Genomic DNA, 56,446 nt, shown 5'->3' on the forward strand with positions numbered 1-56,446 from the left:
CTCTCCGCGGGGGCCTAACGCCGGGCGCGCGAGAATCGCCCGCAAAGAGACCGCCAGCAGCCACGGAGGTGCCCGGACATGCACAGGCGAACCAGGCGTCGGCTCATCGTCTTGGCCGTCATCGCCGCCGCGGGCGGCGCCGTGGGGGCCGGCGGCTACGTCGCGCTCAACATGCAGCGGGCCCGCATCGCCGAGCGATCGCTCGCCGACGGCATGGCGGCCTACCGGGACAAGGACTACACCAACGCCGTCCGCCAGCTGGGCACCCACTACCGCTACGACAAGCAGAACGTCGAGGCATTGCTGGCCTTCGCCGACGCCCGCCGCCGCGTGCCCGCCCCGAACGGCGCCCACCTGACGACGGCCGTCGCCATCGCCCAGCGGGCGCTGGTGCTCGACCCCGGCAACGCCGAGGCGCGGCGGACGCTGCTCGAGCTCTACGCCGAGATGGGCTTCAACAGCGAGTTGGTCGAGGTCGCCGGCGAGATGCTCGCAGAAGATCCGGCGGATGAGCAGGCCGCCCGGCTGCGGATCGCCGCGCTGCTATCCATGGGCCGCGACGCGCCCGCCCTCGATGCCGCCCGCCAGCTCCGCGACGCCCGGGGCGGCGACATCGATGGGCACGAGAGCGTCATCATCGTCATGAACCAGACCGGCGCCTCCACCGGCGAGCTGCGCACCTACCTCCAGCAAGAGGTCGCCCCCGAGCACGCCGGCACCGCGGGCTTCGCGGTGCTCGCCGCGGGCATCGAGAGCGACGGTGGTTCGCCGGGCAATGCCGGAGCCATCCTGCGGGAAGCCGCCGAGAGCCAACCCGAGTCGGGCGCCGCGGCCGCCACGCTGCTCGACGCCATCGAGCACATCGCCGCCATCCGCCGTGACTTCGAGCTGTACCAGTTCTCGGAGGAGCGGCTGTCGGCCTGGCTCGAGGATCCCGAGCTCGCGGGGGGGCTCTACGAGACGGCCGCGGGCCGTGCGTGGCGGCGGGGCGACGCCAGCGCCGCCCACGAGCTGGTGATGGTGGCGCAGGCCAACGGCAACCCAACACCCGGCGTGCTGGGCTGGGGCGCGCTGGCGGCGATCGACCTGCAGCTGGATGCCTCCGCCGTGCGCGAGCTTCTGGGCAACGCCGACACGCCGGAGGCCGCCTACTGGCGGCGGCTCGTCGATGCCTATGCCCTCGCGACCGACGGCCCCGAAGCCCGGAGCCTGCTGCCCGAGGGGGCCGAGCTGGTCAACGCCCGCGGCTCCGGTTCGGCGGCGATGTTCCACATCGCGCAGCTCGACGCCGCCGCGGGCCGCATGGCCCGGGCGATCGCACGGCTCGAGGTGCTCCAGACCCAGCCGGGCTGGCGACGGGCGCGTCTCGTGCTGGCACGGGCCTACCTCGCCCAGCAGCAGCCCGGCCGCGCACTGTCGCTCTTCTCGCTGGACCCCGAACTCCTCGGGCTGGCGGGGGCCGACGCGATCTTCGGCGATGCTCTCGCGAGCGCGGTCGAGGCCTCGCCCGACCCGTCGCAGTTCGACCCCTCGCTGCTCGAGCAGGAGCTGCAGCAGGCGCCCGACAGCGCCGTCGTGCTGGCGGCCTCCGCCCGCGTCGCCCTGGCCCAGGGCGAGATCGCGCGCGGCACCGATCTGATCGCCCGATTGCTCGAGGCCGACCCCCGCGGCGCGGCCGTGTCCATCGTCCGCCTCGCGCAGCCGCTGCGGACCATCGACGGGTCGCTGGCCGACCGGCTCATCGAGCACGTGGCCGGCAACGCCGACTCCCCGCAGGACGTGCAGGCGGCGGCCTTCGACTACGTGCTCCGAGGCCGGGCCGCCGACGCCCGCGCACTCATCGATCGCGTGGCCGCCCTGGGGCTCGAGGCCGACCCCATCGAGTGGGCGCTGGTGCGCCTCCGCATCGCGGATCTCGCGGGCACGCCCGAGGACCTGGCCCGCATTGCGGCGCTCTCCGAGCGGCACGCCGGCAGCCCCCGGGTCCAGCTCGCGGTGCTGGAGGGCGCCAACACCTGGACCGACCCGGCGCTGATCGCCGAGGCGATCCGGCGGCTCGAGGACGCGGACGGGCCGGCGCAGACCGAGGCGCTCGTGTTCAGCGCAAGGCTGCAGCTCGACCAGGACGACTCGCCCGAGGCCGCCGAAGCGGTCGCCGGTCTGCTCGCCCCGTACACGGGCACCCCAGCCGGCAAGCGGGACACCAACGCGATGCTCCTGGCCGCCGAGGCCTTCGAGCGGATGGGCGAGCCCGCCCGCGCCGTGGAAGCGCTGGCCTTCGCGGCCGATGGCGACGATCCCGCCCGGGCGCTGCCCGTGCTGATCGAGCGGCTGCAGGCGCGGGGCGCGCGCGAGGAAGCCGGACGCCGGCTGCAGCAGTTCCTGGCCCTCGGAGCGCTCGCCGAGCCCTCGCGGCGGGCGCTCATCGGCCTGCTGGGCCGCCAGGGCATGGTCGACGAGGCCCGGGCGCTCGCGGCCGAGCTGGCGAGCAGCGGACAGACCCGCGACATCCTCGCGGCGGGGATCGTGACGCGGCCGGCGTCGGGCGGCGCGCCGCTCTCGGGCGCCGAGGAGGCCGCCGTCGCCGCCGCCGCCACGCCCGGCGAGACGCTGCTGGCGGCGCGGCTGCTGGCGCGCGTCGAACGCCAGGAGGACTGCCTGCGGCTTGTGGCAACGCTGCCCGAACAGTCCGAGGCCGGCCAGCGGGCCTTGATCGCCGCCGACTTCCTCGAACGATTCGGCCGCACCGACGAGGCGATCCAGACCCTCGTGGCGCACGCCCGCAGCGATGGCGGCGTCGAGGCCTGGGTGCGGGCGGGCCTCCTCCTGGTGGGCAACGGCCGGCAGGACGAGGCTCGCACGATGCTGTCCGAGGCCCGCACGGCGCTGCCCGACGAGGCCTCGATCGGCGAACTGCTCGCCGCGCTCGAACCGGCGACCACGCCGACGCGGCGGCTCTCGCTCTTCACCGCCGCCGCCGGCCGACAGGACGCCGCCGCCCGGGGCATCGGCGAGCTGGGCGCCATCTGCGAGCGCTACAACGCCAACGAAATCGACCTGGCCGGATTCGCCGACGCCCTCGCGTCCCTGACGAATCGACGCGGGGACGTCTACCTGGCGTGGCGGCTCTTGGTGCAGGCCCGGCTCGAACTCGAGCAATTCCAGGCGGCCGCGGGCGCCGCCCGCCGCGCGGCGGCGGCGCTGCCCGGCGATCCGAGGCCCGCGGGGCAGGCGGCCCTGCTCTTCTACCAGATCGGCTCCCCGGACGACGCGGTCACGATGGCCCGCCAGTGGAAGGAGCGGGCCAGCGGCGACGCCGACCAGCTCCAGGCCGACATCATCATCGCGGGAAGCAGGCTCACGGCCGGGCAACCCGCCGAGGCGATCGCCCTGCTCGGCCCGCGTCGCGCGACGCTCGAAGCCAGGCCCGACGTCTACACGAGGGGCCTGCTCGTGCTCGCCGAGGCGCACGCGTCCGTCGGAGACATCGCCGTCACCGACGCCATCATGCGGCCGCTCGCCGAGGGCGAACCGTGGTGGGCCAACCGGCTCGTCTCGATGGCGCCGCTCGCGCTGCCCGCATCGGCCGCCACCCCGGTCGACGCCGACCGCGCTGGGGTCGCGCTGGGCTGGCTCCGCGACTTCGGCCCGGCCGTGGCCGAGGACGCCGCGGGAGCGCTCGTGCTCGCGTCGGCGTGGCTGCAATTCGTCGGCCGCGCCGCGGGTGACGAGCCCGAGGACCGGATCGGGTCGCTGCTGTCCGAGGTCCGCGGGACGAGCCGCGAGTCGTGGCAGCTCAACACGCTGGTTGCCCAGCTGCGAACGGACCAGGGCCGCTACGAAGAAGCCCTGGAGCGATACGAAGCGGCCCTGGGCCTGGCCGACCCGCCACCGCCCGTGCTGCTCAACAACATCGCCGACCTGCTGAGCGCTCATCTGGGCCAGCACGAGCGGGCCATCGGCTTCGCCCGCCGGGCCGTCGAGGCCATCGGCGACCAGTCCGGGCTGCGCCAGCCGCTCTACGACACGCTCGGGGAAGCTTTTTTGCGGAGCGGCCAGGCCGACCGGGCGCTCGAGACCTTCGAGACTGCGCTGGCCTTCGACTCGGGGGCCCCGGGCCTGCGATTGGGCCGCGCACGAGCGCTCGCCGCCCTGGGTCGAAACGCCGAAGCCGAGGCCGAATTGCGACCGCTCTTGGGCCGCTCGGACTTGTCCGCGGACGAGCAATCCGCCGCGGGGCGACTCGCCGACGAACTCGGCATGCGCTAGCCGGGCGGCACGCGGGCGGACGGAAACGACAGAGCTAATTTCCGATAAAGTCCGCCCCAAGCGTGAGCTGCGCTTGCTCTTTCTCGTTCCTGGGTGATAGTATTTTGGGACTGGTAGGGAAGTTGGGACCCGACCAGTCCGAAGGGAACGGAGAACCGACCCCGCCTTCTACCGGGGTCCGACGAGAGGGAGTCTGAGAAATGAAGCGTGTTGCATGTGGCGTGCTCGCCGCATTTGCTGGCGTGGCCTCGGCGGAGATCATCACGCTCGACCTCGGTGCGGGCAGCCGCCACAACCCGCTGCCCGGTGCCACCGGCGCCACTGGTACGGGCTTCGCGTCCGAGTACATCCGCGGCGGCGAATTCGTGATCTCGGGCCTGTTCTCGCATGATCCGTTCAGCTCCTTCTGCCTAGAGCTCAACGAGACCATTGCCGGCGGCACCAGCTACATCGCGTCGGTCGACACCGCCGCGGTCAAGGGCGGCGTCGGCGGTCCCAGTCCCGATCCGCTGAGCAACGAGACCGCCGCGCTCTACCGCGAGTTTGCCCGCGGCAACCTGACCGCTGACGACGGCGAGTCGCTCGTCAACTTCCACAACGCCCTCCAGGATGCCTTCTGGTTCCTCGAGGAGGAACTGGGCGAGGTCGACTTCTCGGCCGCGACCGCTGAAGCCTCGAGCGATGTCTTCGGCGACCTGAGCGATCGTACGCAAGGCCTGATCAACTCGGTCTGGGGAACCACCGCGCCGGTCGGCGGCGTGCGGGTCCTCAACCTGGTGGACGCCACCGACGGTCGAACCGACCGCCAGAGCGTGCTCGTCCTGATCCCGCTGCCGGGCGCGGGCGGCCTCGCGCTGGCCGGGCTGCTGGGCGTCGCCGCCATCCGCCGCCGCCTGTTCTGAGCCCGACGGCCGGCCGAACCTCGGCACCGCGATACCCAATGACTCCCTGGCCGCGGCACGCACCGCGGCCTTTTCTTTGCGCGCCAGCGCGATCGTCGTCGCATCTCGGGGACCGCGCATCGACCCCCGTGAGGGCTCGCTCGACCCGAGCTATCGAATGCCCGCCCGGGTCGTCTCGATCGCTGCGCATCGCCGGCGTCCCGCTAGTGTGACCGATGCCGGATGCCGCTACAGCCGCCGTGCTCGCCATCGGCGACGAGCTGATCCTGGGCGAGAAGCTCGACACCAACTCGGCCTGGCTCGCCGCCCGCCTCGGCGAGTTGGGCGCTCGCGTGCTCGAGCACCGGACGCTGCCCGACGACGCGACGGCCATCGCGGGCACCATCGCCGAACTCGCCGCCGAGCACGATGTCGTCGTGTGCGGCGGCGGGCTGGGCCCCACGCTCGACGACTGCACCCGCGAGGCGATGCGCCAGGCCATCGAGGTGCTCACCGGCGCGCCCGAGACCCTCGTCGAAGATCCCGATTCGCTCGAGGCCATCCGCCAGTGGATGCGGGACCGCGGGAGCGATCTGATGGACGCCAACCGCGTGCAGGCGTTGCGACCGACAAAGGCGGATGCGCTCCACAACGACTTCGGCACCGCGCCCGGGATGCTGGTGGATCTGGAAGTCGCCGCCGGCCGCCGCGTGCTGGCCTCGCTGCCGGGCCCGCCCAGGGAGATGCAGCCCATGTTCGAGCAGGAGGTTGCGCCGCGGGTGGCGGGCCTCGGCGATGCGCCGCCCGGGCAGCTGCGGGTGGTGCAGGTGTTCGGGCTGGGCGAGTCGCCGCTGGCGGCGGCCATCGAGCCCCTCATGGTGCGGAGCAACAATCCCGCCGTGGGCACCACGGCTTCGGACGGCCTGGTGACCTGCCGCATCCGATCGGAGGGCGGCCGCGGGCTCGCCGGGCCCTACGACGCCGCCACTATCGACGAGGCAATGGAGGAGGCCGCGTCACGCATCGAGCGGGCGGCGCCGGGCCACGTCGTCGGCCGCCACAACCGCCCGCTCGCCGCCAGCCTGCTCGCCGAGCTCTCTGAGCGCGGCGCCACGCTCGCCACGGCCGAGAGCTGCACGGGCGGCATGATCGGCGCCGCGCTCACGGCCATCCCGGGCAGCTCGGCCGCCTACGCCGGGGGCTGGAACACCTACTCCAACGCCATGAAGCGCAGCCAGCTCGGCGTGCCCGAGGCCATGCTCGATGAGCACGGCGCGGTCAGCGAGGCCGTCGCCCGGGCCATGGCCTCGGGCGCCAGGCGGGCGGCGGAGGCCGACCTCGCGGTCTCGGTCACGGGCGTCGCCGGCCCCGACGGCGGCACGTCCGAGAAGCCGGTGGGCACCGTCTGGATCGGTGTGGCCCACGGCGACGACGCCACCGAGGCCCGCCGCTTCCGCTTCGGCGGCGGCCGCGAGGACGTCCGCCGGCGGTCCACGCAGGCGGCGCTGTTCCTGGCCCTGGCCGCGTGCCGGGGCGAGCGACCACCGACCTTGCTCGGCCAGGCCTAGCCGATCCCCGCGGTTATCGCGCCTCGTGGGCCGTTCCGACGCTCCCGTTCGGGACCGGTTGGCGCCCCGACGAATCGTGGTCGGACTCCCTGCATTTGGGCCTCCGAACGACCGATGCACTACCAGGCAGCGTGAGGAGGCCGCCATGTCCCGTGAGCCCGCATCGGCTCCGCCGATCTACAGCCCGCTCGAGAACAACCCGCAGATGCGGGAGATCGTGGTGCTGTTCGTCCGCGAGCTGCCGGAGCACATCGACGCATTGCGGCGAGCCTCGGGCCCCACGCCCGATCCGGAGACCGCCCAGCGGGTCGCCCACCAGCTGCGGGGTGTCGCCGCCGCGTACGGATTCGAGGAACTCGGCGAGATCGCCGCCGGCGTCGAGGACCAACTGGTCGCCCGCGAACGGTCCGGCGGAGACGCCGAACCCCTCGCCGGCATCGTGGCGCCGCTCGTGGATTACTGCGCCCGCATCCGCGTGTCGGATGCATCCGAGGCCGCCTGATCGTCGTGGGACCCTGGAGAAGCCGTTGACCTCCGCCGCCGCACCAACTCCGACCGATCAGGCCCCCACCGATCAACCGCCGACGCCCGGCGTGCTCGTTATCGATGACTCGCCGCTCGTCCATCGCCTGCTCAAGGCACGGCTGCGGGACGAATCGATCCGCCTGCTGCACGCCACCGACGGCGGCGAGGGCCTGGACCTGCTGGAGCAGGAGGCCGTGGCGGCCGTGCTCCTCGACCTGACCATGCCCGAGCTGGACGGCTTCGAGGTGCTCCGCCGCATCAGCGAGAACCCCGGCGCGAAGCACGTGCCCATCATCGTGCTGTCGGGCGCCAAGGACTCGCAGGACAAGGTGATGGCCTTCAGCCTGGGCGCGATGGACTACATCACCAAGCCCTTCGACATGGCCGAGCTCCGCGCGCGGCTGCGGTCGGCCCTGCGGATCCACCGCCTCGTCACCATGCTCAGCGAGCGGGCCCACGTCGACAGCCTCACCGGCCTGTGGAACCGCAAGCACTTCGACGAGCGGCTGACCCAGGAGGTGGCCGACAACATGCGGCACGGCCGCCCGCTCTCGCTGGCCATGCTCGACCTGGACCACTTCAAGTCCATCAACGACAACTACGGCCACCCGGCGGGCGACGCCGCCATCCAGGGCACCGCCGACATCATCGCCGAAGCCACCCGCACCGGCGACACGCCCTGCCGATACGGCGGCGAGGAGCTGGCGATCATCCTGCCCGAGACCACGTCCGAGCAGGCCGCGGTGCTGTGCGACCGCATCCGCGAAGCCGTCGCCGAGAGGGTCTGGCAGGCCCACCCCGATCGCAAGATCACGATCTCCATCGGCGTGTGCGGCTGCGACGCGGCGAGCACCGCCTCCCCCGAGGAATGGCTCGAGGCCGCCGACGCGGCGCTGTACCAGTCCAAGGAGGGCGGCCGCAATCGCGTGACCGTCAAGGCGCTGCCCGCCTCCGACTCGCCCAAGCTGGCCGCGGCCGGCTAGAACGGAATCACGACGCCGACGTAGAGCAGCGGCGAATCCCGCGCCGGGTTGCGCGCCTCGCCGTTGATCCGCGCGTTCGAGATGTGGTGCCACCGCACGCCGGCGATCAGCCGCGTGTCGCCGTACAGCTCCCGCGTCACGCCCACGCCCGCACGGGGCATGAAGTTGAAGCCTGTGCCCTCGGGCGGTACGGTGTCGGTGGCGAACAGAACGCCGATGCCGATGTCGGCGAAGGCCGTCCACTTCTGGCGGTTGATGAAGTGCCAGCGGAAGCCCAGCGAGCCGCTGATGCCGCCCGAGTCGGCGCTCTCGAACTCGTTGAAGTACCAGACGCCCAGCTCGAGCAGGTACTCGATGTCGTCGACGATGAACTCGTTGAAGCTCGCCGTGAAGCCCGTGTCCAGGGCCTCGCCGTTGGCCGCCACCGACCCGTTGAACACCCAGTTCCGCTGGCCCTCGAGGCCGTAGCGACGCGGGCCGGCCGCCTCGGGCAGATCGCCCGCGGCCTCGTCCTGGTCGTGCGCGAACCGCAGCGGCTCGCTCGGATCGGGCTCGCTCGGCCCCAGCTCCGACAGCTGCGCAGCGGCCTGCGCCGCGACCACCAGGACGCACGCCGCGCAATACAGTCGAACCAGGGGCTTGGCCGGTGGCATGGCTGCAAGCATACCCGGCCGCGGCGGTCGCGCCGGCGGCACTCCCGAGAGGATGAGACCATGGACCGCAGCGGCGGCGACCACGAGGGGCGGTCCCAGGAGCGCCTCACCAGCCTGGAAGAGGCCGCCATGTTCCAGGACCGGGCCGTCGGCGAACTCCGCGAGGTCGCCGACGAGTTGCTCAAGCGGCTGGTCAGCCTGGAGGGACGGCTGGGCGGCCTGGAGCGGCGGCTCGGCCACCTCGTCGACGCCGAACCCAATGTCGAGCCCGACGCCGACCCCACCACCGAGCCCCGCGGCGAGCATGGCGCACGCGGCGACGCCGAAGGCCAAGAATCCGACGCATGAGCACCACCAACCCAACGTCGACCGCGACCTGGACCGGCGCCGCCGTCCGCCGCTCGTTCATCGAGCACTTCGAGAAGCTGGCCGGCGCGCCGCACGCCTTCGTGCCCTCCGCCCCGGTCGTGCCGCTGGACGACCCGACGCTGCTGTTCATCAACGCGGGCATGAACCAGTTCAAGCCCATCTTCCTGGGCCAGGTCGATCCCTCCAGCGACTTCGCGCAGCTCCGCCGCGCCGCCAACAGCCAGAAGTGCATCCGCGCGGGCGGCAAGCACAACGACCTCGAGGACGTCGGCCGCGACACCTACCACCACACCTTCTTCGAGATGCTCGGCAACTGGTCCTTCGGTGACTACTTCAAGGCCGAGGCCATCCAGTGGGCCTGGGACCTGCTCACCACCGTCTGGGGCCTGCCCGCCGACCGCATGCACGCCACCTACTTCGGCGGCGACGCGAAGCTCGGGCTGGGCCCCGACGAAGAGGCCCGCGACCTCTGGCTGCGACACCTGCCACCCGAGCGGGTGCTGCCCTTCGGCCACAAGGACAACTTCTGGGAGATGGGCGATACCGGCCCCTGCGGCCCGTGCAGCGAGCTGCACTTCGATCGCGTCGGAGGCCGCGATGCCTCCAAGCTCGTCAACGCCGACGATCCGGACGTCATCGAGATCTGGAACCTGGTGTTCATCCAGTACGACCGCCAGAACGACGGCTCGCTGCGGGAGCTTCCCGCGAGGCACGTCGACACCGGCATGGGCCTGGAGCGCGTGCTGAGCGTGCTGCAGGACAAGCCCAGCAACTACGACACCGACCTGTTCGCGCCCATCTTCGAGGCCATCCAGAGAACCACCGGCGTGCGGCCCTACGCGGGCAAGCTCGGCGCCGAGGACGAGGGCCAGATCGACTTCGCCTACCGCGTGATCGCCGACCACGCCCGCGCGCTCACCTTCGCGATCACCGACGGGGCCGTCCCGAGCAACGAGGGGCGGGGCTACGTGCTCCGCCGCATCCTCCGGCGGGCCGTCCGCATGGGCTGGCAGAAGCTCGGCGCCAGGCCTGGCTTCCTGGGCGAACTCGTCGCGGTCATCGTCGAGCACTACGGCGAGGCGTTCCCCGAGCTGAAGAAGTCGCCCGACCGCGTCGCGGGCATCATCCGCGACGAGGAGGAGAGCTTCGGGCGGACGATGGACCGCGGCATCAAGCTGTTCGAGGAGATCGCCGGCGAGCGCGGCTCGATGATCTCCGGCGCCGACGCCTTCCAGCTCTACGACACCTACGGCTTCCCCTTCGACCTCACGCAGGTCATGGCCGAGGAGCGGGGCCTCACCGTCGACGAGGAGGGCTTCGAGCAAGCCATGGCCGAGCAGCGCGAGCGGGCGCGGGCGGCGGCGAAGGGCGGGGACGACGACCGCCTCGTCCTCGACGGCGACGCGATCGCCAAGCTCCGGCACCTGCACGTCAACCCGACCGACGACGCCGACAAGCACCACGGCCGCGAGATCCGCGCCCGCGTGAAGGCCATCTGGAACGGCAAGAACCTGGACGAACACGCCCAGGCCAGCGACGCCCTGCGCGCGGTGGGCGTGCTGCTGGACAAGACCAACTTCTACGCCGAGGCCGGCGGCCAGCAGCCCGACGAGGGCCGCCTGTTCGTGACCAGGGAGATCAGCACCACCGTCCGCGACGCCCACCACGGCGGCGAGTTCCACGTGCGGGACGCCCAGTCCTTCGGCGGCTACGTGCTGCACATCGGCGTCGTCACCCGGGGCGAGCTGCGCGTGGGCGATGAGGTCACCTGCCACGTCGACGCCAACCGCCGGCTCCGCCTCGCGGCCAACCACACCGCGACGCACCTGTTCAACTACGGGCTCCGCGAGGTGATCGCACGGGACGGCCAGGCCCCCGAGCAGCGGGGCTCGCTGGTCGCCCCCGATCGCCTCCGCTTCGACTTCGATGCCTCCGGGCCCATCAAGCCCGACGACCTCGGCGCCATCGAGGGCCTCGTGCGGCACGCCATCGAGCAGGACCACGCGGTGCACGCCGACCTCGTGAAGCAGGACGAGGCGCTGGCGATCAACGGGCTGCGAGCCGTCTTCGGCGAGAAGTACCCCAACCCGGTCCGCGTGGTGTCCATCGGCGCAGCCATCGATGCGATGGTGGCCGATCCGGACAACGAGCGCTGGCGGGGCTTCTCGGTCGAGCTGTGCGGCGGCACGCACCTGGCGCGCACCAGCCAGGCCGAGGCCTTCGCGATCGTGCACGAGGAGGGCGTCGCCAAGGGCATCCGCCGGGTGGTCGCCGTCACGCGGGATGAAGCGACGCAGGCGATCGAGGCTGCCGATGGCCTCGAGCGCGACCTGGCCGAGACCGCCAAGCTCGCCGACGACCAGCTCGATGCGCACGTCACGCGGCTGGGCAAGGCCATCGACGAGGGGACGCTGCCCGTCTCGCGGAAGGCCGAGCTGCGCGCGCAGTTGGGCGCACTCCAGGATCGCGTGAAGGCCGCCCGCAAGGCGCAGGCGCAGCGGGCGGCCACGCGGGCCGTGGAGCAGGCCACCGGGCTCGCGGAGTCCATGGGCGACGGCAACCCGCTCGTCGAGGCCATCGAGGCCATGGGCGATCGCGGCGCGCTCCAGCAGGCCTGTGCGGCCATCCGCAGGCAGCTGCCGGATTCGCCGGTGATGCTGCTGTCGGTCGATGCCGACGGCAAGGTCGCCATCCTTGCCGACGTCCCCCAGATCGCCGTCGATCGCGGGCTCAAGGCGGGCGACTGGCTCCGCGAGGTGGCCGGCATCCTGGGCGGCAAGGGCGGCGGCAAGCCGACGCAGGCCCAGGGCGGCGGGCCCGACGCCGGCCGGCTCGACGAGGCCATCGAGCGGGCCCGGACCATCGCCGCCGCGGCCATCGCCTGACGCGGCGGCCTACAACATGCCCGTGGCCGACCACCAGCGCAGGGGGGGCATCACGTCCATGCGCACCCGCATGGGCGGCTGGGCGGCGGGCGTCGACTTCGCCGCGATGGTGCTGAGCTTCGTGTTGCTGGGCTGGGGCGCCGATGCCCTATTCGGCACCTCGCCCATTCTGCTGATCGTCTTCGCGGTAGTCGGGCTGCTGGCGGGCTTCACCGCGTTCCTGCGAACCGCCAGCAGGCTCAATCGGGAGCGTGACCGGTGAGCGACGCCCCGCCGCAACGTGATGCCGCCGATGGCGGGGGCGAGCCCGTCGTCGCCGCCGTGCTCTCGGGCGAGCTGCGGTGCGCCGCGTGCCGGTACGACCTGCGGGGCCTGAGCGTGCTGGAGCGGTGCCCCGAGTGCGGGCTGAAGATCGCCACCTCGATCCTCGCCGTCGTCGACCCCAGGGCGCAGGAGTTCGAGCCCGTGCGCCGGCCGTCGGCCATCGCCGCCGGGCTGATGGCCTGGGCGGCCGGCGCGTGCCTCGCGGCGCTGGCGGCCTGGGTGCTGCGGCTCGCCGAAGCACCGGAGCTGCTGGGTTCGGCGGGCTGGCTCGACCGGCCGAGCCAGCAGCGGATCGCGCTCGTTGGCGCGGGCTGCGTGCTGCTCTCGGGCGTGGGCGCGCTCGCGCTCGTGCGGCCGACCTCGGGCCTGAAGGCATGGTCGGTCGCGTGCGCCGTGCTGGGCGTGCTGCTGTTCCTGCCGCTCGCGGCGAGCTACTGGTGGCTGCACGGCGAGCTGGACGCGATGACGACCAGCCCCTATTTCGGCCACGCCCCCGACGCGGGCCGGGCGCTGGCCCGCGGCACCGAGATGCTGCTGATCGCCGCGATCGTGCTGCTGCTGCGGCGGCACGCCCGGGCGCTCGCCGTGCGATCCGCGCTGCTCCGCTCGGGCCGCGTCGACCGCCAGACGATGTACGCCATCGCCGCGGCGGCGGCCGTGGGCATCGCCGGCGACGCCGTCCGGCTGGGCGGCCGCGAACTGGGCGGCGGCCCGGGCGACGCGCTGGTCATCGCGGGCATCTCCATCGTCGCGGTGTCCTCGGCGCTGCTCACGCTGGGCATCGTCGGCGCGACCATCGACTGCCTGCGGATCGCGCGGGCCCTGCTCCGCTCGGGGCGCCGCCTGGCCAGCTACGTCTCCATGGTCGAGCCGCCGGCGCCCGTGGCATGAGCATCGACGCCAGCCACCGCGCCCGGTTCGATGGGCTGCTCGAGCGGGTCATTGCCGCGCTGCCCGAGCGGGTGGCGGCCGTGCTCGAGGAGGTTCCCGTGCACGTGCTGGACGAGCCCGACGAACGCATCCTGGCGGACCTGGGCGTGCCCCGCGAGCACTGGGAGGACGAACGCGACAGCCTGTGCGGGCTGCAGACCGGGCACATGCTCACCGAACGCTCGATCGAGGACCCCGCCGACCTGGGCACCCAGATCCACCTGTTCCGGCGCGGGATCGCCCAGGTCGCCGGCGGCTGGGAGGCCGACGATGCAACCCTTCGGGCGGAGATCCAGATAACGCTGCTGCACGAGCTGGGCCACCATTTCGGCCTGGACGAGGAGGATCTGGACCAACTGGGCTACGCCTGACCGCCGATGAGCGTGTAGGCTCTCTTGCTGGCCGCCCGCACCGCCGCGGGCAGGCGCACGAAAGGAAGACCACGATGCCGTTGACCTTGCGACACCGCGTCCCGCTGGCCGCCGGCCTGGCGATGGCCGCCGCAACCCTTGCCCACGCCGGCGACGCCCGCGACCGCGTCGGCCTGCTCGAGATCTCCGGCACCCCCGCCGAGGCGCCCAACCCCTTCGCCTGGCTCTTCGGCGACCAGGAGCCCACCCTCCGCGACCTCGTCGGCGCCATCGAGGATTCGGCCGACAGCCAGGACCTCGACCACCTGGTCATCCGCCTCAAGGACGCGTCGCTCGGCTGGTCGCACGTCGACGAGCTGGGCCAGGCCATCGCCAAGGTCGACGTCCCGGTGACGGTCTTCGCCGAGCAGATGGGCCCGACCGACCTCATGCTCGCCAGCTACGCCGACAACGTGCTGATGCAGCGCGCCGGCGACGTATCGCTGCCGGGCCTGTACATGGAGGAGATGTTCCTGGCCGACACGCTCGACTGGGTCGGCATGGAGGCCCAGCTCATCCAGGTGGGCGACTACAAGGGCGCCAACGAGCAGCTCACCCGCTCGGGCCCCAGCGAGGCCTGGGACCAGAACATCAGCGGCCTGCTCGATGGGCTCTACGGGCACATGCTGACCACCATCGGCGACGGCCGCGGCATGGATCGGCCGGCCATCGAGGCCTCGATGGAATCGCTGTGGATGGCCCAGGCCGACGACGCCGTCCGCGCGGGCCTGGTCGATCGCGAGCTGGACCTGCCGGCATTGGCCGAGACCGTCGCGGGCGAGGACGACCCCCGCATCGTGAAGATCACCGCCGGCGCCAGCCGCGCCGACTTCGACACCTCCAACCCCTTCGCGATCTTCCAGCTGCTCTCCCGCGAGCCCGATCGATCGCTCGACGGCCCCACCATCGCGGTGCTGCACCTCACCGGCAGCATCATGACCGGCGACTCCAGCAGCGGCGGGCTCTTCGGCGGCCAGACCATCGGCAGCCGCTCGGTCCGCAACATCCTCAAGGAGCTCGGCGAGGAGGACATGGTCAAGGGCGTCGTGCTCCGCATCGACTCGCCCGGCGGCTCGGCGACGGCCAGCGAGATCATCTGGCAGGGCGTCCGCGAGCTCCGCGAGCAGAAGCCCGTGTGGGTCAGCGTGGGCTCGATGGCGGCCTCGGGCGGCTACTACATCGCCGTCGCCGGCGAGAAGATCTACGCCAACCCCTCGAGCATCCTGGGCTCCATCGGCGTCGTTGGCGGCAAGATCAGCATGGCCGAGCTCTACGACGAGCTGAAGATCAACGTCGTCGGCCGCGCCCGCGGGCCCCGCGCCGACATCTTCGCCTCCGACCGCCGCTGGAACGACGACCAGATCGCCCTGGTCCGCGGCAAGATGGTCGAGATCTACGACCAGTTCACCGACCGCGTGCAGCGCGGCCGCGCGGGCATCGACCTGTCGAAGACCGCCGAGGGCCGGCTGTTCCTCGGTAAGGACGCCGTCGGGCTCGAGATGGCCGATGAGGTCGGCTCGCTCGACGACGCCGTCGCCGACCTGGCGCAGCACGTGGGCCTGACCGAGTACGACGTGCGGCCGTACCCCGGCCCCAAGTCGCTCGAGCAGTTCCTCGACGAGACATTCGGCGGCATGGCCTCGGCGCCGGGGCTGCTGGCCGGTTCGCCTTCGGTCGAGCACCTGCCGATGCTCCGGGCCGCCCGCGCCGCCATGGGCGAGGCCGCCTGGAAGCAGCTCGCCACCGCGCTCGAGGGCTTCGCCCTGCTCCGCGACGAGCACGTGGTGCTCACCGCGCCGAGCGTCTTCAGCGTTCGGTAGTCCGACGCGGCGGAGCACTCGGCGTCGAGGAGTGCCCGCCGACGACCACCCAGCCGTCGCCGGCGCGCTCCACCACCATCGTCATGGCGCCCGCGTAAGCAAAGGCCTCGCGGTCGCCGATGGTCGCGCGGGTTCGGAACAGCGCACGGATCTCGGCCAGCCCCTCGGCCAGCGGCACCACCTCGACGTCGCGCAGCGTCGTCTCGAGCGCCGCGCCCATCCCGCGGATCTCGCCGAGGCTGTTCGTGACGTCCGCCGCGCTGTCGTACAGGCGTACGCCATCGGTGAACCACGCGAAGCGGGCCTCATCGGCGTAGAGCGTCGCGATCGCGCCGTCGTCGCCGCCGGCGAGCGTCTCGACGTAACGCTGCGCGAAGGCCCGCAGCTCTTGGTCGAGCGCGTCGGCCGACGGATCGGTCCGCGACTGCACGACGATTGTGCCGTCCTGCAACGGCACGGGCTCGAGCGACTCGAGCACGCCGAATCCCAGCGCCGCCGTGCCTACGCACGCGGCGACGGCCACGATCGTGCGCCGGCTGCCGCATACAACTCCGCCGAATCCACATCCAAGACGCATGGTTCGTCCTTTCACTGGCGCACGCCGTCGGCGTACTGCATGGCCTGGGCCACGTTGCCCTCGGTATCCCGGAACTGGAGCACGGTGCCCACGCCCTCGATCCGCATCGGCGGGCGGAGGATCTCGCCGCCGTGGTCGCGGATGGCCCCCTCGATGGCGTGTACGTCCTCGACGGCGATGCTGCACTCGTACCCGATCATGCCCGTGCCGCTGACCGGCTCGAGCCGCTCGTGCAGCGCGCCCTCGATGCCCCCGCCCGTGAACACCCGCCAGAAGCCCGGCGGCCCCCACGCCTCGAACGTCCATCCAAAGACCGAGCCGTAGAAGCGTCTCGCGCGCTCGCAGTCGTCGGCGTGGATGGCGAAGTGGGCGACGTCGTTGGCCATCTCGATCTCCCTCGTACAGATCAATCCCAAGTTCCGCGCACGCACCTCGGCCAGCCCGTGCGGGCCGCTCCGGCGCTACCGCCTCGCGGCACATCCAGACTACCCGACCGATACCGCGTCATCTAGTAGATAGAATGCCAATAAATGTCGACAGTGCGACATATCCCAGCTTCTGAGCCGATCGTGCGATCGATCGCCGCCACGCTGCCGGGCGGCTACCGGATCGAGGAGCACGCGCACGGGTGGGCCCAGCTCGTCTACGCGATCTCGGGGGCCATGACCGTGCGGACCGCCGACGCCGCCTGGGTGGTGCCCCCGCGGCGGGCGGTGTGGATGCCGGCGGCGACGCCGCACGCGATCGAGGCGGCGACGGCGCTGTCGCTCCGCACGCTGTACCTCGCACCCTCGCTCTGCAACACCCTGCCGACCGGCTGCCGCGTGCTTCCGGTCTCGGGTCTGCTTCGGGAGCTCGTGCTGCACGTCGTCGAAGCGGGCCACCTACGAGGCGAGCACGACGCGGACGCCCGGCTCGCACGAGTGCTCGCCGACCGCATCGCCGTGAGTGATCCATCGCCGTTACGGCTGGCGATGCCGGCCGACGAGCGTGCGCGGCGCGTGGCGGAACGAATCCTGGCGAGTCCGGGGGCCGACGCCTCGGCCGACGAGCTGGCAGCCGGCAGCGGCGCGAGCACGCGCACCATCCAGCGGCTCTTCCGACGCGAGGCCGGCATGACGCTCTCGAAGTGGCGCCAGCGGGCGCGGCTGCTGCACGCGGTCACGCTGCTGGCGGAGGGGCGCTCCGTCGGCCAGGTCGCCGACGCTTGCGGCTACCGCAGCGCGAGCGCCTTCGTCTCGATGTTCCGCCTGGAGATGGGCCGGACGCCCCGGAGCTACCGTGAGCACGCCGATGGAGGGGCCTAGACCTCCAGGACTTCCTTGCTCTTGTCGGCCACGCGCTGGTCGATCTCGGCCTCGTGCTTCTTGAGCAGCTCCTGTATCTCATCCTTGAGGATCTTCACCTCGTCCTCGGAGATGTGTCCCTCGCCGGTCTTGAGCGAGTCGGCGTGCTTGTTGGCGTCCCGCCGCGCGTTGCGGAGCACGACCTTGGCCTCCTCGCCCATCTTCTTGCATCGGGCGACCAGTTGCTGGCGCCGGTCGGCCGAGAGCGTCGGCACGCTGACGCGGACGCTCTTGTCCTCGACCACGGGAGAGAGGCCCAGGTCGGAGGTCTCGATGGCCTTGCGGATCTCGCCGATGGCACCCTGGTCGTAGGGCTTGATGAGCAGCTGCGTGGGCTCGGGCACGCTGATGGCCGCCAGCGACTTGAGCTCGGTGCTCGCGCCGTAGTAGTCCACCTTGAGGAACTCGATGAGGGCGGTGCTCGCGCGGCCGCTGCGGACGCCGCGGAGCTCCTGCTTGAGGTAGTCCACGCCCTTCTTCATGGCGTCCTCGGCCTCGAGCAGGATGGTGTCGGGGTCGGTCGACATGGCGGTGCACCTCCAACGCAGCTATAGGCGCGTCGCGCCGCGGGGCGGGGCGTCCGCCCGGGGTTCGGCCCTCGCTCAGCCCGCGGTCAGCCTGGTCCCGATGGCCTCGCCCCGCACGACGGCGGCGATGTTGCCGGGCTTCTTGAAATCGAACACGACCACCGGCATGCCGTGCTCGCGGCACATCGCCAGCGCGGTCATGTCCATCACGCCCAGGCCCCGATCGAGCGCCTCGGCGAAGGTCAGCGTGTCGAAGCGCTCGGCGGCGGGGTCCTTGGCCGGGTCGGCGGAGTACACGCCGTCGACCTTCGTGCCCTTGAGCAGCAGCTCGCAACCCAGCTCCATGGCCCGGAGCGAGGCGCAGGTGTCCGTCGAGAAGTACGGGTTGCCCGTGCCGCCCGCGAGGATGACCACGCGGCCCTTCTCCAGGTGGCGGATCGCCCGGCTGCGGATGAACGGCTCGGCGACGGCTCGGATTTCGATGGCGCTCATCACGCGGCTCTCGACGCCGACGGCCAGCAGCGCCTCCCGCATCGCCAGCGCGTTGATCACCGTGCCCAGCATGCCCATGTGGTCCGCGGTCGCCCGCTGGACCAGGCCCGCCTGCGCGAGCGTGGCGCCGCGGATGATGTTGCCCCCACCCACGACAATCGCGAGTTGCACGCCCTGCGAGGCCGCCTGGCGGACCTCCTGGCTGATGCCCACGAGGTGATCGACCGTGACGCCCGTGCCCTGGCTGCCGAAGGCCTCGCCGCTCAGCTTCAGCAGGACCCGCGAGTACCGCTGCTCGCCGGCGCGGGTGGCCGGCTGCTCGGACTCGGCTGGCTCGCTGAGGGTCGACATGGGTCCGGTCGTGCTCCCAGGCCCGGCCGATAGGCCCGGGCGGTCGCCCTCGGGGGCATCGGGGATGCCACTCACCCCCGGCGTGGCCGTGCAACCGCCCGGCGTCGCCCGCGGTAGCGAGATCAGGGTAGGCGCCCGCGCGGTGCGCTCCGGGGCATCGTGGTGCGCCCCGGGGCCGACCGATCCCGGCCGTACCATGCCGCGGCGACCGCCCAGAGCCGGCCGCGTGCGGGCATCGGCGCGGCTCGACGCTTTGCCCGATGCGGGCGGGGCTTGCGGCCGAGCCCGATTCGCCCGATGGGGAGGAGAGCACGCCGCCCTCGGACACGCGCCACCGAACGCATGGACCAGACCACCCCCAATAGCACCGCCCCCCCGGACGCCCACGCGGACCGCGACGCCGACGAACTGCGGCCCGGACTGGTTGCATGGGTGCGCCGCCACAAGGTTCCTGTGCTGGTTACCAGCGCCTCGATCTCGCTGCTCGTGCATCTGGTCTTTGGCATCATCGCGGCGCTGTGGATGATGAACCGCCCGCCCGCGCAGATCGGCTCGGCCCAGCCCGAGGTCGAGTTCGCGGTCATGACCGACGCCGAGCTGGCCCAGATCGCGCAGGCCGACCTGGAGCTGGACGCCCCCGACGCCTCGGACTCCGCTGCCGCCCTGGAGCTGTCGGCCGAGCTGGACCTCGGTGAACTCGAGGTCGACCTCTCGGAGCTGACCGATTCCATCGGCGACGTCACGCTGCAGCTGGGCGGCGGCGACGTCGAGGGCCTGGGCCTGGGCGTCGGCGAGAGCGTCGGGGCGGGCGCGAGCTTCTTCGGCGTCGAGGCCCGCGGCAACCGCTTCGCCTTCGTCGTCGACATCTCCGGATCCATGCGGCTGGACGGCAAGCTCGAGGCCATGAAGGCCGAGCTCATCCGCTCGCTCTCGGCCCTCTTCACCTCGTCGAACTTCTTCGTGATCTTCTACAGCGGCGGAGCGTTCCCGCTCGGCGGCCGCGGCGTGGACTGGGTGGAGGCCACCGACAGCGGCAAGGCCTGGGCCCGCTCCAACGTCCTCCGCGTGGAGGCCAACGGGCCGACCTTCCCGCTGGGCGCCTTCGAGGAATTGCTGCGGCTCGACCCGAGGCCCGACGCCATCTACTTCATGACCGACGGCGAGTTCCAGGACCAGCAGGCCGACGGCATCCTCAACGTCTTCCGCCGCATCGAGGCACCCATCCACTGCATCACCTTCGGCAGCCGCGAGGGCGAGGCGATCATGCGCCGCATCGCGACGAGCACCCGGGGCACCTACACGCACGTCGAGGGCCCACGCGGATGATGCGGCCACTCGTGTTGTCCATTGCGCTGCTCGCCGCCCACGCGGCGTGCGCCCAGGACGCGCTCGTGCTGCGGAGCTACGAGGCCGCCCCCGCGGGCGATGCCCTGGACGCCGGCCCGCAGGGCATCCGCGTGCGGACCGAGGCCGGCGTGGTCGTCGTTGGGTGGGATCGCGTGCTCCGCGCGCCCTCGGCGCTCGGCGTCGACGAGGCGCAGCTCGCGCGGGGTCGCGCCATCTGGCGGGCCCGCACCCGCGTGGAGCGGGGCGATCGAGTGCTGGCCGAGCCCATCCTCGAGCGGCTCTTCGCCGAGCCCGCCGCACGCACGGGGCCCACGCGGCTCGTGGTTGCCGAGGGGCTGCTGCGATGCCGGCTGGCGCGGGGCGCGACGGCGGCGGCGGTCGAGCCCTGGCTCGCCTGGCTGGACGCCAGCGCCGTCCGCGAGCCCAACACCGCCTACGCCGGCCGCGACTGGTCCGCCCGCGCGGGCCTCGCGGGCGTCACCGACGACGCCACCGAGCTGTGCCCGCAGCTGCCGCCGATGTGGCTCGGCACGACCGCCGCCCCGCTCGTGCTGGGGCTCGAGCCCATCGAGGGCGAGCGGGCCAAGACCGCGGCCCTCCGCAGGCTGTATCAGGCCTCGCTCGAGCACGAACTCGGCCGATCGATCGGCGAGCTGCCCGAGGCCAACCGCGACGACGGCGTGGCGCTCGTGCGCGAGATCGTGGCGGCGCGCGCCGGCGACGACGCCGAGCGGAACGCCGCCCGCGCCAAGCTCGGCCGCCGCCTCGAGTCGGCCCGCGGCTGGCGGCGGGCCTGGGTGCTCGCGGGGCTGGGCCGATCGCTGGTGGCCGAGGACGACCGCGAATCGAGGCTGCGGGGCGTGGCCCGGCTGCTCCGCGTCAACCTGCTGCACCGCCGGCACGCGCCGACGCTGGCCGACATCGCGCTGGCCGAGGCCGCGGTCGTGCTCGACCGGCTGGGCGAGAATGACGCCGCCCGACGACTCGCCGCCGACCTGCAGCGGCGGCACTCCGACGCCTCGGTGCTCGCCTGGCCGCCGCTGGCCGACCTGCTGGATGCCACCGCCGCCGACCCCAGACCCGCCGGAGGATCGCCGCAATGATGAGCCGTTTCGCCGAGGCGATCGCCGCCCCATCGACCGACTGGATCGCCCACGCCGGCGGGCTGCTGGCCCAGGCCGACGCCGCCGGTGCGTCCGCCGCCGGCGAGGACGGCAAGACGCTGCTCGAGCACATCCTCTCGGGCGGGCCCATCGGCATCGTGATCATCGTGCTGTCCTTCTCGGCGGTGCTGATGGCGGTGTGGCTGTTCGTCGAGATCCGCTACGAGCGGCTCGCGCCCGCCCGCGTCCGCGAGGGGCTCAGCCGGCTGCTGATGGCCAACGACGTCCGCGGCGCGCTCGCCTTCTGCCAGGCCGAGGAGAACCAGTGCCTGCTGGCCCGCATGTTCGCCGCGGCGCTGACGCGGTGCCTCCGCTCGCCCTTCGGCCTGCTCGAGCTGCGCTCCGCCCTCGAGGAATCGGGACAGGAGCGCTTCGCGCAGCTGCACCGCAAGACCGACCCGATGGGGCTGATCGCCGCCGTCGCGCCCATGCTCGGGCTGCTCGGTACCGTCGTTGGCCTCGTGGGCGCCTTCGAGACGCTGAGCGTCAGCGAGGGCGTGCGGCCCGAGGCGCTCGCGTCGAGCATCTCGGTGGCGCTCATCACCACGGTGCTCGGGCTGATCGTCGCCATCCCCTGCACCGCGATGCACACCTTCTTCCGCAATCGCGTGGATTCGCTCGCGCAACGGCTCGCCGAGGTCACCGAGGAGCTGGCGGCCTGCATCCAGTCGGCCAAGCCGGGCGGCGGACAGGCCCGCCCGCAGCAGCGTCCCGCTGGCGCGCCCCAGCAGCCACAGCCGGTCGCCAGCGGCTCGTGATCGACGAATCCCACCGGGAGACGCCTTGAACATCGCCCTGCCCCCATCCCGGCCCCGGCTGAAGCTGGACATGACGCCGATGATCGACGTCGTGCTGCTGGTGATCATCTTCTTCCTCTACACCGCCCGCTTCGCCGAGGTCAGCCGCACGAGCGTCGACCTGCCGGATGAGCCCGGCACCGCCGAGGCCGCCGCCGACCCCGACGCGGTGCTCGTCGACGTGCGGGCCGACGGCCGCTTCCTGATGAACGGCCGCGTGGTGTCGCTGGAGCGGGTCATCGAGATCGTGGGCGAGCAGGCCGATCGCGCGGGCGGGCCCGAGCGCATCCGCGTGCTGCTGCGGGCCGACCGCGCCGCGCCCGCCGGCCCGGTCAACGAGATGGCACGGCGGCTGACGCGGATGGGCGTCCGACAGTGGAGCCACGCGACCATCGACATCTCGGGCCGGGGCTGAAGGAGCAACTAGGGCACGACCATGCGGCTGCGCGACTGGAACAACCGAGAGGAGCAGGAGCACCTGCCGCTGACCACGCTGATCGACGTGGTCTTCCTGCTGCTCATCTACTTCATGGTCACGGCGACCATCACGCCGCCCGAGAGCCGCGTCGCCGCCGCCCTGCAGTCCGAACGGGGCTCGGGCCAGGCGCGGGACCTGCAGCCCCAGATCGTCACCGTCGACGTCCGCGACGGCGTGCTCACCTACCGCATGGGCTCGCGGACGTTCCTGGATCGCGAGTCGCTCGGCGTCGTGCTCGCCGAACTGCCCAAGGAGGGCGGGCTGTTCGTCCGCGTGACCGACCGGGCGCCGTGGGCCGCCGTCGCGGCCGTCATGCAGGAGGCCCTCGACGCGGGCTTCACCAAGAGGACCTATGTGCCGGCCGAGTAGCACATCCTGGCTCGCGTGCATCGCGTTGGCGTGCGGCATGGCCGCGGCCGCGGCGGCGCAGCCGGCCGACGAGGCCGGCCGCTTCGAGGCCTACCTCCAGCGGCTCGAGCTCCGCTCGGTGGCCGCCGCCGACCTGCGCCGGCGGCTCGAGGACGCGCCGGCCGAGGAACGGCCCGCCGTCGCCACGAAGCTCGGCGACCTGTACGTCGAGCTCATCGAGCAGGCATCGACCCCCGAGGAGCGCGAACGGCTCGAGGACCTGGGCCGCCGGCTCGTGCGGCAGATCCCCGAGGAGGGCAGCGGCGATCTGCGGCTCGCGCTCGTCCGCGCCCGGTACCAGTGGGCCAAGTCGACCGCCGAACGCTCCCGCCTGGGCTCGGTCGACCCCGAGCAGGTCGAGGAGGCCGACCGCACGCTGCGCGGGCTGCTCCCCGAGCTCGGCTCGGTCGCGGACACGGCGGGCGACCTGATCGACCGGCTCGATCGCCGGCGGCTCTCGGTGGGCCTCGAGCCCGAGGAGACCGAGCTGCTGCAGGACGCGCTCCGCGTGCGCTCGACGGCGCACTACCTGCTGGGCTGGGCGAAGTACTACATCGCCATGATCGCCGGCGCCGAGCGCTTTGCGTCCGATGCGCTCAAGGACCTGGGCATGCTGCTGGGCTCCGAGCCGGGCCGCCCCGCGAGCGTCGAGCGGCTGGACACCCGGCTGCTCCGCTTCGAGCACGTGGCCGACTCGGCCATCGCCGCGGCGTTCTGCGAGTCGATCCTGGGCAACGGCGAGACGGCACTCCGCTGGATCACCAAGATCGAGGAGGCGCCGGGATTGCCGCCCAACATCCAGGCGCGGCTGTTCGCCTGCCGGATGCTCGTGCTGGGCGAGGCCGAACGCTGGCGGGACCTGGGCTACTACAGCGACCTCCGCCGCCGCGCCCGCCGCGCCGACGGCCACCTGGGCCTCGAGCCGCTGGAGGCCCAGCTGCTCGCGCGGCTGTCGTGGGAGGCGCTGACCGACACCCGACTCCCGCCCCGCGACCGCTCGGTGCTGGAGGAGGTCGCCTACGCCGCGCTCCAGGATCTGGTGCGGGCCGGCCAGGTCGACGCACTACGGTCACTCGTCGACCGCTTCGGTACCGCCAGCCTCGACGCGGAGGGCTTCATCTTCGCCTTCGTGCGGGGGCAGAACGCCTTCGAGCGGGCTACGTCGGCCTACGAGGACGCGGGATTCGCCGACGGCGAAATCACCACCGACGACGCCGTTCGCAACCTCTACTTCGATGCGCGGGACGCGCTCGACGCGGCGCTCTCGGCGGGCGACGCGGACCGCTACCCCGACGAGCGGGCGCAGGCGATGCAGCTCGCCGCGATGGCCACGTTCCTGGGCGGGTCGCTGGCGGACGCGGCCGATCGCTTCGAGGCCGCCCACGCCGAGGCGGCAGACGCCGAGCAGTCCGAGCGCTCGCTGTGGCACGCGATCGTCGCGCTCGACCAGGCGGTGCAGTCGGGCCAGCAGAACCTGCAGCCCCGCCGCGAGCGGCTGGCGACCCTCTACCTGCAGAGCTTCCCGGGCACCGAGCGCGCCGCGCGGCTGCTGGTTGCCCGCGCCGGGGCGGCGGGCGCGGGCGACCCCCGCGCCATCCAGATCCTGCTGGACGTCAAGCCCGATTCGCCGCTGTACGAGTCCGCCCGCCGCCGCGCCGAGCGGCTGCTGTTCGCCCGCGTCCGCACGCTGCGGGGCGACGCCCGCGCCGCGGCGGCGCTGCGCTACCTCACGGTCGCCGACGAGCTGCTCGCCCTCGAGCGTCGGCGGGCGGCGACGGGCAGCGTGGAGGCGGCGGAGGAATCCGCCGGCCGCGCGCTCGCGCTCGCCCGCGCCATGCTCCAGACGATCCTGGCCTCCCCGCTGCCCGACATCGCGAGGGCCGAGGCCCTGCTGGCCGCCGTCGACGACCTGGCGCTCCGTGTCGGCAGTCCGCCGGACGCCATCGCCGCCGAGCTGGCCTACCGCCGCGTGCAGATCGCCCTGGCCAAGGGCATGGTCGACGACGCCCGTCGGCTGGCCGACCAGCTCACCGAAGAGGACGAGCCGTTCTACGCCCTCGCTCGGCGGGCGCTGTACACCCACGCCGCCCGCGGCTTCGCCGAGGCCCCGCGGGACGCCGCGCTCGCGGCGCTCGTCGTCGAGTTCGGCCGGCCCGTGATCGCCGAGCTCGGCACGTCGCCGCAGAACCTTGCCTCGCCGCAGGTGTTCACGGTGCATGGCACGGTGGGGAGCGCGGCCTGGGTCCTGTGGCGGGCCCGCGAGGCCCAAGCCGAGGCCGCCCGCGCAACCGGTGCGCCCGACATCCCTCGCGAGGAAGAAGCCCGCGCGATGCTCGATCTGCTGCTGGCGATCGACGGGCGGCTGCTCGAGGCCGACCTGGCCGATGCCGCCGGCCTGCAGCGCGTCGCCTACGCCAGCGAGGCCGCCGGCCGCACCACGGACGCCCTCGATGCCTGGCGCCGCGTGCTCGCGGGCGTCGAGGCCGAGTCGCCCCGCTACCTGAGGGCCCGCTACGAGGCCGCGCGGCTGCTGTCGCAGGAGGACCCCGGTCGTGCGCTCGCGGCGCTGCGGCAGCACCTGGTGCTGCAGCCCGACGCCCCGCCGCCCTGGGACGAACGCATCCGCGCCTTGTTCGACGCCCTCGACAACGGCCGCCCGCTCCCGCCATCGCTGATCGATGCCGGCAACGAGCCCCCGCCGGCGCCGCTGGAGGAATCAGCACCGGCACCTCCCGCGGGAGGTGGACCGTGACCGGCCCGCGCGACGGCGGATCCGCCGTGTCCCCCAGGGACGCCGCGCTTGGGGCGATCCTCGGTACGCCACCCGGCGCCGACGCCGCCGCGCTGCTCGGCGTGGACGCGAACGATCCAGCCGACGGCGAGATCGTCGCCGCGCTCAACCGCCGGCTGTCCCAGGTCAACGCCCACGCGCGGGGCGGCACGCCATTGGGCGACGAGGTGCGGCTCGCGCTGCACGCCGCCGCCGCCCAGCTGCTGAGCGCTCGGCCCGCGTCGTCGGCGTCGGCGGCCCGCGCCACGCCCGCGGGCAACCTGCCGCCCGCCCACGTCGCCCTCGAGCAGACCGCCATCGTCGCCCTGGGCATGCACGGCGGGTGGAACCGCCGGACCATGCGGCACCTGGCCAAGCTCACGCACGCCCGCGGGCTGCGGACCGACGACCTGGCCGTCGCGCTCGCGCGGCTCGCGCGACGCTCCAACCCCGCGGCGACGCCGTCCCACAACGGACAGGCCACCGACGCCGAGGATCACGAGGCCAGCGAGTCGATCGCGCAGCGGGCCCTGTTCGACGCGGACATGGCCGGCGCCCGATCCAGCGACGCCGCCCTCTTCGCCGCCATGGCGGTCGCGGTGCTGCTGACGCTCGTCGCGGGGGCCGCGGTGCTCATCGCCATCCCCGTCATGCGGAACGCCGCCACGCACGCGCCCGCCGATCCGCCACCCGAGGTGGTCGCCACGGGACCGAGCGACGAGCAGATCGACGCCGCCCAGGAGGCGCTCTCCCGGCTCGACGAGGAGATGGTGCTGCCCCCGCCCCGGCCGATCCCCAGCGTCCGGCTGGACACGGTGGTCACCGATCTCCGGCTGGCCGCCGCGCGACGCCGGGCGGGCGACGCCTCGGCCCAGGCCGTGTTCGAGCGATCGATCGATGCGCTCGCCCGCGGCTGGCACGAGCTGCCGGCCGACCAGCGGTCCGCCGCGCTCTCGGAGGTCATCGACCACGTCTACCTCGTCGCCGACGACCAGGCCAGCCTCGACGCGGTGCTCGGCTTCCTGGCCAGCCCGTTCTACGACGACGTCGACCAGGCCGCGGCTTCGACGCTGCCGCCCCGCATCTGGCAGTGGAGCCTGCTTGCCCGCCTGACCCGCGAGGAGGACCTGCCGGCGGCGGGCATGGCCCGCGTCCGCCGCGCCCTGGGCGACCTGCCGGCCGACCTGCGCACCACCCGCAGCTTCGACGAGGCCGCCGCCAGCGGGCTGACGGCGCTGCTGGCGTCCGAGGCAGTGCTCATCCCCGCCGATGCATCGGCGGCCATCGACCTCGACGCGTGGGACGCCTGGATCGCGTGCGCCCGGGGCGTGGGCCGCGGCGACGGACGGCTGGGCCAGCGGCTGCTGCTCGCCGGCCTGGAGCGCGTGCTCCACGCCGCCCCCGAGCCCACCGAGAGCGAGGCGTCCTTCCGCCTCGTGCGGCGGCTGGTGGTGGCGCTCTCGTGGCGACCCGGCGACGAGGCCCGCGATCGCCTGCTCGTGTGGTTCGACGACACCCAGGTCTCCATCGCCGACCTGCACGCCATCACCAACGCGCTCGCGACCGCATCGGCCGCACCCGGCGTCGACCCGACCATGGTGCTACCCGTGCTGGCCTCGCCCACGCTGCGGTCCCAGGTGCGGGATCGCTTCGCCGGCGCGTGGGGCGTGCGGTCGTCGCTGGCGCACGACGCGGTGGCGACCAACTGGCTGGCCGCCGCCGACGCGCTGCTCGCCACGCCCGTCGCCACCACCGCCGCCGCCAACGCGGTAGATACGGCCATCGCGGCGCGGCTGAGCGCGTCGGCGGCGCTGCTGTGGCAGGGCCGCACCGACGAGGCCGACGCCGTCCTGCTCACCCTGCGCGACGGGCTCACCGCCGACGCCGCCTCGGCCAACGCGGGCGTCCGCACCATCTGGATGGCCGCGCACGGCCAGCCGAGCGACTGGGCGCTCCGCTTCCTCGAGCAGCGCTACCCCGAGCTGCAGGTCGAGCTCATCGACGAACTCGCGAGCGGCGGGCCCCGGCACGCCGTCGAGGCCGAGCTGCTGGTCGACGCCTACCTCCGCGGCCGCGTTGCGTCGGTGCGGACGCGCGCGGGCGACGTGCTGCTGGCCAACGCCGGCTCGCCGCTGGTCATCGCCGCCGCCCTCGAGGTCCTGCCCATGCCGGGGTCGGACTTCCGCAAGGGCGAGCTCGTCGAGCTGCTCACCGGCATCCGCCTGCCCGAGGGCGACGCCCGCCCCCTCGTCGCGCGGCGGGCGCTGGTCGAGCGCCTCCTGCAACTGCTGGCCAACGAGGGCGAACTGGCGACCATCGATCGCGCCGCCGCCGCCATCGGCAACGCCTATGCGCTCGCGCTGGGCGCCGCCACTCCCGGCGTCAACCCCGCCACGTCGACGGGCGACACGCCGCCCGAGCTCGCCGCCGAGCTGCTGTGGACCCAGCTCCGCAGCCGCGCCGATCGCGTGATCCCGCCGCAGGACTGGCCCTGGCGGCCCGGCGACATCGACCGCCGGCTCAACGGGCGGACACGCCTGGCCACCGGCCGGATCCAGCGGTTTGCGGCCTTCCAGGCGAGCCTCACCGAGATCTGGCTCTACGTCGCCGCCGGCGAGCGGCCCGAGCTCGCCGCAACCCTGGCCGAGCAGCGGCAGGCCATGCGCGACGCGCGGCGCGACGCCGGCGGCATCCTCGAGCAGCTGGCCATCGTCGAGCGGGCGCGTCTCGCGGCCTGGCGGGAGCGCGTCGCCAACGCCGGACTCGGAGGCCCCCAATGACGCGTACCCATGCCATCGCCGCGCATCTGTGCCTGCTCGCACTCGCCGCAGCGTGCATCGCCCAGGATGCGCCCGATCCGCTCGAGCAGGTGCCGCCGCCCGCCGAGGAGCCCCGGGACCAGCCGGCCGCACCACCCGAGGAACAGCCCGCAGCCCCCGCCGCCGAGGAGCCGCTCGAGCCCCTCGGCCCGCCCGACGCGTGGTCCCGCGTGCCCGACCTCGACGCAAGATTGGCCGCCCTCGACGGCCGGGACGCGATGGCCTACCTCGAGCTGGCCGAGGAGGTCGCCGACGAGACCGGCAGCGCCGAGGACCGGCTGCTGTCGCGGCAGCTCTACGCCATCGCGTACGCCGTCGAGCGGGAGACCGGCAGGCGGCCCGAGGTCATCGCCGGCGCGTGCCTCGGGCTCGCCCAGATCGAGCCGACCGACGATCGGGCGGCTTGGCTCCGCGCCGTCGCCGGCCTCATCGACGCCCGCGCGACCCAGGCCCCCGGCGCGACCGTCGGCGCCGCCGCCGTCCCCCCGGAGGTCGGCCTGCGGGCCGCCGAGGCGCTCGGGCTGGCCCGCGCCGGCCAGGGCCGCCGCGCCCAACGCCTCTACGACGACGAGGACGTCCGCCTGGTCTTCGATCGCTACGGCGACCTGCTCGGCGGCTCGGGCGGGCTCAGCGGGCTCCGCCGATTCGAGCGCGCCCTCGGCGACTGGCCCGACGCCGAGTGCGGCGGCGCCCGCGTCGTCACCCGCCGCGTGCAGGACGGCCGCGAGACCCGTCACTGCCCGATCTGCCACGGCAACCCGGGCCCGCCGCTCAGCGAGGGCGAGTTCCTCGCCCACCTCCGCTTCGAGAGCCGGCTGCTCCGCGGCATCCACCAGAGCTGGGGCGCCCAGGTCGTCGTCGATCGCGGCGCGCCGCTCATCGACCCGGACCCCGACGAGGTGCTCGGCCAGCTGCTCGCCCGCTACGGCATCGATGCCGGCCGCCGGCTGTGGCGGAACGGTGCGTGGGCCCGATCGGACTCTTCCGCTCCAACGCCGGGCCCGTAGACTCCCCGCCGCGGACCTCAATCGGCGTCCGCACAAGGAGAGCCACGCGATGTCCGACGCCGCGACGACCGAGAAGAAGTCGAACGATGAGCATGCCGCCGAGGCCGAATCGCCCTTCAAGCCCGAGATCGTCTTCGAGGACTTCGCCCGCGTGGACCTCCGCGTCGCGAAGATCCTCGAGGCGGGCGACCATCCCAAGGCCGACCGGCTGCTCAAGCTGACGCTCGACGACGGCAGCGGGACGCCCCGGCAGATCTGCGCGGGCATCAAGGGCCACTACACGCCGGACGAACTCGTCGGCCGCTTGATCGTGATCGTCGCCAACCTCGCGCCCCGCCAGCTCCGCGGCGAGGAGAGCCGCGGCATGCTGCTGGCCGCCAGCGACGCCGACAAGGGCAGCGAGGAGCGCGTCGTCGCGCTGCTCTCGCCGCTGGCCGACATGCCCCCCGGCTCGATCGTGTCCTAGGGCACCGCCCCGCAGCGTCCCTAGCCGCGGCCGCCCGGCCGCCCGGCCCGCGGCTCGAGCGGTCCGTCGCCCTCCCGGGCCCGCCGCAGCATCGCGTCAACCTCGCGTTCGATCCGCTGGGTCTTCTGGGCGCGCTCCTGCTCGAGGGTCTGGCGGCCGGTCGCCAGCCGCTGCGCCATGCGGCCCATGAACGCCTCGCGTTCCCGCATCTGTGCATCGAACTGCGCCGACACCAACTCGGTAAGCTCCACCCGCGCTTTGCGCACGTCGTCGCTGGTGAGTTCGCCCCCGCGGTGCTTCCGCCGGACGGCCTGGAGCAGCTCGGAGATCCGCAGCCCGTTGCGGAGCTGCTCGAGCTTGGGGCGGAACTCGGTGGCGTCGCGGCCCTCGAGGTCCTCCAGCTCGGCCACCCGCTGCCACAGCCGGGCAACCGCCCGCCGGGCCTCCGGAGAGTCGGCCTCGCGCCGCAGCCGCTCGGCGAGCTCGGGCATGTGCCGGTCGGCGAAGGCGAGCACCCGGTTGCGGACGAGGATGGGGTCGTCGGGCACGTCGAGCGCGGCGCCGCGACGCCGGCGATCCTCCAGCCGCCGCGCCACGCGGGAGCGATCGCCATCGACCCCCTCGCGGAAGACGCCCCGCAGATCGCCCATGTAGCGCGCCAGCTCGCCCCGTTCGCGCAGCTCGTCGGCGATGTCCTGCAGCGACTCGCCCGCGTCGATCCGCTGGAGCACCTCACGCAGCCGCCGCTGCTGCTGCTCGAGCTGCGCGAGGCGGCGCTCGATGACCTCCCGGCCGATCGGCGGCTGGTCCTGGGCCGAGCGTTCCGCGTCGGACCGCGACCCGGCGTCCTGGCCCGACGCGGGCGCCACGCCGGACATCCCGCCAGACACGATCGCGAGCACGCCCGCCGCGCCCGCGACCACGATCGCCTTGCAACGCGTCATCAGCCCGCTCCTTGCTCGGACGGCTCGGAGTCAACAAACTCGTCCAGCCCGCCGAATTCCAGGTCGCCCAGCTGCGCCTCCCAGTCGGCGTCGACCAGGTCGCTGGCCCAGTCGCCGCCCGAGCCGAACAACTCGGCGTACTCCAGCCCCGCCTCGACGTGCTCGTCGAGCGCCACCACCGCGATCGACTCCCGCGGCCCCGGCGCGAGCGGCGGGGCGAACACGACCGACGCGACGGCCGCGATCGCCAGCAGCGCCGCGATCGCGCCCACGGGCAGCAGCCAGCGCGGGCCGATGACCGCCAGCACGCCGGGCGGCCCCTGCTCGCGGGCTTCGCGGAGCGTGCCGACCGAGGCGGCGAACACCCGCGCCTCCAGGTCGCCCGGCGCCTCGTCCGGCATGGCGTCCGACAGGGCGCGCACGCGATCGGCGATGTCGCGCACGTCGTCCGGGATGTCATCGTGCTTGCTCGTCATCGGTCGTCCCCACTCACGCGTCGGCCACCCGGGCCGCCGCGGCGTTGCGTGTTGCCGTTCCCTGCGCATCCGCCTGCTCGAGCAGCGTCCGAAGCTTGCGGAGCGCCCGGTGGTGCCGCGCCAGCACCGTGCCCAGCGGCTGGCCCAGCATCTCGGCGATCTGCTTGAAGCTCATGTCCGCGCGATGCCGCAGCTCGATGACCTCGCGGTCGGCCTCGCCCAGCCCGCCCAGCGCACGCCAGAGGCCCGCGGCTCCGTCGTCCGCGGGAGCCGGCCGTCCGGCGGCGGCCTCGAGCGCCTCGGGCGGCTGGTGCGTCGCCGAGCGCCGGCGCTTCCGCGCATCGTCCCGCAACCGATTGACGGCGATCCTGAACAGCCACGGCTCGAACCTTCCCCGCTCGTTGTAGCGGCCCTCCCCGAGCACCCGCGCCACGGAGACGAACACGCTCTGCGTCAGCTCCTCCGCACGCTCGGGGTCGCACCCCCGGCTGCGGAAGAGTGCAAAGAGCCGGCGGGCGTAGCGATCGACGAGATCCCGCCAGGCATCCTCGTCGCCCGAGGCCGCGCGATCCACGATCGCGCACACCTCGGCATCCGGGCCGCCGGGCTGGGGAGCATCGCTGGGCACGGCCCGATCCTCGCTTCGCATCGCACCCGCTTCCTTGCCGCAGCATAACGGCCCGGGCGGCCGTGGATTGCAGGCCGACGCACGCGGTACCCTGCTCGATGCTCGCCTACACCGTTATCGCGACGGCCCGGGATCGAGCGGCCGCCGACGAGTTCATCGGCTGGCTCGCCCACCCCGACGGTTCCGGCCACGCCCGCGACGTGGTCGACGCCGGGGCCTCGTCGGCCGAGGTCGTCCGCCTCGATACGGAACCCTCGGGCGAGGTGCGGGTAGAAGTCCGATATCTGTTCGTGGATCGCGCCGCGTTCGACGCCTACGCCGCGGGACCGGCAACGGCTTTGCGAGAAGAAGGCCTCAAGAAGTTCCCGCCGGGCAGCCCGATCACGCTGGCCCGCACCGTCGGCGAGCGGGTCGCCCGCATCGGCGGCGGACCTTCTGGCTGAACCCGAGGGGGCCGATCGGCCGAGAGTCGCTCGGGGCGGAGCCGCGGACTGAACGGGACGGATGCGCGGGCGTAGGGACGCTCGGAGCGATGGGGCCGCCGGGAGAGCTGCGTGTCGACCTCAGACGAGCGGTTGTTCGAGATCTATCGGGATGGCGATCTCGAGGCGTTCCGCCAGCTGGTGGATCGCTATCGGAACGACCTGCTCCGCTTTCTTTACCGGCTTACCGGCTCCGCCCATGCCGCCGAGGACGTGTTCCAGGAGACCTTCCTCCAGGTCCACACCTCGTCGGCCAGCTTCGATACCACCCGCCGCTTTCGCCCCTGGCTGTTCACGATTGCCGCGAACAAGGGCCGCGACTACCTGCGTAGGAAGGGTCGCCGGCCGGCCTCGGAGTTGATGGCTCCCGTCGGCCGGGACGGCGACGGCACCACCTTCATCGACCTGCTGGAGGTCGAGGTGCCGCCACCGGATTCGGGCCTCCGCCGGGAGGAACTGGAGGAACTCGTGCAGCAGGCCGTCCAACGCCTGAGCCCCACGCTGCGGGAGATCCTGCTGCTGGCCTACTTCCAGCGGCTGTCCTACGCCCAGATCGCCGAGGACCTGGAGATCCCGCTGGGCACGGTCAAGAGCCGGCTGCACGCGGCCGTCGCGTCCTTCGCCAAGCACTGGAAGACGGTGATGCGCGAGAAGGGCATGACCGGCCGCGGCGAGGACCTCCACGACCGCCTGCCCGACGAGCCGCCCGCGAGGGGAGAGAGCGCGTGAACACCGATCCGCACGAGACCGCCGCCGGCGACATCGGACCTTCCGAGGCCCGGCTCGCGTCGGACGACGCCGCCGCCGTCGACGGCTGGTTCGATCGCCGCCGCCCCGCAACCGATCGCGAGCACCGCGTCGCCGCGCTGCTCGACCTGCTGGACACCGACCTGGCCGCCAGCGATGCGCTCGTCGATTCGACGATGCTGCGGATCGGCCGTGCCCTGCAGCCCGCGGAAGCGAACGACCCGCCGCCCGCGCTCACGCCGCTGGATGCCGAGGCCCTCGACGCCTGGCTGCTGGCCTCGGGCCGCACCGACAAGCTGCCGGCCCCGCTCCGCGTACGGGCCGAGCGGCACGCCGGCCTAGCCGACCTCGTTTCGGCGGGCGCGACGCCCGACGCCCCGGCGGACCTGGTGGATCGCGTGATGGCGTCGGTGGAGGCCGCCGAGGTCGCCGACGATCGAGAGCCCGCGATCGCCGGCCGCATCCGCCTGGCGGACCTCATGTCGATCGCCGCGGTGCTGCTGGTCGGCGTGTCGGTGATCTGGCCCATGCTGACCTCGATGCGCGAGGCCCACAACCGCTCGGTGGGCAGCCAGCGTCTGGCGACCGCCGCCGCCGGCCTGCACGCCTATACGGGCGCCTACGACAGCCTGCCGATGGCCTCGGCCTCGCTCGCGGGCGACCCGTGGTGGGAGGTCGGTGAGAACCCGGCCCACTCCAACTCGGCGAACCTGTACACCCTGGCCAGCGAGGGATTCGTCGAGGTCGCCCACCTCGCCAGCCCGACCAATCCCGCCGCCCCGACACGCAGCCTCGACGACGCCGCCCGCGATTGGCGGTCGATGGACGAGGTGTCGTACAGCTTCAGCAACCTCTTCGGCGCGAGCGGGCGGCCCGAGTCGGTCGGGCCCGACGCGGTGCTGATGGCCGATCGCTCGCCCATCGTGCCCCGCTCCCGCCGCGGCGAGATGGCGCTCGCGACCGCGAATTCGCTGAACTACAACGGCCGGGGCCAGCACCTGCTGCTGGGTGACGGCTCGGTCCGCTGGGCGACCTCGCCGGTGCTGGAGAACGGCGACAACATCTGGCTGCCGGGCTCGGCCGAGCGGGACCTCCGCGATGACGGCCGCGCGGTGCTGCGAGGCACCGAGACCGCCGACGGCCCGGGCGACGCCTTCCTGGTGCCCTGAGCCCGCTGGCCGCTCGCGGGCCCATCGCCTAACATCTCGGCCCAGCCGGCGTTGTGGTGCGTCGGGTGCGTTTCTTGCCAGCAGACCGACCCGGGCCGCCGGCCCGCCGGGAAGGGATCGTCGCCATGCCCAAGATGAAGCCGCACAAGGGCACGCTCAAGCGGATCCGCATCTCGAAGACCGGCAAGGTCCGCTCGCGGTCGGCCAACCACAAGCACCTCAGCTCGCACAAGAGCGGCAAGAGGCTGCGGCATCTCCGCAAGGATCCGATCCTGGCCAACCCCGACGCCAAGCGGCTCGAGAAGCTGCTGTTCCGCCGCCTCCGCGGCCGGACCCAGCCGCGAACGGCGATCAAGCGGAGCCCCTCGCCCGAGGAACGCCGCGCGATGCGGGAGGCGGCCGAGAAGGCCGAGAGCTAGGACCACGAGCACACGAATACACGGCCGCCGCCCGGGACCACAAGACGGCATGAGCCGCCCCGATGAACCCAGATTGATCGGCGCCAGGAGTGAATCAGCATGCCACGCGTACGCATCGGCTCGGCCCGCAACCGCTCCCGCAAGCGCATCCTCAGGGCGGCCCGCGGCTACTACGGCGCCCGCGGCAAGCACCGCTACCTGGCAGCCGACGCCGTCCGCCGCGCCGGCAAGTACGCCTACGCCCACCGTCGGCTCCGCAAGCGGGACATGCGGCGTCTGTGGATCGTCCGGATCACCGCGGCCTGCAAGATGCGGGGCACCCGCTACAGCGCGTTCATGAACGGTCTGAAGCTCGCCGGCATCGCGCTGAACCGCAAGATGCTCAGCCAGATCGCTATCGAGGACCCCAAGCTCTTCGACGAGCTGACCAAGACCGCCCTGGAGCACACCAAGGCTGGCAACCCGGGCACCTTCGAGCCGGCGGCCGCCTAGAACAGCCTTGATCGCTCCGTAGCGGCCTTCCGGCCGCACACTCGCTTTGATGAACGGGCGATGCGCCTGGACTGAGGCTGCACCGGCCCGATTGGCGGCGGCCTATCGGCCTAGCGCACACAGCTTGTAGAGCAGCCTCGCGCCGACGATCTCGTCGATGGATCGCCGTGCAGGGTCCGGGTCCGGCGCGACCTCGACCAGGTCGAAGCCGACGACCCTCGTGCCGCTGGCGTGGATCGCCTCGATGATGGCCGACGCTTGCTGGAAGCTCAGCCCGCCGGGCACGGGCGTGCCGGTGTTGGCGCACAGGTGCACGTCGAGCGCGTCGACGTCGAAGGTGACGTAGATCGACCCGGGCAGCATCGCGAGCGTTTCGGCGACGAGCGCCCGCAGGCCGGCGAGGTCCGGGGCCCGCTCGGCAATGTCCGCCGCCGACGCCCGGAACACGGGCTTGCCCAGCGCATCGCCGGCGTAGCGCGCAAAATCCACCTCTTCCTGGCAGAAGTCGCGGATGGCGAGCTGCGCGAGCGACGCCACGCCGACGCACAGGGTCAACGCGTTGCGCATCACCGACGCGTGGCTGAACGCGAGGCCGCAGTACGACTCCCGCAGGTCCATGTGGGCATCGATCTGCAGGATGCCGATCTCGCCGGCGTGCGCAGCACACGCCTCGATGGCCCCGAGCGATACCGCGTGCTCCCCACCCACGACGCCGGGGGTCCTGCCCTCGGCCAGGATGGCCGCCACCCGCTCGCGCACGAAGGCCCGGACGCGCTCGCCCGCGGCGTCGACGCGGGCCCGGGCCGCCTCGTCGATCGGCGGCTCGCCCTCGCACGCGATCAGCGGTTCGGCGTCGGGCCGGACCGCCGCCGACAGCTCGGCGATCCACGGCTCGATGGGCTCCATGGCGATGCCCCGGGCACTGATGTCGCCCAGCCGCTCGTCGAGCGTGTCGATCTGGGCCGAGGCCCCGAGCATCGCCATGGGGCCCCGCGCCGTGCCCGGCCGGTAGGAGGTTGTCGCATCGAAGGGCACGCCCACGAGCACGACGCCGGCATCGACACGGGGCACGACGAGGCGCAGGAAGTCGGGCTGCGGCGGCGGTGCCATGCGGTCGCGTCTCCGTCGGGCGGCGCAACATAGCGCTTGCCTGGACGCGACGGCCGGGGTAGCTTGATCCGATCCCGGTTCGCGATCCCCAGCCCCGGAGCCGCCATGGCCGACGCACCCGATGTTGCCACCCAGACGCCGGACCTCGCCCGGAAGCGCAGGATCGGCGGGCCGCTCGACCTGATCGAGGCCATCGGCAACCTGCTGCCCGACGCCGCGACGCTCTTCCTGCTCGGGGCGCTGCTCGTCATGCTGCTCAGCCAGATCGCGGTCTGGCAGGACTGGCTGGTCGTTGTGCGCACGCCCGTCGAGGTCGTCAACGACGCGGGCGAGACCGTCCGCGAGCTGCGGCCCACGGGCGAGGAGGCCGGGCCCCGCAGCCTGCTGACCAGCGACGGCATCTACTGGGCCCTCAGCTCCATGGTGGACAACTTCATGGGCTTCGCGCCCCTGGGCGTGGTGCTCACGGGCATGCTGGGCATCGGCGTCGCGGAGAAGACCGGGCTGATCTCCGCGGCGCTCAAGGCCTTCATGAAGATCGTGCCCAATCAGCTGCTGACGCCGGCGATGATCTTCCTGGGCATCATGTCGTCGATGGGCCTGGATGCGGGCTACGTGGTGCTGCCCCCGCTCGCGGCGGCGCTGTACAAGAGCGTGGGCCGCAGCCCGCTGGCGGGCATCGCCGCGGTGTTCGCCGGCGTGGCCGCGGGCTTCAACGCCAACCTGTTCGTGACCGGGCTGGACCCCATGCTCGCCGAGCTGAGTACGACGGGCGCCCAGGTGCTAGACGCCGACTACGAGGTGGCGGCGACCTGCAACTGGTACTTCATGGTTGCGTCGACGTTCGTCATCACGGGCGTGGGCTGGCTGACGACCGCGCTCTTCGTGGAGCGACGGCTCGCCAGGCGCCCCGCCGACGAGGGCGGCGCCACCGAGCCGGCCGAGGACGACGCGGCGAGCCAGTACATGTCCTCGCGCGAGAAGCGTGGCCTCGGGTTCGCGGCGGCGTGCATGGTGGCGATCGTCGGCCTCGTGATCGTGCTGACCGGGTGGCAGGGCTCGCCGCTGTTCGATTACAAGATCCCCGGCGTGCCGACGGCCGACCAGCCCAATCCGCGAGCGGTGCTCGCCGACGTCGCGAGGGTCGATGGCGAGCCGGTGCCGATCCCCGAGGCGACGCCCCCCGGCGCCGTGCCGATGGGCGATCGGGGCTACTACCTGAGCGACGCCCACGCTCGTTTCGTCGACGTGGAGCGGGGGCTGGTGCTCGACAAGCGGCAGCCGCCCTTCCCGCGCTGGGTCAGCGTGATCACGCCGCTGATCCTGATCGCCTCGATCATCCCCGGGCTGGTGTACGGCGTGACCGTGGGCACGGTGAAGGGCAGCAAGGACGCCGGCCGGGTGATGATCCAGGCCATCGAGGCACTGGCGCCCATCATCGTGCTGGCCTTCTTCGCGGCCCAGTTCATCGAGTACCTCAAGTACAGTGGGCTGGACGTGATGATGGCCCACGCCGGCGGCCAGGCCCTCGCGCGGGCCGACCTGAGCCCGTACGGCCTCATGATCGCCTTCATCCTGATGACGATGTTCTTCAACATGTTCATCGGGTCGATGAGCGCCAAGTACACGCTGTTCGCGCCCATCTTCATCCCGATGTTCATGTACGTCGGCATCAGCCCCGAACTGACGCAGGCGACCTACCGCATCGGCGATAGCACCACCAACATCATCACGCCGCTGAACGCCTATCTCGTCATCATCCTGGTGTTCATGCAGAAGGTGGCGCCCAGGTCGGGCATGGGCACGCTGATCGCCATGATGATGCCCTATACGATCGTCTTCACGATCGCCTGGGCCATCCTGCTACTCATCTGGATGGCGCTGGGCATCGACCTCGGCCCCGCCGGCCCGCAGGCCTACGAGATACCCGCGGCGGCGGGTTAGCCGCCGGGGGGGCCGCAAGCGCCGCGTGAAGCTGGGATGAAGAGCGGCCATGCGCGGCAGCCGACCAGAAAATACCGGGCGACTTCGTGCATCCCCGCTGGCCCCGTCGCTCGACCGATGTAGGGTTCCGCAGCGGCAAGGCCACCCCCGGTGGCTGCGGCCGCTATCGGACTTTCCAAGGCCGGTCACGATGGGGCGAGACGGAGCTGGTGCGGATGACATCCGTAGATGCGCGCAAGGACGGGACGGCGGCGGCACCGGGACGCCCGGTGCTGTCCGTGCCGGGCGTGCGGCAGATCGTGCTGCTGGCCGGGGCCGTTCGACCCACCACGCTCATGCGGGCCATCGGCCGATCGGTGCTGGACCTGCCGCTGCACGACGGCCGCACCGTCGGCCAGCGCTGGCTCGACGACGTGGCCGAGTTTGCGGTCGCTGCCGGCTCCGCGGATGACGGCGGCGGGCCGAGCGGCCGGCCACCAGTTCGGATCCTGATCGACCGCGACTCGCCGCCGCCGCGATCCACGGCCGCCGGCGGCGTGGACGTCCGGGCCGACGATGTCGAGTTCCTGGGCACCGGCGGGGTGCTGCAGCGAGCGGCGCAGGGATGCACGGGACGCATGCTCATCGCCACCGGAGGCAGCGTGCTGCTGCGTTCGCTGGCGAGCATCGCGCACGAACTGGATCGGGCCAACGCCGAGGTGGCCCTGCTGGCCGAACGCGACGGTGGCCCGACGGGGATCATGCTCGTCGAGTGCCGGGTGCTCGCGGAGCTGCGGCTGGTGGGCTACGCCGACTTCAAGGAGCAGTGCCTGCCGATGATCGCCGAGCGGCACGCGGTGCGGGTCGTCCACTCCCGGGAGCGGGCCGCGCTCAACATCCGCGATACCGAGCGATACCTTCGCTGCCTGAGGCACCTAGCGGGCGACGGGTTCGCCGTCGTCGAAGAGGGTGCGTCGATGGACCCGACGGCGCGGCTGCACGAGGCGGTCGCGCTCCGCGGCTCGCGGGTAGAGGCCCGCGCCATCGTCGCGCGGTCCGTGCTGGGCCGGGGCGGGGTGGGCCGTGGCATCATGACCGACCAGACCGCCTGGAGCGAGTCGTGACGCCGCCGGCTCGGGCGGCGGCCCAGACCACGGGCCGCCGCGTCGCGCTGCAGGCGGCGATCGCCACCAGCGCCGCCGTCGTGGCGTGCCTGCCCGCGTGGCGGGACATCGCCTGGGCGGCCACGCACGACCCCGACAGCGGCTACATCGCGCTGGTGCCATTCGTCGCCGGATGGCTGGCCTACGCGAGGCGGCGGCGGCTGCGGAGCGCGGACCGCCGAGGCTCTCTCACCGGACCCGCCATCGTCGCGATGGGCGGAGCGGCCTACCTGCTCGCGGCGCACGCCGGCATCACGCCGGCCTGGCACGCCGGGGCCGTGCTCGTGCTCGTCGGCGCCCTCTGGTCGGTCGTGGGCCACAGCGTCATCCTCCGGATGCTGCCGGCGGTGCTCGCGCTGTTCTTCCTCATTCCGGTGCCCGCGCAGGTGCTGCTGCCCGTCAGCGAGCGGCTCGGATCGTGGACCATCGGCCTGTCGTCCGTGCTGCTCGAGCTCTTTGGCTTCGCCATCGAGGGCGCCGAGGAGTACCTCGCCGTCAGCGGCAACGCGGGCGTGCGGATGATCGCGGCGATCGGCCTCATCGCCTACGCCTTCGCCTACGGCACGCCTCTGCGGCAGCGCGTCCGGATCGTGCTGCTGCTGTGCACCCCGCTCGTGGCGGTGCTGGCCAACGTGATCCGACTCGTGCCCTACGCGCTGCTGGTCGACGCCTGGCCCGCGGCGCGGGGCGTGGTCGGCATCCTGAGCGGATGGCTGACGCTGGGCCTGGCGATGGCGATGCTCTGGGCGTCGCTACGGTTCATGCGCCTCGTGCATGTGCCGGCGCTGCGGTACGCGCTGGCGTACCAGTAGGGAGCCCTTCGCGATGCGTGGCTGGCGCTCCATCTTGCTCACCCTGGTCGCCCTGCTGGCGATCGCGCTGGCCGATCCGGTGGCCGACGCGCCCCAGCCGCGCATCCCGGACGCCTGGCGTGATATTGCCGCGCAGGCAAGCCGCGACGTCGGCCCGTGGACCTACCGCGCCGAGGACGACCCACCCCGATCGGCCTTCCGCACCAGGCACGAGGTCGTGGTGCGGCGGCTGGTCTTCCGCCACCGCAGCGGCGGCCCGCGCGCGATGGCCGTGCTGCAAATCGTGCTGGCCGCCGACCGGCGGGACCTGCTGGCCTACGAGCCCGCCTACGCGCTGCCGCTGGCCGGCTGGCGCCCCGCGGAGCCCGACCAGCTCGAATCCCGCAGCATGCTCATGGTCCGCGGCGAGGGCCCGCTGGCCGAGCGCATCCGCGCCGACCACCAGGCGGTGCTGCCGGGCCGCGTCGCGGGCGGATGGCGGCAGGCGATCCGCGCCGAGCCCATCGGCCCGGGCTGGCCCGGCCCGGCCGCGGCGGTGCAGGTCTTCGCGATGCAGCTGGAGCCGCCCGATTACGATCGGCTCACCGATGCCGTCCGCGCGCTGGCCGAACGCCTCGGCGAGGCCGAGGTCTCGCCATGACCCTCGCCGCACCAGCTCCGATGCCCACGTCCGCACGGTCCGCGGAAGCCCCGCCGCGAACGCTGTTCGGCCTGACGCCCACGGAGGTGCACGACCGCTACTGGGCGTCCCGCGGCGTGCAGGTCGTCCGCCGCGCCATGCCGACGCCGCTCGCGAAGCACGCCCAGCTCTTCCTGCTGCTGCAGCAGCGGACGCTGTGCGTCTTCGAGCTGCCGCCGGTCGTCGATCGCATCGTGTGGGCCGACGCCGACCTGGTGGTGCTGCGGCTGCGGGACAGCGACGACCACGCCTACCGCGAACGGATCGTCGCGGACGCCAACGGGAGCTTCCAGCGATTCGAGCGGCTGTACGGCAGCGACGACAGCCGGTTTGCCCGCGCCGCGGTCACGAACCGCATGGCGGTGGCGCGGGTGTGGCAGGAGGCCGAGTCGCCGCGGCAGGGCCTCGCCCGCCTGCGCCGCGCGGTGCCGCGGGGGCACCGCTGGCCCATGTCCATCGACGCCCGCGTCTTCGACGCCGACAGCGGCACCGAGGTCGACCGCTGCATGCGGCTGCTGGTCGACCTCTGGAGGCGGCCCGAGACCACGATCGAACGGGCCCGGCCACACGGCGACGGATCGTGGATCGATGCGCAGGCCACCATCGCCGCGGGGGCGCAATGCGTCGGCCGCGTCTGGGTGGGCGCCGGCCGCACGCTGGACGACGGGGACCTCGCCGTCGGGCCCGACGTGCTCTGGGACGACCCGGCGCACCGACCGGCGGCCGGCGGCGTCCGCTGGCTCGACCTGGAGCCCGCCGAGCGGACGCAGCCGCTCAAGCCCCGCGTGCGGCCGCCGATCGAGCGCATCCTGAAGCGTGGCTTCGACGTCGCCTTCGCGGTCGTCGCGCTGCTGCTGACCCTGCCGCTTTACCCCATCGTGATGCTCGCGATCCTGATCGAGGACGGCCGGCCGTTCTTCTTCGCCCACACCCGGGAGTCGCTGGACGCCAAGGACTTCCCCTGCCTCAAGTTCCGATCGATGCGCAAGGACGCCGAGAAGATGAAGGCCGACCTCGCGGCGCAGAACCAAGCCGACGGCCCGCAGTTCTACATCGAGAACGATCCACGGCTGACCCGGGTCGGGCGGATCATCCGCAAGCTGCAGATCGACGAACTGCCGCAGTTCCTCAATGTGCTGGTCGGCCACATGTCGGTCGTCGGACCGCGACCCAGCCCGTACAAGGAGAACCAGTACTGCCCGGGCTGGCGCGAGGCGCGGCTGAGCGTGCGGCCGGGCGTCACCGGGCTCTGGCAGGTCAAGCGGACGCGGGCCGCCGGCTCGGACTTCCAGGAGTGGATTCGCTACGACATCGAGTACGTCGAGAAGATGAGCCTCTGGCTCGACCTGTGGATCATCTGGCGGACCATCGCGATGATCGTCCGGTCGATCAAGCGGTCCTAGCCGCCGGCGGCCAACCCCCGGACCGGCCTCCGGCCGATCGCGACCGGCCCCTACCATCCCCCGTATGGGGCGGCGGCAGACCCACTACGAGCACGCCTTCCGGGCCTTCCTGATCGAGCGGGGCGTGCCGTTCGTGGCCGTCGACGAGGCCCGCCGGGCGCTGCTGGGATCCGATGCCGCGGTGCTCAAGACCCAGCTGGGCAGCGACAAGCCGCGGACCCTCAAGGCCTTCGACTTCCTGCTCTACGGCACCCCCAACCTGCTCGTCGAACTCAAGGGCCGCAAGCTGGCTGCCGGCTCCACGCGCCTCGAGAACTGGGTGACCGACGACGACGTGGACTCGCTGCGGCGGTGGCAGCGGCTCTTCGGCGACGGCTACGTCGGCGCGTTCGCATTCGTCTACCGCTGCGAGGGCGAACCCCCCGCCCCGCTCTTCGAGCAGGCGTGGATCCACCGCGACCGCTGGTACGCGATGCGGGCCGTGGGCGTCGACGCATACGCCGAGCGCATGCGGGTCCGCAGCGCCAAGTGGCGGACGGTGAGCCTGGCATCCAAGTCCTTCGACGAGATCAGCGGGCCGCTGATCGCCACCGCCGGCTCGCCGGGCTAGGACCAAGGGGGTTCGCCGTCCGAGGCCGGGCGAGGGTGCCCTGCGGTGGAATCGGCATCCCGCGGCCGAAGCGGCCGTACACTGCGGAGATCCAACCGGCCCGGAGCCTGCTAATGACGAACAATTCTCAGAATGTCCGCCGCGGGCTCGGCCTGCTGGCCGTCGCCGGGGTGGCGGTCTTGGCGTTGCACGCGGCGCCGGCGCTCGGGCAGACGATCTCGCCGCCGCGGCCGCAATCGCCGGGCGACGCGCCGGTGCTGAGCAACATCGGCATCGCGATCCTGGTGGTGGGCGCCATCGTCGGGGCGACCGTGATCCCCTCCAAGCGCGGCCACCAGGACTGACCGGACGGGCGGCCCACGCCCCGGCGGCGGGCCGCGTTCGAGCACACGATCCGCGAACACCAAGAGGAGCGTCCATGACGCAGCTTCGCAGACGTTGGAGGGCCGACCAGCGAACGGCCCTGATCGCAGTCAACGCGGCCCTGGTGCTTGTGCTCGGGGTCGTCGCCCTTTCGCCGGTGGCCGACGCCCAGCAGCGGCAGCGGCCCCGCGGCGAGTATCTCATCGTGGGCGGCCAGGTGATCGGCGCCCCGACCAACGCGGTCCACGTCGTCGACGTCACCAACCAGGAGCTGGTGTCGCTGCGGTGGGACCAGTCGCGGCAGTCGTTCATGGGCATCGGCTACCGCAACCTGGCCGACGACGCACGCAGCGATGAGCGGGGGGACGGCGGACGATGAACGAGCACACCCACGACACGACCGGTCGCCCCGCCCACGAGGGCACGGCGGCGCTCTGGGCCAGCGCCGCAGCGCTGGCGGGCATGATTCTCATGGTCGCGGGCCGCTCGCCGGTCGCGCCGCAGCCCGCGTTCGCCGAGATGGCCGCCATCGCCGGCGACTACGCCGCCGTCACCACGCAGGGCCAGAGCAGCGCCGAGGAGTTGCTGTACGTGCTCGACCAGCGGGCCGAGCGGCTGCTGGTGTACCGCGTGGAGAACCAGCGATCGCTGGTCCTGCAGCGGTCCGAGGACATCAGCACCGTGTTCGCGCAGGCCAGAGCGGCGGCCGGCGGCCGCTAGGCGGCACCGCAGACCCAGGACCCAGGGCCCGGCGTGCCGATCCTCCCGCTGCCGCAGTTCGAGGCCGACCTCGCCGAGTACGAGGCCGAGCAGGATCGCCTCGCCCGCGAGCGGCTGACGCCGCCCAAGACGGTGGTCTGCCGCTTCGGCTGCATGCAGTTGATCGGCGAGTTCCGCTACGACCTCGACGTCACGCCGGGCTGCGGCAGCCGGCTGGTCGTGCGCACCTTCCGCGGCACCGAGATCGGCGAGATGCTCACCAGCACGTGCCCGAATGCGGGCTGCGGCAAGAGCGTGACCCGAAAGCAGATGCTCGAGTACATCGATGCGTCCGGCGGGCGGCAGTACCCGTTCTTCGATCGCGGGCGTGTGCTGCGCGTCCCGCTGCCCGACGACATGGAGCGGCAGGAGGAAATCGAGCAGTCCCGCCACGAACTCAAGCTCGCCGCCCGACGCATCGCCGAGGCCGAGGGCCTGGGCATCCGCATCGTGCAGGCCGAGCCGATCCTCGGCGGCGAGACCATCACGTTCTACTTCCTGTCGGAGGGCGACGGCGGCGGCCGGGGCGGACAGCGCGGCGGGCCCCGAGGGATGCCGCCGGGCGAGGGCTCCCGCGGCGGGCCATCTCGCGCGGACATCTCGCAGATGGTCGATGCGCTGCAGCGCGAGCACCGGGCCCGGGTCGAATTGCGGCCCGTCGGCGCCCGCGACGAGGCGCGGCTCACCGCCGACTACGAGCGGTGCGGCCAGCATTGCTGCTGCAAGAACTTCCTCAAGGTGCTCAAGCCCGTGCCCATGCGGACCGCCAAGCAGCAGAAGGCCACGCTCGACCCGCTGAAGATCTCCGGACGCTGCGGGCGGCTCATGTGCTGCCTGCGGTACGAGGACGAGAGCTACCGCGAGCTGGCGGCGCGGCTGCCCCACCGCCGCACCCGCGTCGGCACGCCCGAGGGCGCGGGCGAGGTGCTCGACACGCAGATCCTCACGCAACTCGTGCTCGTGCGGCTAGAGGGCAGCCAGCGGGACGTGGCCGTGCCCGTCGAGGAGTTGTGCGATCCGGACGAGGCCGCCGCGAAGCACGCCGAGCCGCCGGCGGCACCCAGGCCCGAGCGCCCGCGGGCGGACGACGGCGCCCCGGCGACCAAGAAGAAGCGTCGCAAGAAGAAGCCGCGGCCACCCGGCGGCAACGACGGCGAGGGTCCCGCCCCGCAGCACCCCTCCCCGCAGCAATCCGGCGCCGCGGGCGAGGACGGCCAGCCGCGGCCCAAGAAGAAGCGTCGCCGCAAGAAGCGGCGGCGCTCGGGCGGCGACGGGCCGGGCTCGCCCCCGAACGATCCTTCAAGCACGCCGCCGAGCACACCGCGGGGCGGGCCGCCCGCCTAGGGCCGGCGTTCTATTGTGAGCACCATGGCCGATACGCCCGACAGCACGGACGCCTCTTCGGGCGGCGACGCCTCGTCGCAGAAGACGTCGATCCGCGAGACGCTCAGCTCGATCGCGATCGCCTTTGCGATGGCCTTCATCTTCCGCGCGTTCGTGATCGAGGCCTTCGTCATCCCCACGGGCTCGATGGCACCCACGCTGCTCGGCAAGCACATGGAGCACGTCGGCATGCAGACCGGCGCCCGCTGGCAGATCGGCCCGTGGGACCCGAGCAATCCGTCGTCGGCCAACGCCGCCGAGGTCGTCGTCCACGATCCCATGACGACGAGCAATCCGCGGCAGCTCGTCGAGAGCGGCCCGAGCGCCGCGCGGCGGACGGCCGACGAGATCCGCCGCCGCCAGGGCCCGCTGCGGCTGGGCGACCGCATCCTGGTGCTCAAGTATCTGCCACCGCTCTTCGCGCCCAGCCGATTCGACGTCGTCGTGTTCAAGAATCCCACCGACCCGACGCAGAACTACATCAAGCGGCTGACCGGGCTGCCCGGCGAGCAGCTGGCCGTGGTGGACGGCGACATCTTCACACGGGACGCGGCGTCGCCGCCCTCGCTGGCCGACCGCCAGCAGCCTGGCGGCACCTGGGCGATGGACGGCTGGGCGATCGCCCGCAAGCCCGAGCTCGTGCAGCGGACCGTGTGGATGCCCGTGCACGACACGAGCTTCGCGCCGCTCGATCCGATCCGTGACGGCTTCAACTGGTACCGCCCGCCGTGGCGGGGCGAGTCGGTCGAGGGCGAGCCGGATCCCGCTTGGTCGGGCCTCGACGGCCGGACACCGGCGTACGACGGTGCGGGCGAGACCGTGCTGCGGTGGGATCACGACGCCTGGCCCATCGTCGATCACTATCCGTACAACGAGCGGTACCGCGAAGCCGTCGGCGGCCGCTTGCGACCCGTGATGCCGCCGACCTTCGGCGTGGGCGACGTCCGCGTCCGCGCGGGCGTCGAGCCGACGGGCGATCCGCTGCGTCTCCTCGAGCTGCGCGTCGACACCCGATCGCACGCGTTCCGCGCCCGGCTGGAAGACGGCGAGGCGGTGCTGGAATCCAGGCCGTTGGACGCCGAAGCGGGCTCGCCGTGGACGCGGCTGGATGCGAACCGGCTCGAGCCGCTGCCACCCGGCGGGGTGACCGACGTGGAGTTCTGGCACGCCGACCAAGCGGTATGGCTCTTCGTCGGCGGCCGCCGCATTGCCTACGCCGAGTACGACTGGGGGCCGCTGGAGCGCGTCGAGCACGCGACCGGCTTCCCGCTCGAGACGGTGCTGCCCTCGATGCCCACCCCCGAGAACTACCCCTCGGCGCGGCCCACCATCCGTATCGTGGGCGGCGTGCGGCTGCATCGACTGGGCCTGGACCGCGACCTGTACTACCAAACCACGCGGAGCAACAGCGGCGCCGCGGTGCGGGGCGGGCACCCGTCGGCCGACCTAGCGCTCATGGACGACCGCCAGTACTTCGTCTGCGGCGACAATTCGGCGTCCAGCCAGGACAGCCGGCTGATGACCGAGTCGAGCGGCTGGGTGACCCCGCTGGAGGCTCCCGACGGCATCGTGCCCGAGGAGTTGATGATGGGCAAGACCTTCTTCGTCTACTTCCCCGCCCTGGAGCACCGCGGGCGGATCCCCGTGCCGGGCTTCGGCCGGATGCGATTCGTCTGGTAGCGCTGCCACCGCGTGAAGACTTCGTGAATGCGTTCTCGCTAGGGCGGAATCCGCGGATCGGACCGTTTACGCTCCCGTTCCCCGCGTGCCCCCGGGCATTCGAAGAAAGAGAGCGAGAAGCGGTCCCCGGCGGGCGGAGGAGCCTGCCGGGGACTCTCTCGTTGCAGCCGGCGCTATCCGCGGTGCCGGATGGCGCGCCTTAGGAGGCGTGGTGCGGCACGAATCGCGCGTGGAGCGCGGCGAGCATGTCCGCGAAGACGCAGTCGGCGTCTCGGGTGGCGTCGATGCGGGCGTACCGCTCCGGGTCGCGCTCGATCTGGTCGAGGTAGCCCCGCCGCACTCGGGCGTGGAAGGCGGCGCCCTTGGCCTCCATGCGGTCCAGCAGCGGGCTGAGCCGGCGGGCCGCGGTCTGCTCGTCGACGTCGAAGACGAGCACGAGATCGGGCTCGGCGTGGTGGGTCACCACGGCCGCGACGGCGCGGATGTCGGCCTCGGGCAGCCCGCCGGCGGCGCCCTGGTAGGCCAGCGTCGATGCGACGAAGCGATCGGCTAGCACGACGTCGCCGCGGTCGAGGGCCGGGCGGATCCGCTCGGCGACGAGCTGCGCGCGGCTGGCCATGTAGAGCAGCATCTCGCAGCGCACGTCCATGCCCGCCTGCTTGTGGTCGAGCAGCGTCTCGCGGATGGCCTCGCCGGCCGCGGTGCCGCCGGGCTCGCGGACGTCGATGACCGGCACGCCGCAGGCCTTGAGCAAGGCGTCGAGGCGGCGCAGCTGTGTGCTCTTGCCCGAACCGTCGGGCCCCTCGAACACGAGGAACAAGCCGCGGAGGCGGTCGATCCACTGCGGAGCGGTTTCGGCGAGATCGGTCGGGGGCGCGGTCACGGCGGAGTCTAGAGCATCTTGGAGCGCTCCGTAGCGGCCCTGCGGTCGCACACTCGCTCCGGTAGGGCCGCTCCGGAGTGGATCCGGCGGGCCTGGACGAACACGCACGCGACACCTGGATCGAGCCCGCTCTTGCGTGCGCCTCAGCCGTCGCCGTAGTCGCGCCCGAGCCGGCGCTCGAGGGCCTGGAAGCCCGAACGGTGGCGTCCGCCGCCGAGCTGGGGATCGATCGAGCGCAGCCGCAACAGATGCCCGCCGATGGTGCGACGGATCCGCTCGGCCGCGGCGGGGTCGTCGGCTTCACGCGCGAGCCGCTGGGCGTCGAGCAGTTGCAGCAGCCGCAGCCAGGTCGACCAGAACCGCGGATGGGGCGGCTCGCCCGGTGCGGGCTCGGGCATGGCGGCCGCGGCCCGGCGGTACGCGGCGAAGGCCTCGCCGCCGCGGCCCAGCTGGTCGTACGCCATGCCCGCCAGCACGCCGGCCTCGATGGACGGCGGCAACGAGGCGAGCGCCGCCAGCGCTGCGTCGGCATCCCGCGGCCGCCCGCGCTCCAGGTAGACCCGGGCCAGCACGAGCTGCGTCGCGGGCGCATCGACCCCGCCGCCCGGATGGCGATCGGCGAAGCCCGCGGCGGCGAGCACCGCGACCAGCCTTGCCTCGGGCGGCAGGGCATCGATCCGGGCGATGCGGCGGGCGTGCAGTGCGCCGGCAAGGGCCACCGCCCGCGCGCGGACGTCGCCGTCGCGGGCCGTCGCCTCGGCGCTCTCGGCCAGCGCGATCGCGCGCGCGACCGCGTCGGGCGCGCGATCGCCGCGGAGCAGTGCAGCGGCCAGCTGCAGCCGCCAGCGGGGCGCCGCCGGATGTGTGCCGTTGGCGTCGATCGCGGCCCGCAGCAGCCGACGCCCGCGATCTAGGCCGAAGCGATCCGCATCCGCCAGCAGGAGCTGCGCGAGCGCCGCCAGCAACTCCGGTGAGGGGACGGCTGCCGACGCGTCGCCCGGCGCATCGAGCAGGTCGATCGCCAGTGCCGCGGCCCGCTCGCGCGGCCCCGCCGCCGCGGCATCGTCGTCCGCTCGGGCGGCGTTGGCCAGCAGCACGCGGGCGAGCAGGTCGTGGACCGCGGCCGCACCCGGGGCCGGCCCGTCGGCATCGTCGAGGCGGGCGGCGTGCGCATCGAGCAGCGCCTCGGCGCGGTCGTCGAGCTCCGGGCGATCCCGGGCCACCATCGCTCGGGCGAGCCGCAGCACGACGTCCGACTCGAGCCCCGCCCAGGACGCCTCGGAGGCGGGCAGCGCAATGAGCCGCTCGTCGACCATCGCGGTCCGGGTCGCATCCGGCAGCGCGATGTCGCGGCGCCGCTCGATGTCGACCAGGCGATCGACCGCGTCGGCGTGCGCGCCCGACTCGGCCAGCAACCGAGCCGAGGCCTCGATGGCGAGCCCCACCAGCATGGGTCGTCGCAGGCCCGACCGCCGCGCAAAGGGCGGATCGTCGAGCATGCCGTCGATCCGCTCGACGCCCGCCGGCGTGTCGTCGAGGCGAGCCCGGGCGAGCAAGGCCTCGACGAGGGCGATGGGATCGACTTGATCGTCGACGGGCAGGCCGTCCGCATCGTCCTCGAACTCGGCCCGCAGCGCATCGGCGAGCGCACCGGCCCGCTCGGTGTACTCCGATGTGCCGCTGGCGGCGAGCGCGGAGACCAGCCAGGCATCCCGCAGCGACCGCCGCGGTGTGCCCGCCGGGCCGACGGATTCCAGCAGCTGGATCGCCTCCTCGATCCGCGAGGGAAGCGCCCCGCCGGCGTGCAGCAGCAGCAGGGCGCGGGCCCGCAGCAGCGGCCGGCGGTACAGCATCTCGCCCTCCTGCAGCCGGCGATTCACCGCGCGGTCCTCGTCGGTGATGGTGCCGCCCGCATCGAGGATCGCTTGCTGGCTCGCGAAGCGACGCGCAATGTGCTCGCCTGCACGATCGGTCCATTGCACGGCGCGATCGGCGAGCATCAGCGCGCGGTCGCGCTCCCACGACGGCAGCAGACCGACGACCAGCCGGGCATCGGCGGCGGTGATCGAGAGCTGCGCGAGCAGGTCGCCGGCCTGGTCGAGCATCCACACGCCGGCGAGCGCGTCGTCCTCGAACTCTTCGATCAGCGTGGAGCGGCGGGCGACGACGCGCTCGAGCGCCTCCACCGATGGGGGCGCCGCCGACGCCTCGACCACGGCGGCGAGCAGGTCGGCCCGCTGCTGCGCGCGATCCTGGGCGTGAGCCTGGTCCTGGACCAGCGCGGCAAGGCCGACGGCGATGGCGGCGGCGAGGCGGATCATCGGTCGCGCAGCTCCGACTCGAAGAGCAGCTTGTACGACCCTGGGCCCCCGCCGTGAATCTCGGCGATCGCCCGCATGATGCCGGTTGGGTCCTCCTCGAGGAACTGCACGCACTTGATCTGCACGTCGCGGCCGGGCGGGCCGAAGATGCTCCGGCGGACCGGGTTGGCGCGCTCGAGTTCGTCCAGGATCGCCCGCCGGCCCCGCCCCCAGCTGCCCCGGCCGCCCTGGGGCGTGCCGCGTCGAATGCTCCGCGAGAGCAGGAAGACGACGTCGGGCTCGCCCGCGAGGGCCGCCAGCAGCCCATCGAGCGGGTTGCTGCGGCCCGATGCGGCGATGTCCGCCAGCCAGCGCGCCAGCGCGAGCTTGCGCTCGGTCGTCGCCGGCCCGGGACCGTCCGAAGGGAACACGCGGACGCCCACGGCCCCGCCGGGCCCGCGGGCCGCGTCGCCGGGCCGCAGCCCAAAGAGAACGACCTGGAAGGACTGGTCGGGCGCGAGGGCGGCCACCGAGCGTTCTAGCTCGTCGAGCACGAAGGGCAGGCTCGTCACCATCGCGCCGCTCGCGTCGACCGCGTAGATGACCCGACGCGCCCGCTCGGCCTGCACGCCGGCGAAGCTCGCGCGACCCATCGCCGAGGGCCCCGCCGCCTGCTCGCCGAGCGCCTCGGGCAGGCCCCGGCGGAGCACCGGCACGGGCTCGATGCGGTCGCCCCGCGGCAGCGGACGATCGGCGGCGACGCTCGGGGCCGAACCGTCGGCCAGTTCTTGCAGGATGGCGTCGATCGCATCCGCCGAACCCGGCCCGTCGCCCTCCGCCGACTCGGCGTCGTCAGGCGGGGCCATCGGCGTCGCGGGGGGCGGCGGCGAGGCGGGCAGCATGAGCACGTCCGAGACGTCGGCGGTGCCGAGTTCGAGGGCGCGGTTGGCGTCGGCACGCACCTGCACCACGCCGCTCAGCCCGAGCGCCAGGAAGGCCAGCAGGCCGGCGTGCAGCAGCAGCGAGGCGAGCACCGGGGCGGCGGCGCCGTCGGGCCGGGCCCAGCGCAGCGGGGCGAAGCGGCGGGGCGCGGGGCCGGTGGCCTCGCCGCGTCTGGCCGGTGCCGGGGCGTGCCACCTCCGCATCGCACAGCGTACGCCCGCGGGAGTGGACGCAGGCCGGCGACGCCGCGATCATCGCACCATGCCCACGCCGTCGCGCCCAGCATTCGTGGACCTCGCCTCGCGGCACCTGCGGGCGCTGGAGCCCGGCCAGCGGCTCGCGATCCCGGTGGGCGTGGCGGTGCTTGCCGACCAGCTGACGCCGGTGCTCGCCTATCGCCGGCTCGTCTCGGTCGACGAGCGGACCGCGCCCTCGTTCCTGCTCGAATCGGTCGAGGGCGGAGCCCGCGTCGGCCGCTACTCGGTGCTCGGAGCCCACCCCATGCTGGAGCTCGAGGCCCGGGGCCGCCGCGCCACCATCCGCGATCACCGCGGCGGCGGCGAGCGCACGCTGGACGCCGACGACGCGTTCGCGCTCATGCGCCGCGTGGGTGAGGGCTTCCGGCTGCTCGCCGCCGACGCTGGCTCGGGACTCGCGCCGCCCGAGGGCTTGCTCGGCGGCTGGGTCGGCTACGCGGGCTACGACGCGGTGCGGTACGCCGAGCCCGGCAAGCTGCCATTCGAGGCCGCGCCCGCCGACGACCGCGATCTGGCCGACGTGTCCTTCGGGCTTTACGACGGCGTGGTCGTGTTCGACAACGTCGCGAAGCTGTGCCACGTCGTGCAGCTGGCTTTCGTCGGAGAAAGCGACGACCCCAGCGAGGCGTACGACGCGGCGCTCGCCGAAGCCCGCCGCCGGTGCGCGCAGATCGAGGAGCACAGCAAGCCGCTGCCGCTGGGCCGCATGCAGCCCGCGGGGCCGCGGGCCGAACTGGCCAGCAACATCACCCGCGAGCAGCACGCCGCGATGGTCGAGCGAGCCCGCGAGTACATCTTCGCGGGCGACATCTTCCAGGTCGTGCTGGGGCAGCGCTTCGAGCGGACGAGCTCGGCTGATCCCTTCGACGTGTACCGCGCGCTCCGCGTGGTCAATCCCAGCCCGTACATGGTGTACATGCAGACTTCCGGCGCCATCCTCGTGGCGTCGAGCCCCGAGATCCTCTGCCGCGTGCGCCGGGACGAGGCCGATGCGACGGCCCTGGTCGTCACCAACCGTCCGCTGGCGGGCACGCGGCGGCGGGGCGCGACGCCGGAGGAGGACGCCGCGCTCGAGCGGGAGCTCCTGGCCGACCACAAGGAGCTCTCCGAGCACGCGATGCTCGTGGACCTGGGCCGCAACGACGTGGGCAAGGTGGCGATCCCGGGCACGGTCTTGCTCGACGCGCTGATGCAGATCGAGCGGTACAGCCACGTGATGCACATCAGCTCGACCGTCACCGGCAGGCTGCGCAGCGACGCCGACGCCTACGACGCCCTGCGGGCCGCGCTGCCCGTGGGCACGATCTCGGGCGCGCCAAAGGTGCGGGCCATGCAGATCATCGACGAGCTCGAGACCATCAAGCGGGGGCCCTACGGCGGGGGCATGGGCTGGATCGGCCTGCCGACGGCGACGCACGACGAGCACCCGCGGACCGCCGAGCTCGACGTGGCGCTCACCCTGCGGACCATCGTCTGCCCGATCGATCGGTACGTGCCGCCGGCCGACGGGCGGCCCGCGCAGTGGACCTACCACCTCCAGGCGGCGGGCGGCATCGTCGCGGATTCGGTCGCCGGGGCCGAGTACGAGGAAACGGTCAACAAGGCCGCCGCCCTCGCCCGGGCGCTCGACCTCGCCGAGGCGGCCTTCGGCGGCTAGCGGCCGAACAGATCGTCCACCGCCTCGGCCAGCGCATCGACGATCCGCACGCGGGGATCCTCGCTCGCGGCCTCGAGCTCGCCGCGCGAGTGTGCGCCGCAGGTCAGGCCGTACACCCGGCTGCATCCGGCGTTCAGGCCGCTCAGGACGTCGCCGGGCGTATCGCCGGCGTAGGCGACGAGCGCCGGCTCATCGACACCCAGCCGCGCCATCGCCTCGCGGATGAGGTCGGGCGCCGGGCGGCCGCGCTCGACCTCGTCGGTGCCCACGAGCACATCGCGATCCAGGCCCACGGCGCCGAGCAGCCGGTCGGCGGGCTCTCGCGCAAACCCCGTGACGTAGCCCACCAGCACACCGGCGTCGCGGGCGCGCCGCAGCGCCCGGGGCACGCCCGGCAGGATCGCCGGCGGATCGGTGCCGAGCCGCTCGATCATCCGGCGGTCGAACGCGGCGACCATGTCGCCGAGCACGCCGGCCTCGCCCGTGCGCCGCGGCGCGTGCCGGCGGACGACCTCCGCGAACACATCCGCCTTCTTGCGGCCCGTGTTGACGCGGATCTCCTCGTCGGACACGTCGACCCCGAGGATCTCCCGGTACACGCCGCGGAACACGGGAGTGAAGTTGCCGCTCTCGACGACGGTGCCCGCGATGTCCAGCAGCAGCAGCCGGACGGTCATCCGCCGGTTCCGCCGGCATCGGACCACTCGAAGTCGACGATCACCGGGGCGTGGTCGCTGGGCTGCTTGCCCTTCCGCTCGTCGCGGTCGATCTCGGCCGCCGTGCTGGTCTTCGCGAGCACCTCGGTGGCGAGGATCGCGTCGATTCGCAGGCCGTTGCCCTTGGGGAAGCCCAGCTGGCGATAGTCCCACCAGCTGTAGACGCCGCCCTCGGGATGGTGCGCGCGGAAGACGTCGACGAGGCCGAAGCCGGCGAGCTTCTGGAGCGCGTCGCGCATCTCGGGGTGGGTGTGGACGCTGCCCTCCCACTTCTCGGGAAAGGCGACGTCCTGGTCGTCAAAGGTGATGTTCAGATCACCCGCGAAGACCAGCGGTTCGGCGGGCTCGTGCTTGGCGGCGAGCAGCTTGCCGACTCGATCGAGCCACGCCAGCTTGTAGGCGTACTTCTCGGAGCCCACCTCGCCGCCGTTGGGCACGTAGGCGCTGTAGATCCGCACGCCGTGCACGACGGCCGAGATCAGCCGGGCGTGCTCGTCCTCGGGCTCGGCGTCGCCGTCCCAGCCGGTGTTGAATCCCCGGCGGACATCCTCGGGCGGCCGCTTGGCCAGGATGGCCACGCCGTTGTAGGTCTTCTGGCCGTAGGTCGCAGCCTCGTAGCCGGCGGCCCGCACGGCATCGACCGGGAAGGCGTCGTCGGTCGTCTTGAGCTCCTGCAGGCAGACGACGTCGGGACCGTGCCGCTCGAGCACGCCGAGCAGCCGCTCTTCGCGGACGCGGACCGAGTTGACGTTCCAGGTGATGATCCGCACGGCGGGCTCCGCCGCGGCGCACGGTGCCGGCGTCCGCCGCGGGCCGCACGATACGCCCCGCTACCATCGGCGGTCCATCGCCGGAGTGCCCCCCACGTGAACCGCATCGATTCGATCTTCGCCGGCCTGCGTGCGCGGGGGGAGCGCGGGCTGATGCCCTTTGTCTGCGGCGGCCGGCCCGCGGGCGCCCCGATGGCCGGCATCCTGCGAGCCATCGAAGAGGCCGGCGGCTCGATCGCCGAGATCGGCATCCCCTTCAGCGATCCCATCGCCGATGGGCCGGTCATCGCCGAGGCGATGCACCAGGCCATCGAGTCCGGCGTGACGCCCGGGGGCCTCTTCGGGGAGGTCGAGGCGGCGCGGGCAGGCCTGGATATAGGCCTTGTCGCGATGGCGAGCTTCTCGATCGCCTTCCGGCTCGGCGGTCCCGACGGCTTCGCGGCGCTGGCGGCCCGATCGGGGTTCGACGGACTCATCATCCCGGATTGCCCCCTGGAAGAAGCCGGCGAGCTCGCGGTGGCCTGCGGCGAGCACGGCCTGACGCTCAGCCACCTCGTCTCGCCCACCACGCCGCCTGCGCGGGCGGAGGCCCTGGCCCGCGCGTCCACCGGCTTCGTCTACCTCGTGGCGCGGGCGGGCATCACGGGCGAGCGGGCCGGCCTGCCCGATATCCAGGGCCGGGTCGCGCAGCTGCGGGAATGCACCGACCTGCCCATCGCCTGCGGCTTCGGCATCTCGACGTCCCAGCAGGTGGCCGAGACGGTGCGGCACGCCGACGCGGCGATCGTCGGCAGCGCCCTGGTGCGGCGTCTGGAGGCCAGCACCGCCGCCGACGCCCCGGGAGTGGTCCGCCAATTCGTCGGCGAGCTTGGTTCCGGGCTCCGGGGTGCATAGACCTTTCTAGAGGATTCTGGGCCGGGGCCCGGCGGGCGTGTCGCCCGCGGACGAGCCCCGGCGGGCCGCTCCGGCGGCCGTCGGACCGGAGTTACAGAAAGGACGCTCCCGGATGCACAGCGGGACGACGATGGAGACCGAACGCACCGAACCCTCTTCTTCGCGGCACTCGGCATCGGCGGGGCAATTCTCGCACGCCGAGCACGCCTTCGCGCAGGACGTGTTCACCGATGCGCTAATGCAGCGGCGGCTGCCCAGCGACGTCTACAAGAAGCTCCAGAACACGATCAACCACGGCGCATCGCTCGATCCGGGCATCGCCGATGCCGTCGCCGTCGCCATCAAGGACTGGGCGGTCGACAACGGCGCGACCCACTTCACCCACTGGTTCCAGCCGCTGACCGGGCTGACCGCCGAGAAGCACGACACCTTCGTCAAGCCCGACGGTCGGGGCGGGGCCATCAGCGAACTCGTCGGCCAGAGCCTCGTGCAGGGCGAGCCCGACGCCTCGAGCTTCCCCTCGGGCGGGCTGCGATCGACCTTTGAGGCCCGCGGCTACACCGCGTGGGACGCGACGAGCCCGGTCTTCCTGTCCCGCTTCGGCGACACCGTCACGCTGT

Annotated in this window: 55 protein-coding genes (2 of these 55 only partly in view); 41 read left to right on the forward strand and 14 right to left on the reverse strand. The window is 72.9% G+C overall.

Features of this window, described 5'->3' with window-relative positions:
* The 6 genes from AAFX79_07220 to AAFX79_07245 all read left to right on the forward strand — a co-directional run.
* Positions 1–18 carry the 3' portion of a hypothetical protein gene (locus tag AAFX79_07220; protein MEO1008340.1) on the forward strand. 2,193 nt of this gene lie to the left of the window's left edge, so only the last 18 of its 2,211 coding nucleotides appear in the window; its start codon lies beyond the left edge, outside the window; the stop codon is at positions 16–18.
* Positions 19–78: 60 nt separating this feature from the next.
* Positions 79–4,269, forward strand: coding sequence for a tetratricopeptide repeat protein (locus tag AAFX79_07225; GenBank protein ID MEO1008341.1), 4,191 nt, complete (start codon positions 79–81; stop codon positions 4,267–4,269).
* Between the two features lie 200 nt (positions 4,270–4,469).
* Positions 4,470–5,171 carry a hypothetical protein gene (locus AAFX79_07230; GenBank protein MEO1008342.1) on the forward strand — a complete coding sequence of 234 codons (702 nt, stop codon included), beginning with the start codon at positions 4,470–4,472 and terminating at the stop codon, positions 5,169–5,171.
* A 215-nt stretch (positions 5,172–5,386) separates the two neighbouring features.
* The gene (locus AAFX79_07235; GenBank protein ID MEO1008343.1) at positions 5,387–6,718 is read left to right on the forward strand and encodes a CinA family nicotinamide mononucleotide deamidase-related protein; all 1,332 of its coding nucleotides are present in this window, start codon (positions 5,387–5,389) and stop codon (positions 6,716–6,718) included.
* Between the two features lie 145 nt (positions 6,719–6,863).
* Positions 6,864–7,220: an Hpt domain-containing protein gene (locus tag AAFX79_07240; GenBank protein ID MEO1008344.1), complete on the forward strand. Its 357-nt coding sequence runs from the start codon at positions 6,864–6,866 to the stop codon at positions 7,218–7,220.
* A 25-nt stretch (positions 7,221–7,245) separates the two neighbouring features.
* Entirely contained in the window at positions 7,246–8,226 is a 981-nt protein-coding gene (locus AAFX79_07245; GenBank protein MEO1008345.1) for a diguanylate cyclase, read from the forward strand.
* On the opposite strand, the gene AAFX79_07250 is transcribed toward AAFX79_07245, so the two are convergent.
* On the reverse strand, positions 8,223–8,879 hold the full coding sequence (locus AAFX79_07250; GenBank protein MEO1008346.1) for an acyloxyacyl hydrolase: 657 nt from the start codon (positions 8,877–8,879) through the stop codon (positions 8,223–8,225). The genes AAFX79_07245 and AAFX79_07250 overlap by 4 nt on opposite strands.
* A gap of 60 nt (positions 8,880–8,939) precedes the next feature.
* Between AAFX79_07250 and AAFX79_07255 the strand changes: the two genes are divergently transcribed.
* The 6 genes from AAFX79_07255 (at position 8,940) to AAFX79_07280 (ending at position 15,617) form a co-directional block, all read left to right on the forward strand.
* Positions 8,940–9,227 (forward strand): hypothetical protein, encoded by a 288-nt coding sequence (locus AAFX79_07255; protein MEO1008347.1) that lies wholly within the window; start codon positions 8,940–8,942, stop codon positions 9,225–9,227.
* Entirely contained in the window at positions 9,224–12,133 is a 2,910-nt protein-coding gene (gene alaS, locus AAFX79_07260; protein MEO1008348.1) for an alanine--tRNA ligase, read from the forward strand. Before AAFX79_07255 ends, alaS begins: the two co-directional genes overlap by 4 nt.
* Positions 12,134–12,155: 22 nt before the next feature.
* Complete coding sequence (locus AAFX79_07265) at positions 12,156–12,395, forward strand: AtpZ/AtpI family protein (GenBank protein ID MEO1008349.1); 240 nt, start codon at positions 12,156–12,158, stop codon at positions 12,393–12,395.
* Entirely contained in the window at positions 12,392–13,348 is a 957-nt protein-coding gene (locus AAFX79_07270) for a hypothetical protein (GenBank protein ID MEO1008350.1), read from the forward strand. The genes AAFX79_07265 and AAFX79_07270 overlap by 4 nt, the downstream gene beginning before the upstream one ends.
* On the forward strand, positions 13,345–13,758 hold the full coding sequence (locus AAFX79_07275) for a metallopeptidase family protein (protein MEO1008351.1): 414 nt from the start codon (positions 13,345–13,347) through the stop codon (positions 13,756–13,758). The genes AAFX79_07270 and AAFX79_07275 overlap by 4 nt, the downstream gene beginning before the upstream one ends.
* Before the next feature lie 74 nt (positions 13,759–13,832).
* Positions 13,833–15,617 (forward strand): S49 family peptidase, encoded by a 1,785-nt coding sequence (locus AAFX79_07280; GenBank protein ID MEO1008352.1) that lies wholly within the window; start codon positions 13,833–13,835, stop codon positions 15,615–15,617.
* On the opposite strand, the gene AAFX79_07285 is transcribed toward AAFX79_07280, so the two are convergent.
* Together AAFX79_07285 and AAFX79_07290 are read right to left on the reverse strand one after the other, a co-directional pair.
* Positions 15,604–16,140 carry a nuclear transport factor 2 family protein gene (locus AAFX79_07285; protein MEO1008353.1) on the reverse strand — a complete coding sequence of 179 codons (537 nt, stop codon included), beginning with the start codon at positions 16,138–16,140 and terminating at the stop codon, positions 15,604–15,606. The genes AAFX79_07280 and AAFX79_07285 overlap by 14 nt on opposite strands.
* A 65-nt stretch (positions 16,141–16,205) precedes the next feature.
* Positions 16,206–16,580 (reverse strand): VOC family protein, encoded by a 375-nt coding sequence (locus AAFX79_07290; GenBank protein ID MEO1008354.1) that lies wholly within the window; start codon positions 16,578–16,580, stop codon positions 16,206–16,208.
* 183 nt (positions 16,581–16,763) lie between these two features.
* Between AAFX79_07290 and AAFX79_07295 the strand changes: the two genes are divergently transcribed.
* The gene (locus AAFX79_07295; protein MEO1008355.1) at positions 16,764–17,501 is read left to right on the forward strand and encodes a helix-turn-helix transcriptional regulator; all 738 of its coding nucleotides are present in this window, start codon (positions 16,764–16,766) and stop codon (positions 17,499–17,501) included.
* Here the strand turns inward: AAFX79_07295 and frr are convergent.
* Both frr and pyrH read right to left on the reverse strand, forming a co-directional pair.
* Positions 17,498–18,067 (reverse strand): ribosome recycling factor, encoded by a 570-nt coding sequence (gene frr / locus AAFX79_07300; GenBank protein MEO1008356.1) that lies wholly within the window; start codon positions 18,065–18,067, stop codon positions 17,498–17,500. The genes AAFX79_07295 and frr overlap by 4 nt on opposite strands.
* 75 nt (positions 18,068–18,142) lie before the next feature.
* Positions 18,143–18,910 (reverse strand): UMP kinase, encoded by a 768-nt coding sequence (gene pyrH / locus AAFX79_07305; GenBank protein MEO1008357.1) that lies wholly within the window; start codon positions 18,908–18,910, stop codon positions 18,143–18,145.
* 342 nt (positions 18,911–19,252) lie between these two features.
* Between pyrH and AAFX79_07310 the strand changes: the two genes are divergently transcribed.
* Genes AAFX79_07310 through metG form a run of 9 tightly spaced genes read left to right on the forward strand, consistent with a single transcriptional unit; the run spans position 19,253 to position 30,165 of the window.
* Positions 19,253–20,236: a vWA domain-containing protein gene (locus AAFX79_07310; protein MEO1008358.1), complete on the forward strand. Its 984-nt coding sequence runs from the start codon at positions 19,253–19,255 to the stop codon at positions 20,234–20,236.
* Positions 20,233–21,360, forward strand: a complete 1,128-nt coding sequence (locus AAFX79_07315) for a hypothetical protein (GenBank protein ID MEO1008359.1) — start codon at positions 20,233–20,235, stop codon at positions 21,358–21,360. Before AAFX79_07310 ends, AAFX79_07315 begins: the two co-directional genes overlap by 4 nt.
* Positions 21,360–22,178 carry a MotA/TolQ/ExbB proton channel family protein gene (locus tag AAFX79_07320; GenBank protein MEO1008360.1) on the forward strand — a complete coding sequence of 273 codons (819 nt, stop codon included), beginning with the start codon at positions 21,360–21,362 and terminating at the stop codon, positions 22,176–22,178. The genes AAFX79_07315 and AAFX79_07320 overlap by 1 nt, the downstream gene beginning before the upstream one ends.
* Before the next feature lie 25 nt (positions 22,179–22,203).
* A complete protein-coding gene (locus AAFX79_07325) occupies positions 22,204–22,632 on the forward strand; it encodes a biopolymer transporter ExbD (protein ID MEO1008361.1) in 429 nt (142 codons plus the stop codon).
* Positions 22,633–22,653: 21 nt separating this feature from the next.
* Positions 22,654–23,064, forward strand: coding sequence for a biopolymer transporter ExbD (locus AAFX79_07330; protein ID MEO1008362.1), 411 nt, complete (start codon positions 22,654–22,656; stop codon positions 23,062–23,064).
* A 37-nt stretch (positions 23,065–23,101) separates the two neighbouring features.
* On the forward strand, positions 23,102–25,855 hold the full coding sequence (locus AAFX79_07335; protein MEO1008363.1) for a hypothetical protein: 2,754 nt from the start codon (positions 23,102–23,104) through the stop codon (positions 25,853–25,855).
* Positions 25,852–28,653 (forward strand): hypothetical protein, encoded by a 2,802-nt coding sequence (locus AAFX79_07340; protein MEO1008364.1) that lies wholly within the window; start codon positions 25,852–25,854, stop codon positions 28,651–28,653. Before AAFX79_07335 ends, AAFX79_07340 begins: the two co-directional genes overlap by 4 nt.
* Entirely contained in the window at positions 28,650–29,699 is a 1,050-nt protein-coding gene (locus tag AAFX79_07345; protein MEO1008365.1) for a hypothetical protein, read from the forward strand. The genes AAFX79_07340 and AAFX79_07345 overlap by 4 nt, the downstream gene beginning before the upstream one ends.
* Before the next feature lie 49 nt (positions 29,700–29,748).
* The gene (metG, locus tag AAFX79_07350) at positions 29,749–30,165 is read left to right on the forward strand and encodes a methionine--tRNA ligase subunit beta (protein MEO1008366.1); all 417 of its coding nucleotides are present in this window, start codon (positions 29,749–29,751) and stop codon (positions 30,163–30,165) included.
* 20 nt (positions 30,166–30,185) lie between these two features.
* On the opposite strand, the gene AAFX79_07355 is transcribed toward metG, so the two are convergent.
* Genes AAFX79_07355 through AAFX79_07365 form a run of 3 tightly spaced genes read right to left on the reverse strand, consistent with a single transcriptional unit; the run spans position 30,186 to position 32,234 of the window.
* On the reverse strand, positions 30,186–31,109 hold the full coding sequence (locus tag AAFX79_07355) for a hypothetical protein (GenBank protein MEO1008367.1): 924 nt from the start codon (positions 31,107–31,109) through the stop codon (positions 30,186–30,188).
* Positions 31,109–31,585, reverse strand: coding sequence for a hypothetical protein (locus AAFX79_07360; GenBank protein MEO1008368.1), 477 nt, complete (start codon positions 31,583–31,585; stop codon positions 31,109–31,111). Before AAFX79_07360 ends, AAFX79_07355 begins: the two co-directional genes overlap by 1 nt.
* 13 nt (positions 31,586–31,598) lie before the next feature.
* Positions 31,599–32,234 carry a sigma-70 family RNA polymerase sigma factor gene (locus AAFX79_07365; protein MEO1008369.1) on the reverse strand — a complete coding sequence of 212 codons (636 nt, stop codon included), beginning with the start codon at positions 32,232–32,234 and terminating at the stop codon, positions 31,599–31,601.
* 77 nt (positions 32,235–32,311) lie between these two features.
* Between AAFX79_07365 and AAFX79_07370 the strand changes: the two genes are divergently transcribed.
* The 5 genes from AAFX79_07370 (at position 32,312) to rplT (ending at position 35,522) form a co-directional block, all read left to right on the forward strand.
* The gene (locus tag AAFX79_07370; GenBank protein ID MEO1008370.1) at positions 32,312–32,656 is read left to right on the forward strand and encodes a DUF4286 domain-containing protein; all 345 of its coding nucleotides are present in this window, start codon (positions 32,312–32,314) and stop codon (positions 32,654–32,656) included.
* Between the two features lie 111 nt (positions 32,657–32,767).
* Entirely contained in the window at positions 32,768–33,424 is a 657-nt protein-coding gene (locus AAFX79_07375; protein MEO1008371.1) for a sigma-70 family RNA polymerase sigma factor, read from the forward strand.
* Positions 33,421–34,611 carry a hypothetical protein gene (locus AAFX79_07380; protein ID MEO1008372.1) on the forward strand — a complete coding sequence of 397 codons (1,191 nt, stop codon included), beginning with the start codon at positions 33,421–33,423 and terminating at the stop codon, positions 34,609–34,611. The genes AAFX79_07375 and AAFX79_07380 overlap by 4 nt, the downstream gene beginning before the upstream one ends.
* 125 nt (positions 34,612–34,736) lie before the next feature.
* A complete protein-coding gene (gene rpmI / locus AAFX79_07385) occupies positions 34,737–35,030 on the forward strand; it encodes a 50S ribosomal protein L35 (protein ID MEO1008373.1) in 294 nt (97 codons plus the stop codon).
* Between the two features lie 99 nt (positions 35,031–35,129).
* The gene (gene rplT, locus AAFX79_07390; GenBank protein MEO1008374.1) at positions 35,130–35,522 is read left to right on the forward strand and encodes a 50S ribosomal protein L20; all 393 of its coding nucleotides are present in this window, start codon (positions 35,130–35,132) and stop codon (positions 35,520–35,522) included.
* 102 nt (positions 35,523–35,624) lie between these two features.
* Here rplT and AAFX79_07395 read toward each other — a convergent pair whose 3' ends face one another.
* A complete protein-coding gene (locus AAFX79_07395) occupies positions 35,625–36,632 on the reverse strand; it encodes an agmatinase family protein (GenBank protein ID MEO1008375.1) in 1,008 nt (335 codons plus the stop codon).
* 105 nt (positions 36,633–36,737) lie between these two features.
* Between AAFX79_07395 and AAFX79_07400 the strand changes: the two genes are divergently transcribed.
* The 11 genes from AAFX79_07400 (at position 36,738) to AAFX79_07450 (ending at position 47,407) form a co-directional block, all read left to right on the forward strand.
* Positions 36,738–38,576, forward strand: coding sequence for an AbgT family transporter (locus AAFX79_07400; protein ID MEO1008376.1), 1,839 nt, complete (start codon positions 36,738–36,740; stop codon positions 38,574–38,576).
* Between the two features lie 215 nt (positions 38,577–38,791).
* The gene (locus AAFX79_07405) at positions 38,792–39,679 is read left to right on the forward strand and encodes a hypothetical protein (GenBank protein ID MEO1008377.1); all 888 of its coding nucleotides are present in this window, start codon (positions 38,792–38,794) and stop codon (positions 39,677–39,679) included.
* A complete protein-coding gene (locus AAFX79_07410) occupies positions 39,676–40,530 on the forward strand; it encodes an exosortase/archaeosortase family protein (GenBank protein MEO1008378.1) in 855 nt (284 codons plus the stop codon). The genes AAFX79_07405 and AAFX79_07410 overlap by 4 nt, the downstream gene beginning before the upstream one ends.
* Before the next feature lie 13 nt (positions 40,531–40,543).
* Positions 40,544–41,170, forward strand: coding sequence for a hypothetical protein (locus tag AAFX79_07415; protein MEO1008379.1), 627 nt, complete (start codon positions 40,544–40,546; stop codon positions 41,168–41,170).
* Between the two features lie 20 nt (positions 41,171–41,190).
* On the forward strand, positions 41,191–42,612 hold the full coding sequence (locus AAFX79_07420; protein ID MEO1008380.1) for a sugar transferase: 1,422 nt from the start codon (positions 41,191–41,193) through the stop codon (positions 42,610–42,612).
* 64 nt (positions 42,613–42,676) lie between these two features.
* On the forward strand, positions 42,677–43,222 hold the full coding sequence (locus AAFX79_07425) for an HYExAFE family protein (protein ID MEO1008381.1): 546 nt from the start codon (positions 42,677–42,679) through the stop codon (positions 43,220–43,222).
* A 113-nt stretch (positions 43,223–43,335) separates the two neighbouring features.
* Complete coding sequence (locus tag AAFX79_07430) at positions 43,336–43,566, forward strand: hypothetical protein (GenBank protein MEO1008382.1); 231 nt, start codon at positions 43,336–43,338, stop codon at positions 43,564–43,566.
* Between the two features lie 74 nt (positions 43,567–43,640).
* Positions 43,641–43,964, forward strand: coding sequence for a hypothetical protein (locus AAFX79_07435; protein MEO1008383.1), 324 nt, complete (start codon positions 43,641–43,643; stop codon positions 43,962–43,964).
* Positions 43,961–44,305, forward strand: a complete 345-nt coding sequence (locus tag AAFX79_07440) for a hypothetical protein (protein MEO1008384.1) — start codon at positions 43,961–43,963, stop codon at positions 44,303–44,305. Before AAFX79_07435 ends, AAFX79_07440 begins: the two co-directional genes overlap by 4 nt.
* A 33-nt stretch (positions 44,306–44,338) precedes the next feature.
* Positions 44,339–45,688, forward strand: coding sequence for a regulatory iron-sulfur-containing complex subunit RicT (ricT, locus tag AAFX79_07445; GenBank protein ID MEO1008385.1), 1,350 nt, complete (start codon positions 44,339–44,341; stop codon positions 45,686–45,688).
* Positions 45,689–45,712: 24 nt separating this feature from the next.
* Entirely contained in the window at positions 45,713–47,407 is a 1,695-nt protein-coding gene (locus tag AAFX79_07450; GenBank protein ID MEO1008386.1) for a S26 family signal peptidase, read from the forward strand.
* A 199-nt stretch (positions 47,408–47,606) separates the two neighbouring features.
* Here AAFX79_07450 and tmk read toward each other — a convergent pair whose 3' ends face one another.
* The 3 genes from tmk to AAFX79_07465 all read right to left on the reverse strand — a co-directional run bounded on the left by tmk (position 47,607) and on the right by AAFX79_07465 (position 51,735).
* The gene (gene tmk, locus AAFX79_07455; GenBank protein MEO1008387.1) at positions 47,607–48,290 is read right to left on the reverse strand and encodes a dTMP kinase; all 684 of its coding nucleotides are present in this window, start codon (positions 48,288–48,290) and stop codon (positions 47,607–47,609) included.
* 143 nt (positions 48,291–48,433) lie between these two features.
* Entirely contained in the window at positions 48,434–50,611 is a 2,178-nt protein-coding gene (locus tag AAFX79_07460; GenBank protein ID MEO1008388.1) for a hypothetical protein, read from the reverse strand.
* Entirely contained in the window at positions 50,608–51,735 is a 1,128-nt protein-coding gene (locus AAFX79_07465; protein ID MEO1008389.1) for a hypothetical protein, read from the reverse strand. The genes AAFX79_07460 and AAFX79_07465 overlap by 4 nt, the downstream gene beginning before the upstream one ends.
* Positions 51,736–51,793: 58 nt before the next feature.
* On the opposite strand from AAFX79_07465, the gene AAFX79_07470 reads away from it, so the two are divergent.
* Positions 51,794–53,446: a chorismate-binding protein gene (locus tag AAFX79_07470; GenBank protein ID MEO1008390.1), complete on the forward strand. Its 1,653-nt coding sequence runs from the start codon at positions 51,794–51,796 to the stop codon at positions 53,444–53,446.
* On the opposite strand, the gene AAFX79_07475 is transcribed toward AAFX79_07470, so the two are convergent.
* Both AAFX79_07475 and xth read right to left on the reverse strand, forming a co-directional pair.
* Positions 53,443–54,123, reverse strand: coding sequence for an HAD family hydrolase (locus AAFX79_07475; protein MEO1008391.1), 681 nt, complete (start codon positions 54,121–54,123; stop codon positions 53,443–53,445). The two genes, AAFX79_07470 and AAFX79_07475, sit on opposite strands and share 4 nt — an antisense overlap.
* The gene (xth, locus tag AAFX79_07480; protein ID MEO1008392.1) at positions 54,120–54,932 is read right to left on the reverse strand and encodes an exodeoxyribonuclease III; all 813 of its coding nucleotides are present in this window, start codon (positions 54,930–54,932) and stop codon (positions 54,120–54,122) included. Before xth ends, AAFX79_07475 begins: the two co-directional genes overlap by 4 nt.
* A 96-nt stretch (positions 54,933–55,028) precedes the next feature.
* On the opposite strand from xth, the gene trpA reads away from it, so the two are divergent.
* On the forward strand, positions 55,029–55,826 hold the full coding sequence (gene trpA / locus AAFX79_07485) for a tryptophan synthase subunit alpha (GenBank protein ID MEO1008393.1): 798 nt from the start codon (positions 55,029–55,031) through the stop codon (positions 55,824–55,826).
* 112 nt (positions 55,827–55,938) lie between these two features.
* A protein-coding gene (locus AAFX79_07490; protein ID MEO1008394.1) for a glutamine synthetase III crosses the window boundary here: on the forward strand, positions 55,939–56,446 show its start. The gene runs 1,664 nt beyond the window's last position; only the first 508 of its 2,172 coding nucleotides appear in the window; the start codon lies at positions 55,939–55,941; the stop codon falls past the right edge of the window.

The organism is Planctomycetota bacterium (genome assembly GCA_039819165.1).
Taxonomy (GTDB): Bacteria; Planctomycetota; Phycisphaerae; order Phycisphaerales; family UBA1924; genus JAHCJI01.

Bases quoted from the DNA above. Each gene is read 5' to 3' on its own strand.
- AAFX79_07255 (MEO1008347.1), top strand. From the start codon at position 8,940: ATGGACCGCAGCGGCGGCGACCACGAGGGGCGGTCCCAGGAGCGCCTC.
- AAFX79_07475 (MEO1008391.1), bottom strand. From the start codon at position 54,123: ATGACCGTCCGGCTGCTGCTGCTGGACATCGCGGGCACCGTCGTCGAG.
- AAFX79_07355 (MEO1008367.1), bottom strand. From the start codon at position 31,109: ATGACGCGTTGCAAGGCGATCGTGGTCGCGGGCGCGGCGGGCGTGCTC.
- AAFX79_07235 (MEO1008343.1), top strand. From the start codon at position 5,387: ATGCCGGATGCCGCTACAGCCGCCGTGCTCGCCATCGGCGACGAGCTG.
- AAFX79_07395 (MEO1008375.1), bottom strand. From the start codon at position 36,632: ATGGCACCGCCGCCGCAGCCCGACTTCCTGCGCCTCGTCGTGCCCCGT.
- rpmI (MEO1008373.1), top strand. From the start codon at position 34,737: ATGCCCAAGATGAAGCCGCACAAGGGCACGCTCAAGCGGATCCGCATC.
- AAFX79_07420 (MEO1008380.1), top strand. From the start codon at position 41,191: ATGCCCACGTCCGCACGGTCCGCGGAAGCCCCGCCGCGAACGCTGTTC.
- AAFX79_07435 (MEO1008383.1), top strand. From the start codon at position 43,641: ATGACGCAGCTTCGCAGACGTTGGAGGGCCGACCAGCGAACGGCCCTG.
- metG (MEO1008366.1), top strand. From the start codon at position 29,749: ATGTCCGACGCCGCGACGACCGAGAAGAAGTCGAACGATGAGCATGCC.
- AAFX79_07465 (MEO1008389.1), bottom strand. From the start codon at position 51,735: ATGCGGAGGTGGCACGCCCCGGCACCGGCCAGACGCGGCGAGGCCACC.
- AAFX79_07280 (MEO1008352.1), top strand. From the start codon at position 13,833: ATGCCGTTGACCTTGCGACACCGCGTCCCGCTGGCCGCCGGCCTGGCG.
- AAFX79_07250 (MEO1008346.1), bottom strand. From the start codon at position 8,879: ATGCCACCGGCCAAGCCCCTGGTTCGACTGTATTGCGCGGCGTGCGTC.
- AAFX79_07470 (MEO1008390.1), top strand. From the start codon at position 51,794: ATGCCCACGCCGTCGCGCCCAGCATTCGTGGACCTCGCCTCGCGGCAC.
- AAFX79_07345 (MEO1008365.1), top strand. From the start codon at position 28,650: ATGACGCGTACCCATGCCATCGCCGCGCATCTGTGCCTGCTCGCACTC.
- AAFX79_07440 (MEO1008384.1), top strand. From the start codon at position 43,961: ATGAACGAGCACACCCACGACACGACCGGTCGCCCCGCCCACGAGGGC.
- frr (MEO1008356.1), bottom strand. From the start codon at position 18,067: ATGTCGACCGACCCCGACACCATCCTGCTCGAGGCCGAGGACGCCATG.
- AAFX79_07310 (MEO1008358.1), top strand. From the start codon at position 19,253: ATGGACCAGACCACCCCCAATAGCACCGCCCCCCCGGACGCCCACGCG.
- AAFX79_07415 (MEO1008379.1), top strand. From the start codon at position 40,544: ATGCGTGGCTGGCGCTCCATCTTGCTCACCCTGGTCGCCCTGCTGGCG.
- AAFX79_07275 (MEO1008351.1), top strand. From the start codon at position 13,345: ATGAGCATCGACGCCAGCCACCGCGCCCGGTTCGATGGGCTGCTCGAG.
- AAFX79_07330 (MEO1008362.1), top strand. From the start codon at position 22,654: ATGCGGCTGCGCGACTGGAACAACCGAGAGGAGCAGGAGCACCTGCCG.
- AAFX79_07360 (MEO1008368.1), bottom strand. From the start codon at position 31,585: ATGACGAGCAAGCACGATGACATCCCGGACGACGTGCGCGACATCGCC.
- alaS (MEO1008348.1), top strand. From the start codon at position 9,224: ATGAGCACCACCAACCCAACGTCGACCGCGACCTGGACCGGCGCCGCC.
- AAFX79_07430 (MEO1008382.1), top strand. From the start codon at position 43,336: ATGACGAACAATTCTCAGAATGTCCGCCGCGGGCTCGGCCTGCTGGCC.
- rplT (MEO1008374.1), top strand. From the start codon at position 35,130: ATGCCACGCGTACGCATCGGCTCGGCCCGCAACCGCTCCCGCAAGCGC.
- AAFX79_07315 (MEO1008359.1), top strand. From the start codon at position 20,233: ATGATGCGGCCACTCGTGTTGTCCATTGCGCTGCTCGCCGCCCACGCG.
- AAFX79_07405 (MEO1008377.1), top strand. From the start codon at position 38,792: ATGACATCCGTAGATGCGCGCAAGGACGGGACGGCGGCGGCACCGGGA.
- AAFX79_07230 (MEO1008342.1), top strand. From the start codon at position 4,470: ATGAAGCGTGTTGCATGTGGCGTGCTCGCCGCATTTGCTGGCGTGGCC.
- AAFX79_07425 (MEO1008381.1), top strand. From the start codon at position 42,677: ATGGGGCGGCGGCAGACCCACTACGAGCACGCCTTCCGGGCCTTCCTG.
- AAFX79_07370 (MEO1008370.1), top strand. From the start codon at position 32,312: ATGCTCGCCTACACCGTTATCGCGACGGCCCGGGATCGAGCGGCCGCC.
- AAFX79_07320 (MEO1008360.1), top strand. From the start codon at position 21,360: ATGAGCCGTTTCGCCGAGGCGATCGCCGCCCCATCGACCGACTGGATC.
- AAFX79_07365 (MEO1008369.1), bottom strand. From the start codon at position 32,234: ATGCGAAGCGAGGATCGGGCCGTGCCCAGCGATGCTCCCCAGCCCGGC.
- AAFX79_07240 (MEO1008344.1), top strand. From the start codon at position 6,864: ATGTCCCGTGAGCCCGCATCGGCTCCGCCGATCTACAGCCCGCTCGAG.
- AAFX79_07450 (MEO1008386.1), top strand. From the start codon at position 45,713: ATGGCCGATACGCCCGACAGCACGGACGCCTCTTCGGGCGGCGACGCC.
- AAFX79_07460 (MEO1008388.1), bottom strand. From the start codon at position 50,611: ATGATCCGCCTCGCCGCCGCCATCGCCGTCGGCCTTGCCGCGCTGGTC.
- AAFX79_07225 (MEO1008341.1), top strand. From the start codon at position 79: ATGCACAGGCGAACCAGGCGTCGGCTCATCGTCTTGGCCGTCATCGCC.
- AAFX79_07290 (MEO1008354.1), bottom strand. From the start codon at position 16,580: ATGGCCAACGACGTCGCCCACTTCGCCATCCACGCCGACGACTGCGAG.
- pyrH (MEO1008357.1), bottom strand. From the start codon at position 18,910: ATGTCGACCCTCAGCGAGCCAGCCGAGTCCGAGCAGCCGGCCACCCGC.
- AAFX79_07335 (MEO1008363.1), top strand. From the start codon at position 23,102: ATGGCCGCGGCCGCGGCGGCGCAGCCGGCCGACGAGGCCGGCCGCTTC.
- AAFX79_07400 (MEO1008376.1), top strand. From the start codon at position 36,738: ATGGCCGACGCACCCGATGTTGCCACCCAGACGCCGGACCTCGCCCGG.